The 54,739-nt window shown below is 60.9% G+C and carries 61 protein-coding genes and 1 pseudogene (2 of these 62 only partly in view); 37 read left to right on the top strand and 25 right to left on the bottom strand.

Annotation, left to right across the window (positions count from 1 at the left end; genetic code table 11):
* Together otsB and otsA are read left to right on the top strand one after the other, a co-directional pair.
* A protein-coding gene (otsB, locus tag QA648_RS19190; RefSeq protein ID WP_283048762.1) for a trehalose-phosphatase crosses the window boundary here: on the top strand, positions 1-384 show its 3' end. 411 nt of this gene lie to the left of the window's left edge; 384 of the gene's 795 nt are visible here — the last part of the coding sequence; its start codon lies off the left edge, out of view; the stop codon is at positions 382-384.
* Between the two features lie 54 nt (positions 385-438).
* Positions 439-1,815 (top strand): alpha,alpha-trehalose-phosphate synthase (UDP-forming), encoded by a 1,377-nt coding sequence (otsA, locus tag QA648_RS19185; protein ID WP_283048761.1) that lies wholly within the window; start codon positions 439-441, stop codon positions 1,813-1,815.
* A 10-nt stretch (positions 1,816-1,825) separates the two neighbouring features.
* On the opposite strand, the gene QA648_RS19180 is transcribed toward otsA, so the two are convergent.
* Complete coding sequence (locus QA648_RS19180) at positions 1,826-2,728, bottom strand: LysR family transcriptional regulator (RefSeq protein WP_283048760.1); 903 nt, start codon at positions 2,726-2,728, stop codon at positions 1,826-1,828.
* A 94-nt stretch (positions 2,729-2,822) separates the two neighbouring features.
* On the opposite strand from QA648_RS19180, the gene QA648_RS19175 reads away from it, so the two are divergent.
* Both QA648_RS19175 and betC read left to right on the top strand, forming a co-directional pair.
* Positions 2,823-3,773: a choline ABC transporter substrate-binding protein gene (locus tag QA648_RS19175; protein WP_283051428.1), complete on the top strand. Its 951-nt coding sequence runs from the start codon at positions 2,823-2,825 to the stop codon at positions 3,771-3,773.
* Positions 3,774-3,793: 20 nt separating this feature from the next.
* Entirely contained in the window at positions 3,794-5,308 is a 1,515-nt protein-coding gene (gene betC / locus QA648_RS19170) for a choline-sulfatase (protein WP_283048759.1), read from the top strand.
* Between the two features lie 80 nt (positions 5,309-5,388).
* Here the strand turns inward: betC and tsaA are convergent, their stop codons facing one another.
* A complete protein-coding gene (tsaA, locus tag QA648_RS19165; RefSeq protein WP_283048758.1) occupies positions 5,389-5,913 on the bottom strand; it encodes a tRNA (N6-threonylcarbamoyladenosine(37)-N6)-methyltransferase TrmO in 525 nt (174 codons plus the stop codon).
* Positions 5,914-6,265: 352 nt separating this feature from the next.
* Between tsaA and QA648_RS19160 the strand changes: the two genes are divergently transcribed.
* Positions 6,266-8,743, top strand: coding sequence for a hypothetical protein (locus tag QA648_RS19160; protein WP_283048757.1), 2,478 nt, complete (start codon positions 6,266-6,268; stop codon positions 8,741-8,743).
* Between the two features lie 32 nt (positions 8,744-8,775).
* On the opposite strand, the gene QA648_RS19155 is transcribed toward QA648_RS19160, so the two are convergent.
* A complete protein-coding gene (locus QA648_RS19155; protein WP_104821766.1) occupies positions 8,776-10,359 on the bottom strand; it encodes a peptide chain release factor 3 in 1,584 nt (527 codons plus the stop codon).
* A gap of 92 nt (positions 10,360-10,451) precedes the next feature.
* Between QA648_RS19155 and dut the strand changes: the two genes are divergently transcribed.
* Complete coding sequence (gene dut / locus QA648_RS19150) at positions 10,452-10,922, top strand: dUTP diphosphatase (RefSeq protein WP_283048755.1); 471 nt, start codon at positions 10,452-10,454, stop codon at positions 10,920-10,922.
* A gap of 10 nt (positions 10,923-10,932) precedes the next feature.
* On the opposite strand, the gene QA648_RS19145 is transcribed toward dut, so the two are convergent.
* Complete coding sequence (locus tag QA648_RS19145) at positions 10,933-11,397, bottom strand: Lrp/AsnC family transcriptional regulator (RefSeq protein WP_104821764.1); 465 nt, start codon at positions 11,395-11,397, stop codon at positions 10,933-10,935.
* Between the two features lie 109 nt (positions 11,398-11,506).
* Between QA648_RS19145 and QA648_RS19140 the strand changes: the two genes are divergently transcribed.
* Together QA648_RS19140 and QA648_RS19135 are read left to right on the top strand one after the other, a co-directional pair.
* Positions 11,507-12,421, top strand: coding sequence for a DMT family transporter (locus QA648_RS19140; protein WP_283048753.1), 915 nt, complete (start codon positions 11,507-11,509; stop codon positions 12,419-12,421).
* On the top strand, positions 12,418-12,720 hold the full coding sequence (locus QA648_RS19135) for an NIPSNAP family protein (protein WP_104821762.1): 303 nt from the start codon (positions 12,418-12,420) through the stop codon (positions 12,718-12,720). Before QA648_RS19140 ends, QA648_RS19135 begins: the two co-directional genes overlap by 4 nt.
* On the opposite strand, the gene QA648_RS19130 is transcribed toward QA648_RS19135, so the two are convergent.
* Positions 12,721-13,353 carry a LysE family translocator gene (locus QA648_RS19130; RefSeq protein ID WP_283048751.1) on the bottom strand — a complete coding sequence of 211 codons (633 nt, stop codon included), beginning with the start codon at positions 13,351-13,353 and terminating at the stop codon, positions 12,721-12,723.
* Positions 13,354-13,377: 24 nt separating this feature from the next.
* Complete coding sequence (locus QA648_RS19125) at positions 13,378-13,935, bottom strand: cysteine hydrolase family protein (RefSeq protein WP_283048749.1); 558 nt, start codon at positions 13,933-13,935, stop codon at positions 13,378-13,380.
* Between the two features lie 128 nt (positions 13,936-14,063).
* On the opposite strand from QA648_RS19125, the gene QA648_RS19120 reads away from it, so the two are divergent.
* A complete protein-coding gene (locus tag QA648_RS19120) occupies positions 14,064-14,681 on the top strand; it encodes a LysE family translocator (RefSeq protein ID WP_283048747.1) in 618 nt (205 codons plus the stop codon).
* A 135-nt stretch (positions 14,682-14,816) separates the two neighbouring features.
* The gene (gene cysK / locus QA648_RS19115) at positions 14,817-15,785 is read left to right on the top strand and encodes a cysteine synthase A (protein WP_283048745.1); all 969 of its coding nucleotides are present in this window, start codon (positions 14,817-14,819) and stop codon (positions 15,783-15,785) included.
* 70 nt (positions 15,786-15,855) lie between these two features.
* Here cysK and QA648_RS19110 read toward each other — a convergent pair whose 3' ends face one another.
* Positions 15,856-17,388: a YifB family Mg chelatase-like AAA ATPase gene (locus QA648_RS19110; protein ID WP_283048743.1), complete on the bottom strand. Its 1,533-nt coding sequence runs from the start codon at positions 17,386-17,388 to the stop codon at positions 15,856-15,858.
* Between the two features lie 134 nt (positions 17,389-17,522).
* Between QA648_RS19110 and QA648_RS19105 the strand changes: the two genes are divergently transcribed.
* Positions 17,523-17,924 carry a hypothetical protein gene (locus QA648_RS19105; protein ID WP_104821757.1) on the top strand — a complete coding sequence of 134 codons (402 nt, stop codon included), beginning with the start codon at positions 17,523-17,525 and terminating at the stop codon, positions 17,922-17,924.
* Between the two features lie 56 nt (positions 17,925-17,980).
* Here the strand turns inward: QA648_RS19105 and gshB are convergent, their stop codons facing one another.
* The 5 genes from gshB to rsmI form a co-directional block, all read right to left on the bottom strand.
* Complete coding sequence (gene gshB, locus QA648_RS19100) at positions 17,981-18,928, bottom strand: glutathione synthase (RefSeq protein WP_283048742.1); 948 nt, start codon at positions 18,926-18,928, stop codon at positions 17,981-17,983.
* 93 nt (positions 18,929-19,021) lie between these two features.
* The gene (locus QA648_RS19095; protein WP_199773512.1) at positions 19,022-19,525 is read right to left on the bottom strand and encodes a cupin domain-containing protein; all 504 of its coding nucleotides are present in this window, start codon (positions 19,523-19,525) and stop codon (positions 19,022-19,024) included.
* A 96-nt stretch (positions 19,526-19,621) separates the two neighbouring features.
* The gene (locus QA648_RS19090; protein ID WP_283051427.1) at positions 19,622-20,617 is read right to left on the bottom strand and encodes an endonuclease; all 996 of its coding nucleotides are present in this window, start codon (positions 20,615-20,617) and stop codon (positions 19,622-19,624) included.
* A gap of 103 nt (positions 20,618-20,720) precedes the next feature.
* A complete protein-coding gene (locus QA648_RS19085; protein WP_283048740.1) occupies positions 20,721-21,089 on the bottom strand; it encodes a YraN family protein in 369 nt (122 codons plus the stop codon).
* Positions 21,082-21,990 carry a 16S rRNA (cytidine(1402)-2'-O)-methyltransferase gene (gene rsmI, locus QA648_RS19080; RefSeq protein WP_283048737.1) on the bottom strand — a complete coding sequence of 303 codons (909 nt, stop codon included), beginning with the start codon at positions 21,988-21,990 and terminating at the stop codon, positions 21,082-21,084. Before rsmI ends, QA648_RS19085 begins: the two co-directional genes overlap by 8 nt.
* Before the next feature lie 246 nt (positions 21,991-22,236).
* Between rsmI and dnaN the strand changes: the two genes are divergently transcribed.
* From dnaN to QA648_RS19045, 7 genes are all read left to right on the top strand, one after another.
* Positions 22,237-23,355 carry a DNA polymerase III subunit beta gene (gene dnaN, locus QA648_RS19075; protein ID WP_104821753.1) on the top strand — a complete coding sequence of 373 codons (1,119 nt, stop codon included), beginning with the start codon at positions 22,237-22,239 and terminating at the stop codon, positions 23,353-23,355.
* A 162-nt stretch (positions 23,356-23,517) separates the two neighbouring features.
* Positions 23,518-24,111, top strand: a complete 594-nt coding sequence (pmtA, locus tag QA648_RS19070) for a phospholipid N-methyltransferase PmtA (protein WP_283048733.1) — start codon at positions 23,518-23,520, stop codon at positions 24,109-24,111.
* A gap of 86 nt (positions 24,112-24,197) precedes the next feature.
* The gene (locus QA648_RS19065; protein WP_283048731.1) at positions 24,198-24,791 is read left to right on the top strand and encodes a histidine phosphatase family protein; all 594 of its coding nucleotides are present in this window, start codon (positions 24,198-24,200) and stop codon (positions 24,789-24,791) included.
* Positions 24,788-25,480 carry an orotidine-5'-phosphate decarboxylase gene (gene pyrF, locus QA648_RS19060; protein WP_283048730.1) on the top strand — a complete coding sequence of 231 codons (693 nt, stop codon included), beginning with the start codon at positions 24,788-24,790 and terminating at the stop codon, positions 25,478-25,480. The genes QA648_RS19065 and pyrF overlap by 4 nt, the downstream gene beginning before the upstream one ends.
* A gap of 25 nt (positions 25,481-25,505) precedes the next feature.
* The gene (locus tag QA648_RS19055; RefSeq protein ID WP_104821749.1) at positions 25,506-25,793 is read left to right on the top strand and encodes a DUF1330 domain-containing protein; all 288 of its coding nucleotides are present in this window, start codon (positions 25,506-25,508) and stop codon (positions 25,791-25,793) included.
* A 111-nt stretch (positions 25,794-25,904) separates the two neighbouring features.
* Entirely contained in the window at positions 25,905-26,885 is a 981-nt protein-coding gene (locus tag QA648_RS19050; protein ID WP_283048728.1) for a complex I NDUFA9 subunit family protein, read from the top strand.
* A 285-nt stretch (positions 26,886-27,170) separates the two neighbouring features.
* Entirely contained in the window at positions 27,171-27,335 is a 165-nt protein-coding gene (locus QA648_RS19045; protein ID WP_199773511.1) for a hypothetical protein, read from the top strand.
* Positions 27,336-27,405: 70 nt separating this feature from the next.
* Here the strand turns inward: QA648_RS19045 and QA648_RS19040 are convergent, their stop codons facing one another.
* Complete coding sequence (locus tag QA648_RS19040) at positions 27,406-28,206, bottom strand: undecaprenyl-diphosphate phosphatase (protein ID WP_104821747.1); 801 nt, start codon at positions 28,204-28,206, stop codon at positions 27,406-27,408.
* A gap of 151 nt (positions 28,207-28,357) precedes the next feature.
* Here QA648_RS19040 and QA648_RS19035 point away from each other — a divergent pair, with 151 nt between their 5' ends.
* From QA648_RS19035 to QA648_RS19025, 3 genes are read left to right on the top strand one after another with little or no spacing between them, the layout of a single operon-like run.
* On the top strand, positions 28,358-29,050 hold the full coding sequence (locus QA648_RS19035) for a glutathione S-transferase family protein (RefSeq protein ID WP_104821746.1): 693 nt from the start codon (positions 28,358-28,360) through the stop codon (positions 29,048-29,050).
* Positions 29,051-29,062: 12 nt separating this feature from the next.
* Positions 29,063-30,220: a tRNA epoxyqueuosine(34) reductase QueG gene (queG, locus tag QA648_RS19030; protein ID WP_283048725.1), complete on the top strand. Its 1,158-nt coding sequence runs from the start codon at positions 29,063-29,065 to the stop codon at positions 30,218-30,220.
* A complete protein-coding gene (locus QA648_RS19025; protein ID WP_104821744.1) occupies positions 30,220-31,092 on the top strand; it encodes an SDR family oxidoreductase in 873 nt (290 codons plus the stop codon). Before queG ends, QA648_RS19025 begins: the two co-directional genes overlap by 1 nt.
* A 309-nt stretch (positions 31,093-31,401) precedes the next feature.
* Here QA648_RS19025 and QA648_RS19020 read toward each other — a convergent pair whose 3' ends face one another.
* Complete coding sequence (locus QA648_RS19020; RefSeq protein WP_283051461.1) at positions 31,402-31,635, bottom strand: hypothetical protein; 234 nt, start codon at positions 31,633-31,635, stop codon at positions 31,402-31,404.
* On the opposite strand from QA648_RS19020, the gene QA648_RS19015 reads away from it, so the two are divergent.
* The 6 genes from QA648_RS19015 (at position 31,529) to QA648_RS18990 (ending at position 38,677) form a co-directional block, all read left to right on the top strand.
* A complete protein-coding gene (locus QA648_RS19015; protein ID WP_245463961.1) occupies positions 31,529-31,858 on the top strand; it encodes a septal ring lytic transglycosylase RlpA family protein in 330 nt (109 codons plus the stop codon). The genes QA648_RS19020 and QA648_RS19015 overlap by 107 nt on opposite strands.
* A 213-nt stretch (positions 31,859-32,071) precedes the next feature.
* Complete coding sequence (locus QA648_RS19010; RefSeq protein WP_283048721.1) at positions 32,072-33,361, top strand: RsmB/NOP family class I SAM-dependent RNA methyltransferase; 1,290 nt, start codon at positions 32,072-32,074, stop codon at positions 33,359-33,361.
* Positions 33,362-33,585: 224 nt separating this feature from the next.
* Positions 33,586-34,872: an imelysin family protein gene (locus QA648_RS19005; protein WP_260303300.1), complete on the top strand. Its 1,287-nt coding sequence runs from the start codon at positions 33,586-33,588 to the stop codon at positions 34,870-34,872.
* Between the two features lie 45 nt (positions 34,873-34,917).
* The gene (locus tag QA648_RS19000) at positions 34,918-36,477 is read left to right on the top strand and encodes a di-heme oxidoredictase family protein (protein WP_283048719.1); all 1,560 of its coding nucleotides are present in this window, start codon (positions 34,918-34,920) and stop codon (positions 36,475-36,477) included.
* Positions 36,477-37,586 carry an imelysin family protein gene (locus QA648_RS18995; protein ID WP_283048717.1) on the top strand — a complete coding sequence of 370 codons (1,110 nt, stop codon included), beginning with the start codon at positions 36,477-36,479 and terminating at the stop codon, positions 37,584-37,586. The genes QA648_RS19000 and QA648_RS18995 overlap by 1 nt, the downstream gene beginning before the upstream one ends.
* 5 nt (positions 37,587-37,591) lie before the next feature.
* Positions 37,592-38,677, top strand: coding sequence for a DUF1513 domain-containing protein (locus QA648_RS18990; protein ID WP_283048715.1), 1,086 nt, complete (start codon positions 37,592-37,594; stop codon positions 38,675-38,677).
* A 6-nt stretch (positions 38,678-38,683) separates the two neighbouring features.
* Here QA648_RS18990 and QA648_RS18985 read toward each other — a convergent pair whose 3' ends face one another.
* A complete protein-coding gene (locus QA648_RS18985; protein ID WP_260303295.1) occupies positions 38,684-39,361 on the bottom strand; it encodes a GntR family transcriptional regulator in 678 nt (225 codons plus the stop codon).
* A gap of 327 nt (positions 39,362-39,688) precedes the next feature.
* On the opposite strand from QA648_RS18985, the gene QA648_RS18980 reads away from it, so the two are divergent.
* Positions 39,689-40,492, top strand: a complete 804-nt coding sequence (locus QA648_RS18980; protein WP_283051426.1) for an alpha/beta hydrolase — start codon at positions 39,689-39,691, stop codon at positions 40,490-40,492.
* Between the two features lie 14 nt (positions 40,493-40,506).
* On the opposite strand, the gene QA648_RS18975 is transcribed toward QA648_RS18980, so the two are convergent.
* On the bottom strand, positions 40,507-41,583 hold the full coding sequence (locus tag QA648_RS18975; RefSeq protein WP_283048714.1) for a DUF2252 family protein: 1,077 nt from the start codon (positions 41,581-41,583) through the stop codon (positions 40,507-40,509).
* 158 nt (positions 41,584-41,741) lie between these two features.
* Between QA648_RS18975 and QA648_RS18970 the strand changes: the two genes are divergently transcribed.
* The 3 genes from QA648_RS18970 to guaA all read left to right on the top strand — a co-directional run bounded on the left by QA648_RS18970 (position 41,742) and on the right by guaA (position 44,483).
* Positions 41,742-42,188: a PaaI family thioesterase gene (locus tag QA648_RS18970; protein ID WP_104821734.1), complete on the top strand. Its 447-nt coding sequence runs from the start codon at positions 41,742-41,744 to the stop codon at positions 42,186-42,188.
* Positions 42,185-42,826: a 5'-methylthioadenosine/S-adenosylhomocysteine nucleosidase gene (locus QA648_RS18965; RefSeq protein ID WP_104821733.1), complete on the top strand. Its 642-nt coding sequence runs from the start codon at positions 42,185-42,187 to the stop codon at positions 42,824-42,826. Before QA648_RS18970 ends, QA648_RS18965 begins: the two co-directional genes overlap by 4 nt.
* A 94-nt stretch (positions 42,827-42,920) precedes the next feature.
* Complete coding sequence (gene guaA, locus QA648_RS18960) at positions 42,921-44,483, top strand: glutamine-hydrolyzing GMP synthase (RefSeq protein ID WP_283048710.1); 1,563 nt, start codon at positions 42,921-42,923, stop codon at positions 44,481-44,483.
* A 98-nt stretch (positions 44,484-44,581) separates the two neighbouring features.
* Here guaA and QA648_RS18955 read toward each other — a convergent pair whose 3' ends face one another.
* Entirely contained in the window at positions 44,582-45,331 is a 750-nt protein-coding gene (locus QA648_RS18955; RefSeq protein ID WP_104821731.1) for an SDR family oxidoreductase, read from the bottom strand.
* 107 nt (positions 45,332-45,438) lie between these two features.
* Here QA648_RS18955 and QA648_RS18950 point away from each other — a divergent pair, with 107 nt between their 5' ends.
* Positions 45,439-46,074, top strand: a complete 636-nt coding sequence (locus tag QA648_RS18950) for a TetR/AcrR family transcriptional regulator (RefSeq protein WP_283048709.1) — start codon at positions 45,439-45,441, stop codon at positions 46,072-46,074.
* A 107-nt stretch (positions 46,075-46,181) separates the two neighbouring features.
* On the opposite strand, the gene QA648_RS18945 is transcribed toward QA648_RS18950, so the two are convergent.
* The 3 genes from QA648_RS18945 to QA648_RS18935 all read right to left on the bottom strand — a co-directional run bounded on the left by QA648_RS18945 (position 46,182) and on the right by QA648_RS18935 (position 48,439).
* A complete protein-coding gene (locus tag QA648_RS18945; protein ID WP_104821730.1) occupies positions 46,182-46,622 on the bottom strand; it encodes a hypothetical protein in 441 nt (146 codons plus the stop codon).
* A 203-nt stretch (positions 46,623-46,825) separates the two neighbouring features.
* Positions 46,826-48,085: a DUF6596 domain-containing protein gene (locus QA648_RS18940; RefSeq protein WP_283048707.1), complete on the bottom strand. Its 1,260-nt coding sequence runs from the start codon at positions 48,083-48,085 to the stop codon at positions 46,826-46,828.
* A gap of 6 nt (positions 48,086-48,091) precedes the next feature.
* Positions 48,092-48,439: a YciI family protein gene (locus QA648_RS18935; protein WP_104824959.1), complete on the bottom strand. Its 348-nt coding sequence runs from the start codon at positions 48,437-48,439 to the stop codon at positions 48,092-48,094.
* A 240-nt stretch (positions 48,440-48,679) separates the two neighbouring features.
* Between QA648_RS18935 and QA648_RS18930 the strand changes: the two genes are divergently transcribed.
* Entirely contained in the window at positions 48,680-49,048 is a 369-nt protein-coding gene (locus QA648_RS18930; RefSeq protein WP_283048702.1) for a YciI family protein, read from the top strand.
* A gap of 93 nt (positions 49,049-49,141) precedes the next feature.
* Here QA648_RS18930 and QA648_RS18925 read toward each other — a convergent pair whose 3' ends face one another.
* The gene (locus tag QA648_RS18925; protein ID WP_283048700.1) at positions 49,142-49,486 is read right to left on the bottom strand and encodes a helix-turn-helix domain-containing protein; all 345 of its coding nucleotides are present in this window, start codon (positions 49,484-49,486) and stop codon (positions 49,142-49,144) included.
* Between the two features lie 113 nt (positions 49,487-49,599).
* Here QA648_RS18925 and QA648_RS18920 point away from each other — a divergent pair, with 113 nt between their 5' ends.
* Both QA648_RS18920 and QA648_RS18915 read left to right on the top strand, forming a co-directional pair.
* Entirely contained in the window at positions 49,600-50,583 is a 984-nt protein-coding gene (locus QA648_RS18920; protein WP_283048699.1) for an NADPH:quinone reductase, read from the top strand.
* A gap of 114 nt (positions 50,584-50,697) precedes the next feature.
* Positions 50,698-51,111, top strand: coding sequence for a GFA family protein (locus QA648_RS18915; protein ID WP_283048698.1), 414 nt, complete (start codon positions 50,698-50,700; stop codon positions 51,109-51,111).
* A gap of 24 nt (positions 51,112-51,135) precedes the next feature.
* Here the strand turns inward: QA648_RS18915 and QA648_RS18910 are convergent, their stop codons facing one another.
* Complete coding sequence (locus QA648_RS18910) at positions 51,136-52,086, bottom strand: LysR family transcriptional regulator (RefSeq protein ID WP_283048696.1); 951 nt, start codon at positions 52,084-52,086, stop codon at positions 51,136-51,138.
* Between the two features lie 127 nt (positions 52,087-52,213).
* On the opposite strand from QA648_RS18910, the gene QA648_RS18905 reads away from it, so the two are divergent.
* Positions 52,214-52,747: a hypothetical protein gene (locus QA648_RS18905; RefSeq protein ID WP_104821725.1), complete on the top strand. Its 534-nt coding sequence runs from the start codon at positions 52,214-52,216 to the stop codon at positions 52,745-52,747.
* A gap of 32 nt (positions 52,748-52,779) precedes the next feature.
* Here QA648_RS18905 and QA648_RS18900 read toward each other — a convergent pair whose 3' ends face one another.
* Positions 52,780-53,343 (bottom strand): methylated-DNA--[protein]-cysteine S-methyltransferase, encoded by a 564-nt coding sequence (locus QA648_RS18900; RefSeq protein ID WP_104824958.1) that lies wholly within the window; start codon positions 53,341-53,343, stop codon positions 52,780-52,782.
* 172 nt (positions 53,344-53,515) lie between these two features.
* A complete protein-coding gene (locus QA648_RS18895) occupies positions 53,516-53,644 on the bottom strand; it encodes a hypothetical protein (protein ID WP_260303290.1) in 129 nt (42 codons plus the stop codon).
* 246 nt (positions 53,645-53,890) lie between these two features.
* On the opposite strand from QA648_RS18895, the gene QA648_RS18890 reads away from it, so the two are divergent.
* Positions 53,891-54,511, top strand: a complete 621-nt coding sequence (locus tag QA648_RS18890) for a 2'-5' RNA ligase family protein (protein WP_104821724.1) — start codon at positions 53,891-53,893, stop codon at positions 54,509-54,511.
* A 14-nt stretch (positions 54,512-54,525) separates the two neighbouring features.
* On the opposite strand, the pseudogene QA648_RS18885 reads toward QA648_RS18890, so the two are convergent.
* Positions 54,526-54,739: pseudogene (locus tag QA648_RS18885) on the bottom strand (SulP family inorganic anion transporter) (it continues 1,420 nt past the right edge of the window).

Genomic DNA, 54,739 nt, shown 5'->3' with positions numbered 1-54,739 from the left:
GTCGAAGATAAGGGGGCTGCGGTCGCCGTTCACTACCGGCTGGCACCCGAGCGCCAAGCCGACGTTGCCGAAGCGATGCAGCGCTATCTGCAGGAAGCCGGCCCGGACTGGATCCTGCAGCACGGCAAGCTCGTGGTCGAAATTTGCCCCGCGCATGCGAGCAAAGGACATGCCGTCGAAGCCTTTCTCAACGAGCCCCCCTTCAACGGGCGGCGGCCGCTCGCGATCGGTGACGACGTCACCGACGAGACCATGTTCGCGGTCGCCAACCGCCTCGGCGGTCAATCCGTGCGCGTCGGCCCGCCCAGCGGCAAGACGCTGGCACGCGCATCCATTCCCTCGCCCGCGCGTTTAAGAGAGATACTCGCAGCGCTAGCCAAATAATCATTTTTTGGTCATTTCGGCCTACCGCCGCGGCCCTCTCGAAAGGAGCATTCCGTGAGTCGTCTCATCATCGTTTCCAACCGCGTTTCCGTCCCTGACAACCAAGGTGCGGCGGCGGCCGGCGGGCTTGCCGTGGCGCTGCAAGCTGCCCTTGCCGAACGCGGCGGCGTGTGGATGGGCTGGTCGGGCAAATCGAGCGGCGATGTCGAGCCCGAACCGCTGGTGCTGACTGAAGACGGCAATATCACCTACGCGCTGACCGATCTCACCCAGACCGATGTCGAGGAATATTACCAAGGCTTCGCAAATCGCGTGCTCTGGCCGATCTGCCACTACCGGCTGGACCTGGCCGAATATGGCCGCAAGGAAATGGCCAGCTATTTCCGCGTCAATCGTTTCTTCGCCCATCGGCTGGCGCCGCTGGTTGAGCCCGACGATATCATCTGGGTGCATGACTACCACCTCATCCCGCTGGCGGCGGAGCTGAGGCAAATGGGGTTCAAGAACCGCATCGGTTTCTTCCTGCACATTCCCTGGCCGCCGGCCGACGTGCTCTTCACCATGCCCGTGCACGAAGAAATCATGCGGGGCCTCTCGTCCTATGACCTCCTCGGCTTCCAGACCAAATACGATCTGGAAAATTTCGCCGGCTGCCTGAAGCGCGAATGCATGGGGGTCGAAAACAGTCCCGGCCATTTCAGTGCTCACGGCCACAACTTCCGCGGCGGTGCCTATTCGATCGGCATCGAGACCGCGGCCTTCGCCGCCTTCGCCCGCAAGGCCGCAGCCCACAGCATGGTGCGCAAGGCGCAGCAAAGCATCGAAGGCCGCGACCTGATCATCGGCGTCGACCGGCTCGATTACTCCAAAGGGATCACGCAGCGCATCGACGCATTCGAGCGTTTCATCGTTAACAATCCAGCCCATCAGCGCCGCGTCACCTATCTGCAGATCACGCCGAAATCGCGCTCGGAAGTGCCCGAATACGAGGCGATGCAGCATGCCGTCGCCGAGCAGGCCGGCCGGGTCAACGGCGCGATCGGCACCGTCGACTGGGTGCCGATCCGCTATATCAACCGCTCGATCAGCCGTCCGGTGCTGGCCGGCCTCTACCGGCTGGCGAAAGTCGGCCTGGTGACGCCGCTGCGCGACGGCATGAACCTCGTCGCCAAGGAATATGTGGCGGCGCAGGATCCGGACGATCCCGGCGTGCTGGTGCTCTCGCGTTTTGCCGGATCGGCGCGCGAACTGAAAGGCGCCTTGCTGGTCAACCCCTATGACGTCGACGGCACGGCAAATGCCTTGGCGCGGGGCATCAATATGCCGCTGGAAGAACGGCGTGAACGCTGGCGCGGCATGATGGACCATCTGCTGGAAAACGATGTTTCGCGCTGGTGCGATACTTTCCTCGCGGATCTGCGGGCAGAGTGACGGGCACCGGCTACATAGCCGCCGCTTCCCTGACGAGCCATTCCGTCAACTGTTCCGCATGCATGCTCTGCGACTTTGGCGGCAGAAGCCAATAGCCGCGGTTCGATCCGTCCAGCACCGGACCGGCGGTCACCAGCATGCGCCCGGCCAGCAGCGAATCCACCAGTCCCATCCAGCCGAGCGCCAATCCCTGCTCACCGATCGCTGCCTGAACGACCAGTGAATAGGTGTTGAACCGCAGATCGCCATGGCCGGCATAGCTGTCGCGGCTGATGCCAAGTGCGGCGAAATAGCTCTTCCAATCGAACCAGGGCGACGGTGTTTCCGTGTCCAGATGCACAAGCGTCGCTTGCGCCAGGCGGCTTGGATCGCTGAAAGGACCGTATTTGTCGACGAAGCCCTGCGCACAGATCGGCGCCACCCTCTCAGGCAACAACAATAAGGCTTCCGGCCCGAACTCCTCCCGTGCGCCAAAGACGACGGCGACGTCGTCGCTTTCCGCATGGCCACGCTCCTGTCGCTGCGTCGCGACGATCTGAATATCCAGCTCCGGATGAAGGAGACGAAACCGATGCATACGGGGGATCAGCCATAGCGCCGAGAAGGCATAATCGGTCCGAAGCCGCACTGTCGGCCGCTGCGCCTCGGCGCGAAAGCTGCGCACCAGTGAATCGACGCCGCCAACCGCCTTCTCCACGACCTCGAATAGGCGGCGACCTTCCGGGGACAGTTCAACACCGCGATGCTGGCGATGAAAGAGCGTCACGCCCATCTGCTCCTCGATCCGCCGGATCTGATAGCTGACCGCCGGCTGGGTCAGCCCGAGGCTTGCCGCCGCGGACGATAGGCTGCCCGAGCGCCCTACCTCGACAAAAATCCGCAGCCATCCGAGGTCCACGGGCCGCTCAGCCATAGAAATTCCTTTTACCATCCATCGAAAAAAGCCCGCTTCACAGGCCGAATGCTAGTGATGTTCAATAAAATGAGCAAATATAAAGGGAACTGTCATCATGCGAATTTCTACTATCGGCCGGCTTGCTGTCGGCGCGCTCCTTTCCGCATTTTCGTTCGCCGGCATCGCCAGGGCCGATGGCGATGCCTGCCGCACCATCCATCTGTCCGATCCCGGTTGGACCGACATCACCTCGACCAACGGCGTCACGGGCGTGCTGCTCGGCGCGCTCGGCTATGAGCCGGACATCAAGACGCTTTCCGTGCCGATCGGCTATCAATCGATGAAGACCGGCGAAACCGACGTCTTCCTCGGCAATTGGATGCCGGCGCAGAAGGCTTTCGTCGACGACCTCAACAAGGCCAAAGCCATCGAAGTGCTGAACCGCAATCTTCAGGGCGCGAAATTCACCCTCGCCGTTCCGACCTATGTCGCCGACAAGGGCGTCAAGAATTTTGCCGACCTGCAGAAGCATGCCGACGAATTCGACCACAAGATCTACGGCATCGAACCCGGCGCGCCGGCCAATGCCAATATCCAGAAGATGATCGATGCCAACGATTTCGGCCTAAAGGGCTGGGAATTGGTGGAATCGAGCGAGCAGGCGATGCTGTCGCAGGTCGAGCGCGCCGGCAAGGACAAGCAAGCGATCGTTTTCCTCGCCTGGGCGCCGCATCCGATGAATGAGCGTTTCCAGATTGCCTATCTCGCAGGCGGCGACGCCTATTTCGGTCCGGACTACGGCGGCGCACAGGTCTACACGCTGGCACGCACGGGCTGGGCGGCCGCCTGCCCGAACGCGGCGAAATTGTTCCACAATCTGACCTTCGACATCGGCATGGAAAATTCGCTGATGGGTTCGATCCTCGGCGGCGAGGATGCGAAGACGGCGGCAACCGCTTGGCTGAAGGCGCATCCGGAGGCTATGACACCCTGGCTTGCCGGCGTGACGACGATCGACGGCAAGCCCGGTCTCGATGCCGTCAAGGTCGCAGTCGGCCTCTGATCCAGTAAAGGACATCCAACATGGCGCGCCCGAACATCCTTATCCTCATGGTCGATCAGTTGAACGGAACATTGTTTCCCGATGGCCCGGCCGATTTTCTCCATGCACCCGTGCTGAAGGCACTGGCGAAACGCTCCGTGCGCTTCGCCAACAGCTATACGGCAAGCCCGCTCTGCGCGCCGGCGCGGGCCTCCTTCATGTCGGGGCAATTGCCGAGCCGCACGCGCGTCTATGACAACGCTGCCGAGTTTGCCTCCGATATCCCGACCTTCGCGCATCATTTGCGGGCGGCGGGCTACCAGACGGCGCTTTCCGGCAAGATGCATTTCGTCGGGCCGGACCAGATGCACGGCTTCGAGGAGCGGCTCACGACCGATATCTATCCCGCCGATTTCGGCTGGACGCCCGACTATACGAAACCGGGCGAGCGCATCGACTGGTGGTATCACAATCTCGGTTCGGTGACCGGGGCCGGCGTCGCCGAAATCACCAATCAGATGGAGTATGACGACGAAGTCGCCTATCACGCGACGCGCAAACTGCTCGACCTGTCGCGCGGGCACGACGAGCGGCCCTGGTGCCTGACGGTCAGCTTCACCCATCCGCACGACCCCTATGTCGCCCGCCGCCGTTTCTGGGATCTTTATGAAGACTGCCCGGCGCTTGACCCCGATGTCGCCGAAATCCCCTTTGACAAGCAGGACCCGCATTCGCAGCGGCTGATGAAGGCGAGCGACCATACCGCCTTCGACATCACGCCCGAACAGATTCGCCGGGCGCGCCGCGGCTATTTCGCCAATATTTCCTATGTCGATGAGAAGATCGGCGAAATCCTCGACGCGCTGGAGCGCGGCCGCATGGCGGACAACACCATCGTGCTCTTCGTTTCCGACCATGGTGATATGCTCGGCGAACGCGGGCTGTGGTTCAAGATGAACTTCTTCGAAGGCTCGGCGCGTGTGCCGCTGATGATCGCCGCGCCCGGCTGGAATGCCCGACGCATCGACGAGCCGGTGTCGACGCTCGACGTGACACCGACGCTTGCCGGCCTTGCCGGGCTCGATATCGCCTCGCTGCGGCAATGGACGGATGGGGAGGACCTTGCTCCCCTCGTTCATGGCACCGGAAGCCGTGGCCCGGTGCCAATGGAATATGCGGCAGAAGGATCGGAAGCGCCGCTCGTCTGCTTGCGCGACGGCCGCTACAAGTTGGCGCTCTGCGACAAGGACCCGCCCCTGCTTTTCGATCTCGACGCCGACCCCAAAGAACTGATCAATCTTGCCGACGATCCGGCGCACGCCGAAATTCTGGCGCGGCTGACGGCACAAGCGAAACAGCGCTGGAATCTTTCCACCTTCGACGCCGCCGTGCGCGAAAGCCAGGCGCGGCGATGGGTGGTCTATGCGGCCTTGCGCAACGGTGCCTATTATCCCTGGGACTACCAGCCGCTGCAGAAGGCATCCGAGCGCTATATGCGCAACCATATGGATCTGAACGTCTTGGAGGAGAACCAGCGTTTTCCACGGGGCGAATAAGTCATAGTGGCTGTCGGCTGACACCCAAGGTGAGCATGATCTTGTCCGAAAACCTGCTTCACACTTTTCGGGATCATGCTTCACGCCTTCTGACAATAATGCGCCGTCTCGCCGTCGCCGGTCTGGAAATCGCCAGATTGCGGCGGCGCGATCGGTTTGAACAGGCTCCGATCCGGTTTAAGGTCGAGCAGCGGCGTCCCATACAGGCAATCGAGACCGCGCACAAGCAGGATGCCACCTTCGACCGCCTCCAGCTTGACAATGGAGGTGCCGATCGGATTTGGCCGCACCGGCGAGCGCAGCGAGAAAGTACCGTGCACCTTGCCGTTGCTGGCCGGACTCTGCAGCACGAGATCGCGCCGCGAGCGGTCCAGCCAATAGAGGATTTCCAGCCGCTCGAAAGTCTCCACCCCCTTCAGCGCCGGCACCCAGGGCTCGAAAATCTCGATGCGGCAGAGCGGCCCGTCATGCCGCCCCTGACGCGGCGTCTCCATCCGAGAGGTCCACGGTGTCGAAATGCGGCCGATGAAGACAAGACCGGCATCTGTCGCTGCCGGCGGCTCAATCGCCACTTCGTTTTCCCGAATTTCGTTTTCGCGGACCATATTTCCCTCCGAAGCGTTGCGGCGCGATCATCCGCTAAATCCACCCGATAGAATAGCTCGTAAAGCCGTAGCACGGCATGGCGTTATATTCGATAGAATGTCGCGAAAGTGCAATTTCCCTGATCGCTGCGCCGTGTTCTGTGATCGGCAATATTAGCCGGCTTTTTGGCCTCTACGGCAGTTGTATTGCCGATGGATAAACTGTCACAAAAATTGTAGGATCATGTGTCTCTAATGCAGAATGCCATCACACCAATCGTGATGAAATGCCGTCTGATGCAATCATTTCGCTCGCGGCGCATGCTTTTCGAAAGCCACATCCAAACAACTCTGAAACCTGGTGGGCGGACCCATGGATATCCTCTTCAAAAGCAGCAGCAACTTCGCCTCTCTTTCCCTTAAGGACCTGGTGGAGGCGCGCGATCTCTTCCACTACCATTTGATGAACAAGAAGAACGTGGTGGCGACCGCGCTGGGTCTTTATAGAATTCGCAAGAGCGATCCCTGGCCCTCCAAGCATGAGGACGCGACGCGCAAGCGTTCTCCGGAGAGCGAGCGACGAACGCTTTTCAACTCGGAAGTACGCCCCTATTCCTGGCCTTGCGTCTATGTCTTCGTGTCCAGTTGGGAATATGAGAAGGACCTGGCGAAGACGAATCCTTCCGATGTCGTCCCCAAGACGCTCTATCTGCCGGACGGGCGAACCGTGCCGGTCTGTGTCATCGAAGCGCGCAAACAGCAGCTATCCAAGGACCTGAAGATCAAGCTCGACGGCCGGACGCCGCGCAATCTGCTCGCGCCAGGCTCGGCCATCATCAACGAGGATGGTCAGGGCATGACCCGTCTGGCGACCGCGGGCTGCGTCGTGCGCGATAGCGAACGCTATTTCGTGATGACCAATCGGCATGTCGTCGGCGAACCGGGGACCGAGATCAGCGCCTTGCAGGCCCATCGCCGCCCCAAGATCGGTGTCAGCGCGAAAAAGGGCCTGGGCCGGCAGGACTTTCGAACGATCTATCCGAATTTCGCCTCGACGAACCAGCGCCTGCTGATGGACGTGGGATTGGTGGAACTTGATAACATCCTGCAATGGAAAACCGAGTTTCCGGGCATCGCGCCCATCGGCCCGGTGCTGGACCTTTACGACAACAGCTTCAGCCTCAAGCTGATCACCATGAAAGTGATTGGCCAGTCCGCGGTCACCGGCACCATCAGAGGCGAAATCCACGGCCTGTTCTATCGTTACAAGGCGATGGGCGGATCGGAATATATCAGCGATTTCCTGATCGGCCCGGAGACCTATGGCATCGACAAGGAACGCCTGAAGACTGAGGAGGATGCGGAAGCGCGCAATCCGGCGGAGAATATCAGTCTCGGCGTTCATCATGGCGATTCCGGCACAGTTCTCTTCATCGAGCATGTTGAAAAGACCGACAGCGAGGATACAAAGGTCGTTAAAAAGATCAGCTATTATCCGTTCGCGCTGTTGTGGGGGAAGGAAGAATTCTTCGAAGACGGTGAGAGCCTGTCCCAGCCCTATGCGCTCGCCACATCTCTCAGCACAGCGCTCGATCATCTGGATCTTGATTTCGTACGCGACATCAATCTGGATCAGGATTTCATCTGGGGATGGGTCGGGCACTATATCATCGGCCGCTCCCTGCCCTTGTCCGGAGATCTCGTGACATCACAGAAGCTAAAAGACTTCCTCGACAATAATCTCGATCTCTTGGCGCTCACGCCCGACGCTGCGCTCGGCAACGATCCGCGCGTTCTCGAAAAGGACGATGACGAGGTTCATTTCGTGCCGCTGGCCGACGTTCCCGACAATGTCTGGAAAAGCAATGTCAATTTCATCATGGTGGAAGGACCAGACGGCAAGAAACAGCGCAAGGTCGGACCCGGCAGTCGCGGCCAGAACGACAATCCGAACCATTTTGCCGATCTGGATCTCCCCTATGAGAATGGCGAGACATTTCTCGCCCTCAATCAATCCGCGCCGGACACCTACCTTAATCCGAAAGCCTGGATCGACTATTTTGCCGAGATAAAGCCCCAATATGATGCCTGGGCGCAATTGCTCGATCCCAATGCCGACCTCCGCAACAAGCACTGGGGGGCTTTGCCCTTCAGGGTCCACCAGCTATTCGACATCATGGTGAAGGCGGCCGGGGATGGCGATGCAGCGATGTTTCTCTGCGCCGGCGGCGTCCTCATCCACTATATGGGCGATGCCTGCCAGCCGCTGCACACTTCATATCTCTCGCAGGGCGATCCGGCCAAGGTTGTCCCGCGCCCGCGGTCAAGCAAAATGAAGCTGGAAGCCGATGGCGTCCATGTGGGCTACGAAGACGACATGATCGCCTATGGTTATCAGCAGAAGAACCTCGGCGCGGAACTCGCACAGCGCATTACGGATCTTGCCGCCGAGCCGATGCCGCCCATCACCAATGGCTATGAGGCCAGCAAGGCGGTCATAGCTCTCATCAGCGCGACGCAAAGGGATATAGCGCCGCGGGATATCGTCGACAAATGGGTTGAGCTCATCGGCAAACCAGCCAAGGAAAAGGCAGCGACGATGTGGGACGACTTCGGTGACCGCACCATCACCTGCATGGCGCGCGGCACCCGCTATCTGGCGAAGATCTGGCAGGCCGCCTGGGAGCAAGGCAATGGCGACGCCAATATCCAGGCAGCCGCCGCTATCACCGAGGCGACCATCATGGCACTCTACAACGATCCAGATAAGATGCCATCGGTAGCGCTCGACCGATATCCGGACGATTGGAATTCCGATTGGTCAAAGATAACACGGAAAGTGCAGGCATAGAGCACTGCCGTCGTGCCGGCAAAGAACCGATATCACGCCGCCTTGACGGCGTGATATTCCTTGATGGCGACCATCTTGATAGCCGGATAACGTTCAGATTCGTAGCGCAGCGAAAAGCCGTCCTGGGCGAGGAAGACCGGATCGCCGTCGAGGTCGCGGGCGATATCGCCGCGGCGCGCGGTGACAAACTTGTCGAGATCGCCGGTCTGATCGGCGGAAATCCAGCGGCAGACGGAGAAGCGCGACATTTCGAAGGAGACCGGCAGGCCGTATTCGGCCATCAGCCGCTCTTTCAAGACGTCGAGCTGCAGTGCGCCGACGACGCCCACGATGGCGGGCGAGCCATCTTCCGGCGAGAAGAGCTGCACGACGCCCTCTTCGGCCATCTGCTGCAGCGCTTCCTTCAATTTCTTTGCCTTCATCGCGTCTTCAAGACGAACGCGGCGCAGGATTTCCGGCGAGAAATTCGGTACGCCCTGGAAGACGAGGGATTCGCCTTCCGTCAGCGTATCGCCAATGCGCAGCGTACCATGATTCGGAATGCCGACGACGTCGCCGGCATAGGCGGTATCGGCAAGCTGACGCTGCGAGGCGAAAAAGAATTGCGGTGCGGTCAAACCAAGCTGCTTGCCGGTGCGCGACAGCCGGGCCTTCATGCCACGCTCCAGCTTGCCGGAGCAGATGCGCGCAAACGCGATGCGGTCGCGATGGTTCGGGTCCATGTTGGCCTGGATCTTGAAGACAAAGGCCGTCATCTTGTCGTCGGTCGCCTGCACGGTTCTGATATCGGCGACCTGATCGCGTGGCGGCGGCGCGAAAGCGCCGAGCGCGTTGATGAGATCGCGCACACCGAAATTGCGAAGAGCCGAGCCGAAGAAGACCGGCGTCATGTGACCTTCCAGGAAGGATTCCCGGTCGAAGGGACGGCAGGCTTCGATAGCAAGCTCGGTCTCGTCGATGAAGGCTTGCCGTTCATTTTCCGGCAGACGGTCGGCGACGGCCTGCGGGCCATTGACCCGGGCAGCCTCTACTTCTGTGTCGGAGCCACGGACGGTATTATCAGCCAGATGATAGGAGCCGCAGAAGGTCTTCGACCGGCCGATTGGCCAGGTGACCGGCGCGGTGTCCAGTGCCAGCTTCTCTTCCACTTCATCGAGAATTTCGAAGGGGTCGCGGCTTTCGCGGTCCATCTTATTGATGAAGGTGATGATCGGGATATCGCGCATTCGGCAGACTTCGAACAGTTTCAGCGTCCGCGGCTCGATGCCCTTGGCAGCATCGATGACCATGACGGCCGCATCGACCGCGGTCAGCGTGCGATAGGTATCGTCGGCGAAGTCTTCGTGACCGGGCGTATCCAGAATGTTGAAGACGTTGCCGTCATACTCGAAGGTCATGACCGAGGTCACGACCGAGATGCCGCGCTCGCGCTCGATCTTCATCCAGTCGGACCGCGTCTGCATGCGATCCTTCTTTGCCTTGACCTCACCGGCAAGCTGAATGGCGCCGCCGAACAGCAGCAGCTTTTCGGTGAGCGTCGTCTTGCCCGCGTCCGGGTGGGCGATAATAGCGAATGTGCGGCGGCGGGAGACCGCCTCGGCGAGACTTTCGGCCATGCTTGTGAAATCCTGTGAATTGCGGCTGTATCTAGCGATTCAAAGACGGGATTGCAATTGACCTCAGCGATTCCAGCACAAACTAATGCCGCATGACCATTCACACCGATACGCGCCCGACGCTGAACCTCATCCGCTTGGCCCATGGCCAGGGCCTCGATCTGCCGGCCTACGAGACCAAAGGCGCGGCCGGCATGGACCTGCGCGCGGCCGTCGAGGAAGGCGCAACGCTGACGATCGCGCCCGGCAAACGGGCGCTGGTACCGACCGGTTTCATCTTCGAGATTCCCGATGGTTTCGAAGCCCAGATCCGCCCCCGCTCCGGCCTCGCCTTCAAGCACGGCATCACCTGCCTGAACACGCCCGGCACGATCGACAGCGACTACCGCGGCGAAGTGAAGGTGCTGCTGATCAATCTTGGCGACGAGCCGTTCGACATCACCCGCGGCATGCGCATCGCGCAGATGGTGATCGCGCCGGTGACGCAGACGCGTGTCGCGGAAATCGCTAACGTCAGCGAAACGACCCGCGGTGCTGGCGGTTTTGGATCCACCGGCGTGTGACGGTGGAATTCTAACGGGAGAGCGGCGGCAGGCGCCGTTTGACCGGGGTTGCCTTGATCATCGACGTGTTCGTCTCGGCGCGCTCGGCGATCTTGTCCAGGATGCCGTCTAGTTCACCCATCGAACGCACCACAAGACGGCCGATGAAGCAGTCGTCGCCGGTGACCTTGTCGCATTCGATGAATTCCGGTGTCTCCTGGATGATACGCTCGACCACATGCAATTGACCGGGCAGCGGCCGGATGCGCACGATCGCCTGCAGGGGATAGCCGATCACCTCCGGCGCGATATCCACGGTGAAGGCCGCGATGACACCGCGCTCCTCCAGCCGGCGCAGCCGCTCGGCAGCGCTTGGCGAGGATAATCCAGCGACTTCAGCCAGCTCCTTCAACGAAATCCGGGCATTGCGGGCCAGGGCCTCCAGCATACGCTGGTCGATCGCGTCGAGCTCTATGGCAGCATTAGGCGCACCCATATTTCCACCTCATATAATTAGGCGCTCTATCCACTACTGTTTATTCAGATTATATCATCCGCTTCCTTCTCGCAATATTATCAGGCTCCGGAAAACGGGAAGCCCGACAATGAACGAGATAAGACGCGGAACAGCGGAAATGACAGCAGCAATGCTGATTTCAGGGACGATCGGCTGGTTCGTGCTGATGTCGGGGCAGCCTGTTACTGGCGTCGTCTTCTGGCGCTGCCTGTTTGGTGCACTCACGCTTCTTGTTGTCTGCAGAGCCATGGGTCTGTTGCGCCCCGGCATTCTCAGCCTCAGGACCTTTGCGATCGCCGTTGCCGGCGGTATCGCTATCGTCCTCAATTGGCTGCTGCTTTTCGCTGCCTATTCGCATGCCTCCATCTCGATCGCGACAACGGTCTACAATACGCAACCATTCATGCTGCTCGGCCTCGGCGCGCTGTTTCTCGGCGAAAAGATCACGCTCACCAAGCTTTTCTGGCTGGGTCTCGCCTTTGCCGGCATGGCTGTCATCGTCGAAGGCAAACCCGCGGAGACGGCGGGCATCGGCAGCTATGCCATCGGCATCCTGCTTTCGCTCGGCGCCGCTTTCTTCTATGCGTTGGCCGCTCTGGCCGCCAAATGGCTGAAGGGCACGCCGCCGCATTTGATCGCCCTGATCCAGGTTTCGACCGGCATTCTGATGCTTGCGCCCTTCGCCGATTTCTCGGCTCTGCCGCGGGACGCAGGCGGATGGTCCATTCTGATGACGATGGGCATCGTCCACACCGGCTTGATGTATGTGCTGCTCTACGGCGCGATCCAGAAGCTGCCGACGCATCTGACCGGCGCGCTGTCCTTCATTTATCCGATCGCCGCCATCGTGGTCGATCGCTTCGCCTTCGGGCATGTGCTCGGCATGGCGCAGATCATCGGCGCTGTGATCATTTTGGCCGCGGCGGCCGGCATGAACCTCGGCTGGACGATTACCTTGCCGCGTCCTAAAAGCGATGATCTTTCAAAGGAAGCCGCCGAATGATCACCTGCTATCTTCGCTATACGATCGATCCTTACAAGCTTGCGGAATTCGAACATTACGCGAAACTCTGGATCCCGCTGGTCAACCGGCTCGGTGGCACGCATCACGGCTATTTCCTGCCGCACGAGGGCGCCAACAATATCGCACTGGCGCTCTTCAGCTTCCCGAGCCTTGCTGCCTACGAGGGCTACCGGCAGGCGATGGCCGAGGATGCCGAATGCCGCGCCGCCTTTGCCTATGCGGAGGAGACGCGTTGCATTGTCAGCTATGAACGCAGCTTCATGCGACCGGTGTTCTGATTAGCGCTGCGCCTCGAAGGCCATGCGCATGGCGAGCCCGGCCAAGACCGTGCCCATCAGCCAGCGCTGCACCAGCATGAAGGACGGACGGCTTGAGAAGAACAGCGCGACGGAGCCGGCCGTCAGCGCGATGATGGAGTTGAGCGTCACGCTGACGGCAATGTGGGTAAAGCCGAAAATGACGGATTGGTTGAAGACGCTGCCGATCGTGGGATCGATAAACTGCGGCAACAGCGAGAGATAAAGGACCGCGACCTTCGGGTTCAGCAGGCTGGTCACAAGGCCCATGCCGAAGAGTTTGCGCGGTCCATCCCTCGGGAGATCGCGGACCTGGAAGGCCGAACGGCCGCCCGGCCTCAGCGCATTCCAAGCAAGCCAAGCGAGATAGGCGGCACCGGCAAGACGCAGCGCGTCATAGGCAAAGGGCACGGCGAACAGGAAGGCCGTGATGCCGAGCGCGGCCGAAAGCATGTAGAAGACGAAACCGAGCGCCACACCGCCGAGCGAGATCAGCCCGGCCCCCGGCCCCTGCGAGATCGATCGCGACACCAGATAAATCATGTTCGGCCCGGGTGTCAGCACCATTCCGGCAGCGATCAGGGCAAAGGTGATGATACTGGCGAGATGCGGCATGGAGGTCTCCGGCGGGGGGTGAATTCAGAAGGCGATTTGGGCGGTCGGGATAAGCTTGATCTCATGCGGGCCGGCATCGAAGCCGTCCAGCAGCATATTATGATGAGCGATGATCGCCTCGAATGTCAGCTTGCCCATATCGGCGGTGGTATGACCGTCCGAGAGCAGCGTCACATCGAAGCCGAGCGAAACCGCGCGTCGTGCAGTCGTGTCGACGCAGAATTGCGTCATACAGCCGCCGATGACGAGATGGGTGATCCCCTTTGCGCGCAAGCGCGCCTCGAGATCGGTCTCGAAGAAGGAATCGCAGCTCGTCTTGTGGGTGACGACATCGCCGGCCTCCGGCGCGATTTCGCGGCGCAACTGCCAGCCTTCGCCGCGCTTCGCCAGACGATGCGTTCCCTGGCCATCATGCTGAACGATGAAGGAAGGAATTCCGGCGGCGCGGGCCTGGTGTTTCAATGCAGCAAGCCTTGCCACGACACCTTCCAGGGCGGCGTCGATCGCTGGTTGGCGCTCTGGCGTGCCGAGGCCGCTCAAAATGGCATTCTGAAGGTCGATCAGGAGCAATGCGGACGACATGGGAGCCTTATGCAACACGGTTTCGACGGGCCGTTACCCTTGGTAGTATGTTCGCGCCGTTTGCGCAATCGCTTGAAAACGCAAGAGTGCTGCGATACAGCAATTGCCTATTCCTGGAGGATCGCACCATGACGCTTGCAGCCCTGCTCGCCTATAGCGGCGCGCTTTTCATCGCCGCCGCGATTCCCGGGCCGGGCATCACCGCGATCGTTGCCCGCGCTCTCGGCTCCGGCTTCCGGGAGACCTTTTTCATGGGTCTCGGGCTCGTGCTCGGCGATATGATCTACCTGACGGCGGTCATTCTCGGCCTCGCTTTCGTGGCGCAGACCTTTACGGAGATCTTCATCGTCATCAAGATCGCCGGTGCGCTTTATCTCGGCTATATCGCCTGGAAGCTCTGGACCGCTGGGCTGCTCTCCACCGATGTCGCAGCGAAAAAATCGATGAGCGCCGGCATGTCCTTCCTCTCCGGTCTTCTCGTGACGCTTGGCAACCCGAAGGTCATGTTATTTTACGTGGCGCTCGTGCCGACCCTGATCGATATCGGCAGCATCGGGCTTCGCGAATATGCCACGCTGATTGCGGCGACCTTCATTGTGCTGTTGATGGTGCTGATCCCCTATATGCTGCTCGCTTCCCGGGCCCGCACCTTCCTTAAGAGGCCAAAAGCGCTGCAGATTTTGAACCGGGTTGCCGCCAGCATTCTCGCCGGCACGGCTGCCTTCATCGCCGCCCGCGCGGCCTGAAAAAACCTTTCTCGGCACAACGACGCGGGAGATTCTTTTCCCACGACATAGGGTCGGCGGAGTGATCCCAGACTGGTTTCCGCCGGCGTTTAATCCTATTGTGCCTGTACAATTCCAATGGAGGGAGAGCTACCCATGTCCGACACCCGCAAACCAGGCCGCGGCCGCGTCTATGCCTCGATCACCGACACCATCGGTGACACGCCGATCGTGCGTCTCGACAAGCTGGCCAAGGAGAAGGGCGTCAAGGCCAATTTGCTGGCGAAGCTCGAGTTCTTCAACCCGATTGCTTCCGTCAAGGACCGTATCGGCGTTGCCATGATCGAGAGCCTTGAAGCACAGGGCAAGATCACACCCGGCAAAAGCGTGCTGATCGAGCCGACCTCGGGCAATACCGGCATCGCACTCGCTTTCGCCGCCGCCGCTAAGGGCTACCGGCTGATCCTCACCATGCCGGAGACGATGTCGATCGAGCGCCGCAAGATGCTGCTGCTGCTCGGTGCCGAGCTGGTGCTGACCGAGGGTCCGAAGGGCATGAAGGGCGCGATCGCCAAGGCCGAGGAACTGGCATCGACGCTGCCCGACGCGATCATCCCGCAGCAGTTCGAAAACCCGGCCAACCCGGAAATCCACCGCAAGACGACGGCAGAGGAAATCTGGAACGATACGGACGGCCAAGTCGATATCCTCGTGTCCGGCATCGGTACCGGTGGCACGATCACCGGCGTCGGCCAGGTGCTGAAAGCCCGCAATTCGAATATCAAGGTCATCGCCGTCGAGCCGGCTGACTCGCCTATCCTCTCCGGTGGCAATCCCGGCCCGCACAAGATCCAAGGCATCGGCGCCGGCTTCGCCCCGAAGATTCTCGACACGCACATCTATGACGAAGTCGTCACCGTCACCAACGACGAAGCTTTCCAGCATGCACGCCACATCGCCAAGCTCGAAGGCGTGCCGGTCGGCATCTCCTCCGGTGCGGCCATCGCGGCTGCGATCAAGATCGGCCAACGGCCGGAAAACGAAGGCAAGAATATCGTCATCATCATCCCCTCCTTCGCCGAGCGCTATCTCTCGACGGCGCTGTTCGAGGGCCTGGGCGGCTGACACGGTCAGCTTCGATCGTCAGGGATTCAAAGGGCGCTGCGGTGCCCTTTGTCATTTCAGCCGTTTGCGCTTACGCCGCCGCGGTCAGCCGTTCGCCGGCAATGCGGTAGGAAATGGCTTCTGCGAGGTGGATGCGCCCGACGGTTTGCTTGTCGTCGAGATCGGCGAGCGTGCGGGCCACTTTCAGCACGCGATGATAGCCGCGGGCGGAAAACTTCATCTTCTCGGCCGCGTCGCGCAGCAATTGCAGGCCGGCGGCGTCCGGCTCGGCGATCGTTTCGATCATCGATGTCGAGCAGCGGGCATTGGTGGAAATTCCCTTCATCCCGGCGGCCTCGAAGCGTTCGCGCTGCCGCTCGCGGGCACGGGCGACACGAAGGGCGACATCGGCGCTCTTTTCGGCCGTCGTCGGGCGGATGAGATCGGCCGCAGAGACGGCGGGCACGTCGAGGCGGATATCGATGCGGTCCAACAGCGGTCCGGAGATGCGGCCTTGATAATCCGTCATGCAACGCGGGCCGCGGGCGCAGGTGTGACCCGGCTCGCCGGCCATGCCGCAACGGCAGGGATTCATCGCTGCAACCAATTGAATGCTGGCCGGATAGGAAACGCGATGATTGGCCCTGGCGATGACGCATTCGCCCGATTCCAGCGGCTGGCGCAGCGCATCCAGCGCTTGCGGCGAAAACTCGGGCAATTCATCGAGAAAAAGGACGCCGTGATGGGCAAGCGATACCTCGCCGGGGCGGGCACGCAAGCCGCCGCCGACCAGCGCCGCCATGGTGGCGGAATGATGCGGCGTGCGATAGGGCCGGCGGTCGGAGAGCTTTCCGCCCGAAAGCTGACCGGCAACGGAATGGATCATCGACACTTCCAGCAGCTCCGCCGTCGACAATGGCGGCAGAATGGACGGCAGGCGCGAGGCCAGCATCGACTTGCCGGAACCGGGCGGGCCGACGAAAAGCAGATTATGTCCCCCGGCCGCCGCCACTTCCAGCGCCCGCTTGGCGCTTTCCTGGCCCTTGATATCGGCGAGATCGGGGACGTTGGCGGCATTGGCGCGGATCGCCGGTTCGGGGCGTGACAGAACCTGGGTGCCGCGGAAATGATTGGCGAGCGCGATCAGGCTGCGCGGCGCGAGAATATCGATGTCGGCGCCGGCCCAGGCGGCCTCAGGACCGCTTTCGGACGGGCATATCAGCCCCTTGCCGATGGCATTGGCGGCGATCGCGGCCGGCAGCGCGCCAGCGACCGGCGCGATCGTGCCATCGAGGTTGAGCTCGCCGATGACGGTGTAGGCCGCAAGCGCATCCGCCGGGATGGCGCCCAGCGCCGCCATCAGCCCAAGCGCGATCGGAAGATCGAAATGGCTGCCCTCCTTGGGCAGGTCCGCGGGTGCGAGATTGACCGTGACCTTCTTCGGCGGCAGCGACAGGCCAGAGGCATGAAGAGCTGCCTGCACCCGTTCGCGGCTTTCGGCCACGGCCTTGTCCGGCAGACCGACGATATGCATCAGCACCTTCCCCGGGGAAATCATCACCTGCACTTCGACAGGAACGCCCTCAATGCCCTGAAACGCAATCGTGCTGACGCGCGCTACCATCCCCGCCCTCTTTTAACTCGTTTACCGTTATCAATTTTTCATAACAGACTATGGGTTGCATAGTGGCAGAAAACATGGAATGAAACAAGAACAATAAAAGAACGAAGGGACGATTTCTACAATCGGGAGCAAAGATGAGACTTGTAGTATCGCTATCCCTTCTACTGAGCGCTGTTCTGGCCGGCTGCCAATCTATCGATGGCGGGGATAATCTGGAAAAAGGCGCTCCCTATCAATTGAGCGCCAAGGAAATTGCCGCGGTGGAAAAGGGTTTGCACGAGCAGCTTCCCTATGAGGGCGTGCTGATCTTCGGGCCGATGGCGGCTTCCAAGGATAGCAAGGGCTACGTCAGCGTCTGCGGCACCATCAGCTCCTTTGGCGGCCTGCACGGTGTCATGGACAAGCGGCCTTACGTCGGCATGATGGTCGACGTGAAACCACTTTTCGGCTTCGTGCCGACGGTCATCGCAGACGATAGCTCCACCGGACCGTCGGCAGTGATCCTAACCTGCCGCCGGATGGGCATCGCGATATAGCCCGCCTTGCGGCGAGCGGAGGGGTGGCGTCACGATTCCTAGAGGGCTGGCGCCCCTCAAGCCCGCTTCGCTTCGATCGCATCCCACAACAGGCTGGCAATGTCGGCGCCGCCGAAGCGCTTGACTTCGCGCAGGCCGGTCGGCGAGGTGACGTTGATCTCGGTCATATAGTCGCCGATGACGTCGATGCCGACGAGCAGGAAACCGCGCGCTCTCAATGCCGGGCCGATGCGCTCGCAGATTTCCTTTTCGCGCGGCGTCAGTTCGGTCGCCTCGGCGCGGCCGCCGACATGCATGTTGGAGCGGCTGTCATGCTCGGCCGGCACACGGTTGATCGCGCCGACCGCCTCGCCGTCGACGAGGATGATGCGCTTGTCGCCCTTGCGCACGTCGGGCAGATATTGCTGAGCGATGAAGGGCTCACGGAAGAGCTGGCCGAACATTTCGAGCAGAGAGGATAGATTGCGGTCGTCCCGCGTCGAATGAAAGACGCCGGCGCCGCCATTGCCGTAAAGCGGCTTCAGGATGATATCGCCCATCTCCTCGCGGAAGCGGCGAATTTCGGCCGGATCGCGCGTGATCAGCGTCTTCGGCATGAGATCAGCAAATTCGGTGACGAAGATCTTTTCCGGCGAATTGCGCACCCAGGCCGGATCATTGACGACGAGCGTCTTGGGGTGGATGCGCTCGAGTAGATGCGTCGAGGTGATATAGGCCATGTCGAAGGGTGGGTCCTGGCGCAGCAGCACCACGTCCATGGTCGAGAGATCGACGCGCTCCGGCTCGCCGAGCTCGAAGTGATCGCCCTTGACGTCGCGAAGGATCATCGGCTCAACCGTCGCGTAGACATTGCCGTCACGCATGCTGAGGCGCTCGGGCGTGTAGTGGAAGAGCTTGTAGCCGCGGGTCTGGGCTTCCAGGCTCATGGCAAAGGTCGAGTCACCCGCAATGTTGATGCTCTTCACGTGGTCCATCTGGACCGCAACATTCTTGATACCAGCCATAGTCAGCCCTCGCTCGAATTTGCGGACAGATGTAGGTCGGCCCGCATCCAAACGCAACGGCTATTCAAGGGCTTCCGTCAGGGCTGGCCGCGCTCAGGCGGCAAGCCCCTGTGCGCCGCCCTGTCGGATGAAGTTGCGCAGGCGGTAAGCCATGGTCAAGGGCTTCGGGAATGGCTTGCGGCAGAAGGCGACCTTGCGCAGATAGTGATCGATGCGCCATGTGGCCCAGGTTCCGCCCGCGAAATAGGCGACATCGCCCGCGCTGAGCGTGCGTTCGACGCCGTCTTCCGTCGTGATATGCACCTCGCCCTCGAGGATCATCACCGTTTCGTCCCAGCCGAAATACCAGCGAAACTCGCCTGCCGTGCAATCCCACAGCGCCGTCATCGCGGCATCATCCCGCCCACGCGAATGCTCGGCAATGCGCGCAACCGGATCGCCGGCCAGGATCCAGGACGGTTCGATCGGCGAGGGCTTCATTTCCATCTCATCGCTTGCGCCAGCCACGAAGCTCTTCGACTGCGGCAAGGCAACAACAACCGGGACCGCGCGCGCGGCAAAGGCCGCCATGCTCGCCAACATCAATCTCAAAACCATGCAATCCCCCAATTCCAAGCGCGTCTCAGTTTCCATCGCACGGAAGAGGTAACGGCGCGGTTCATGAAATCTGGCGCATTTTAATGATTGCAGAGATCAGGCAGAAAAACCTTCGATTGTACAGACGACCATGTCATGATCGGATAGCGGCTTGCCCTCCTCATTGAGGGAGGAAACAAGGTGGCTTTCGCCGATCTTCAAACCGCGGGTGATGAACCAGTCGAGCTTCATGGTGCGATCGGGAAAACGCGTGATCAGGCTCGGGCGCGTGCTCGTCTGATCCAGCGGCCCGCCATGGCATTCGAAGCCACGGCCTTCGGCCATGGCGAACAGGGTATCGGTCGAGAAATCGCCGCCGGTGTGATTGCCGGTATTGAGATCGCCGCCGATCAGGATCGGAAGACCGGGCGCGAAGGCCTCGACAGCGTCGATCAACGCCGCCATCTGCCGCTCGCGATAGGCAGCGGTCGCGACACTTTCGAGATGGACCGACACGGCAACGAGGGGACCGGCCTCGGTCCCGACGATGGCGCCGACAGCACAGCGATCGCCGATGCGCGGCTGCTCATTTCCGTCGTTGAACCAGACGGCCTCGCCCGGCAGGCGGAAGAGGAAAGCATCCTTCAGGGCAACGGAGGACATCAGGGCGTTGCCGTGAAAGCCCTTCTCGTTGAAATCGTCGCGGCAGAAGGAACGCTCGATTTCCGAGCCGAGGCTGAGTTCCAGGAATTCCACGCCATAAGCATAATTCATGCCGAGTTCGCCGGCGACGATCGCGGTCGGGTCATTCTGTTCGGTGCGCGCCATGCCCTCGTCCATCTCGGAGAGCAGGATCAGCGGCGCTTTGGTCGCCTTCAGCTTGGCGGCGGATTCGAGGGGGAAAAGGCAGCGCTCCAAATTCCATGCAGCCACCGTGAAGGGGAAAGCAAGCGGCCGATCCTCGCCAGTCACGCCACCAACGCGCACCGTGTTCATACAGGCAAGCGACGCCAATGTTGCCGCGTGAATGTCAGGGGTCTTTTCCAACGAAATGAAGCCCTTGCGTTCCTCCTGCGAGGGAACGGCGAAGGCGGAAACGGTACTGCGGATCATCATAAGACCTGTCGAAATGGGTGGGGCGCGATGCCTGGAAGTGGGCTGAAGCGCGATAGTCCGGCAATAGTTGCGCTTTGTGACGTTGCCATGATGGCAGACGTTAAAAAGCATCCGGAAAATGGCGTGGCCAGCGGCCAGGCAGGATGGCAACGATATCGTAGCGCTGCGACAACAGCGCATAGTCCGGCTGGCGGGCAAGCCAGAGGTCACTCGCGGCACGGATGCGCCTTTGCGCGGAAAAAGAAACGGCGTCGATCGCCTCCTGCGCACCACGCCTGGCCTTTACTTCGACGAAGACGGCGAGATCGCCTTTGCGGGCGATGATGTCGATTTCGCCGAGCTTGGTACGATGGCGAATGGCGAGGATGCGGTAGCCCTTGAAGAACAGGAAAAGTGCTGCGGCATATTCCGAGACATGGCCGCGCCGCCACGCTTCCCGCCGCTTCAGCCTCTCGCCGGTCTCAGCCATGGCGCTCCTTCATATCGAGCAGTCGCTGGTAAAGCTCCTTGCGCGGCAGGCCGGTGATGCGGGCGGCTTCTGCCGCGGCCTTGGCGGTCGCCATGCTGCGGGCGAGATCCCCAAGAATGGCCTCGACATCAGCTTCGGCGGCGACCGTCTCTTCCGGCGGGCCGACGAGCAGCACGATCTCGCCTTTCACATGCTCGACGGCCTCATAGAACACGGCAAGCTCGGTGAGCGTGCCGCGACGGAATTCCTCGAAGGTCTTGGTGAGTTCGCGGCAGACGGCCGCCTTGCGCTCGCCGCCAAGTACATCGGCGGCTGCGGCGAGCGTCGCGGCGATGCGATGGGGCGATTCAAAGAAGATGAGGGTAGCGGGAACGGCGGCGAGTTCGGCCAGCCGGTCGCGGCGGCCCTTGTCCTTGGCGGGCAGAAAGCCAGCGAAGAAAAAGGCGTCGTTGGGCAGGCCGGAGCCGACCAGCGCGGCGAGCGGCGCGGAGGCCCCGGGGATCGGCACGACACGGTAGCCCGCCTCGATCGCCTGCAGCGCCAGCCGGTAGCCGGGATCGGAGACCAGGGGCGTGCCGGCATCGGACACCAGCGCCACCGAGCGGCCGGCTTCCAGCGCCTGCAGCAGCCGCGGTCCTGCCTCGTCGGCATTGTGCTCATGATAGGCGAAGGGGCGGTTCTGTATTCCGTAACGGTCGAGCAGCACGCGGGTGACGCGCGTATCCTCGCAAGCGAGAACATCGGCACCGGCCAGCGTTTCCAGCGCCCGGAGCGTGATGTCGCCGAGATTGCCGATCGGCGTGGCGACAAGATAAAGCGCCGGCTCCAGCGGACGGGCAGGAACCGTGGTATTATGCAGGCGGAAGCTGCGCGCTCTGCCGCTTGTATGTTCGTCGCTCATGCCGACCCTGAATTCGCCTCGGATTCATCGTCTTTATGGGCGAGGTATGGCCTGACGGCAAGAGCGGCGCAAATCCTGTGAGCATTGTCGGCCAAATACCGAAATGACGTGCAGCATACCCGGATGCCTCTTGCATTCGCATGCTGAGTTCTGTCATTTTGCCCGTCCAATCTCGGGCCTTGTCCGAAAAAGCATCCTTCGGGCGCCTGTGGCTGCCCGGGAGTAACGGTCGAAAGCGGTAGCATCATGCGTATTACAATTGAGCGGTCGAACCTCCTGAAATCGCTGAACCACGTGCATCGCGTGGTCGAGCGTCGCAACACGATCCCGATCCTGTCCAACGTGCTGCTCAAGGCCGAGGGCACAAGCCTCGACATGAAGGCGACCGACCTCGATCTCGAAATCACCGAGGCGACGCCCGCCAATGTTGAGAAGGCTGGCGCCACCACCGTACCGGCGCATCTCCTCTACGACATCGTGCGCAAGCTGCCGGACGGTTCGGAAGTGCTTCTCGCCACCAATCCTGACGGCAGCTCGATGACGGTAGCCTCGGGCCGCTCGAAATTCTCGCTGCAGTGCCTGCCGGAATCCGACTTTCCGGACCTGACCGCCGGCAGCTTCAGCCATTCCTTCAAACTGAAGGCGTCGGACCTGAAGATGCTGATCGATCGGACGCAGTTTGCGATTTCGACCGAAGAGACGCGTTATTATCTGAACGGCATCTTCTTCCACACGATCGAAAGCAAGGGCGACCTGAAGCTGAGAGCGGTGGCGACCGATGGTCACCGTCTCGCTCGCGCCGATGTCGACGCCCCTGCGGGCTCGGAAGGTATGCCGGGCATCATCATTCCGCGCAAAACGGTCGGCGAATTGCAAAAGCTGGTCGACAGCCCCGATGTTGTCGTCACCGTCGAAGTGTCCGATGCGAAGATCCGCCTGACGATCGGCTCGATCGTCATGACCTCGAAGCTGATCGACGGCACCTTCCCCGATTATCAGCGCGTTATCCCCACCAGCAACGACAAGGAAATGCGGGTCGATTGCCAAAGCTTTGCCCAGGCGGTCGACCGCGTCTCGACCATTTCGTCGGAGCGCGGCCGCGCCGTGAAGCTGGCACTGTCGGACGGCCAGCTCCTGTTGACGGTCAATAACCCCGACTCCGGAAGCGCGACCGAAGAAGTCGCCGTCGGCTACGACATGGACGCGATGGAAATCGGCTTCAACGCCAAATATCTGCTCGACATCACCGCGCAATTGTCCGGCGATGCGGCGATCTTCCTTCTTGCCGATGCTGGCTCGCCGACGCTGATCCGTGACACGGCCGGCGACGATGCTCTCTATGTCCTGATGCCGATGCGCGTCTAGCGAAACCGAAGCGCCCTTCATGCGTTCTTCGGAACAACAGAGGGCGCTTTTATTTGAGCCTGTGCAGCTTGCGACATTTTCTCTTTGTATTGCGCCATGGCATTGCAAGATGAGAGATAAACGATATGTAAGCCGTAACTGTTAAAACTGGTGGGGGAGAGCATGGCGCTGCGTCTCAAGGAACGGCTGGGCAAGAAGTTCGACGAAGAAATCCGTTTCTTCAAGGGTATGATGCAGGGTCCGAAAACGGTCGGTTCCATCGTTCCAACCTCCTCGATTACCGCCCGCAAGATGGCGAGCGTGGTCAATATCCATTCCGGCCTGCCGGTGTTGGAGCTCGGTCCCGGCACGGGTGCGATCACCAAGGCGATCCTGGCACGCGGCGTCGAACCGGAAAATCTCGTCGCCGTCGAATATTCCACCGACTTCTATAATCATCTCGTCCGTCTTTATCCCGGCGTCCATTTCATCAATGGCGATGCCTTCGATCTCGACAAGACGCTCGGTGTCTTGCGCGGCCAGACCTTCGATTCCATCGTCTCGGGCATTCCGCTGCTGAACTTTCCCATGAAGGCGCGCGTCGCTCTGCTCGAAAGCCTGCTGGACCGCATCCCACCCGGCAGACCTGTGGTGCAGATCTCCTACGGACCGGTCTCGCCGATCATTGCCCGGCCGGATCGCTATCATATCCGCCACTATGATTTCATCGTCCGCAATATTCCGCCGGCCCAGCTCTGGGTTTATAGCCGGGGCTGAGGCTATCCAGGAAGAGTCATCTTGCCACCGCGTTTCGGCTGGACATATTCCTGTTCCGAGACCCTTCAGTATGGAATCCTGCTCCGATGTTCGCTCTCTATATTACGCACCCGCAGGTGCGCATCGATCCCTCTGTGCCGGTTCCGGACTGGGGTCTTTCCGATATCGGCGCGGAACGCGCCAGACTGACGGCCACCCGCGCATGGGCGCGTGAGCTCGGCCTGATCGTTTCCAGCGGCGAGCGCAAGGCGATCGAGACAGCCGAAATCCTGGCGACGGCCAGCGGCGCGACGATCGAGATTATCGAAGCCATGCATGAGAACGACCGCAGCGCCACGGGCTTCCTGGCCCCGCCCGAATTCGAGAAGGCGGCCGACTGGTTCTTCGCCCATCCGCATGAAAGCTTCAAAGGCTGGGAACGCGCGATCGATGCGCAGGTGCGGATCGTCTCCCAGGTGGAGGCCGTTCTTTCTCGGCACGACTCGCGCACGCCGATCGCCTTTGTCGGCCATGGTGGCGTCGGTACGCTGCTAAAATGCCATCTCGAGGGCAAGCCTATCGCGCGCCAGGGCGATCAGCCGCCCGGCGGCGGCAATCTTTTCTGTTTCGACCTTGCGAAGCGCGCCGTCTCATGCGACTGGACGCCTATGGAAGATTGGCAGGGGGTGGAGTTGAGATGACCGCACGCGACCGCTTGATCGTTGGACTGGATGTTCCAAACCTTCAGGAGGCCGAAAAGGTCGTCACGACGCTCGGCGACGATATTCTCTTCTACAAGATCGGCTATCAGCTCGCCTTCGCCGGCGGCCTGGAGTTTGCCCGCGACCTTGCCGCCGACGGCAAGAAGATCTTCCTCGACATGAAACTGCTCGATATCGACAACACGGTTGCGTCCGGCGTTGAGAACATCGTCAAAATGGGCATGTCGATGCTGACGCTGCATGCCTATCCGAAGGCAATGCGCGCCGCCGTTGCCGCAGCCAAGGGTTCCGATCTCTGCCTGCTCGGCGTCACCGTGCTGACCTCGATGGACGAAAAGGACCTCATCGCCGCCGGTTATGAATACGACCCGCATACGCTGGTGCTGCGCCGCGCCGAACAGGCGCTCCTCGCCGGCATGGGCGGCATCGTATGCTCGGCCGAAGAATCCTCTGCCGTGCGCAAGATCATCGGTCCGGACATGGCGCTGGTGACCCCCGGCATCCGCCCGACCGGTAGCGACAAGGGTGACCAGAAGCGCGTGATGACGCCGACCGAGGCCATCAAGGCCGGATCGAGCCATCTCGTCGTCGCCCGGCCGATCGTCAAGGCGGCCGACCCGAAGGAAGCGGCCCGCGCCATCCTCGCGGAGATGGACGCCGCGCTCTAAATTGCAGGAAACAGGGAGACCGGACATGGCAAAGGGATATTGGATCGCACGCGTGGATGTACGCGACCCTGAGCGCTACAAGGACTACGTTGCCGCCGCCAAGCCGGCTTTCGAGAAATACGGCGCGAATTTCCTCGCCCGCGGCGGCGCTTTCACGCCACTGGAAGGCCAGGCGCGCGGCCGCAATGTCGTCATCGAATTCCCGTCGCTGCAGCATGCTGTCGATTGCTACAACTCGCCGGAATATCAGATCGCCGCCAAGATTCGTCATGAAGTCGCGGACGCCGAAATGGTGGTCGTCGAAGGCATCTAACGCTTTTAGAAAGCAGCCGGAACATGCGGTGTGATAGCACTTCACCTCGGCCCTCGGATCGGTTAAGACGAAACCAGATCAGCCCTATTTAAGCCTTTCGAGGAGCCTGCCATGACCCTGTCCAACCTTCCACCGCTCGTGACCGTGTTCGGGGGATCGGGCTTCATTGGGCGGCATGTCGTGCGCGTGCTCGCCAAGCGCGGCTATCGCATCCGCGTCGCCGTGCGCCGCCCCGATCTCGCCGGTTTTCTGCAGCCGCTCGGCAATCTCGGCCAAATCTCGATCGTCCAGGCGAACCTGCGTTACCGCAACTCCATCGATCGCGCCGTCGAAGGCACACAGCATGTGGTCAATTGCGTCGGCATCCTCGCCGAAAGCGGCCGCAATAAATTCGATGCCGTGCAGGAATTCGGCGCCAAGGCAATCGCGGAAGCTGCACGCGGCGCCGGCGCTTCGCTGACGCATATTTCCGCCATCGGCGCCAATGCCAATTCGCCTTCCGCCTATGCCCGCACCAAGGCTCGCGCTGAAGCCGGCATCCTGTCGATCAAGCCCGATGCCGTCATCCTGCGGCCATCGATCGTCTTCGGTCCGGAAGACGGCTTCTTCAACAAATTCGCCGATATGTCGCGCACCGCGCCCTTCCTGCCGCTCATCGGCGGCGGCGAGACGAAGTTCCAGCCGGTCTATGTCGAGGATGTCGCCGAGGTAGTCGCCCGCGGCGTCGACGGCAAGCTGAAGGCCGGCACGATTTACGAGCTTGGCGGTCCGGAGGTGCTTTCTTTCCGCGAATGTCTCGAAACGACGCTTGCCGTTATCAACCGGAAGAAGTCGCTTGTCTCCATCCCCTTCGGCCTCGCTTCGCTCATCGGCTCGGTCGCTTCGCTGGTGCCGCTCATCACGCCGCCGATCACGCCCGATCAGGTTCGCCTGCTGAAGCACGACAATGTCGTCTCCAAGGAAGCCGAGGCGGAAGGCCGGACCCTGCAGGGTATCGGCCTGATGCCGACCCTGCTCGTCTCGGTGCTGCCGTCCTACCTGGTACGCTATCGCCCACAGGGCCAGTTCACCGGCTCCGGCAAGGCCGCGTGACGCTTTGTAGCGATTCGGAAAAATTGAAGCGCCGTCTAGTTCTTCCAGGCGGCGTTTTCGTTTCCTCTGGCCGCGTTTTCGGCACCGGGAGAGCTAGCTTTGCCGTCTTGATTCACAGCTTGGCGTTGCTCAAAAGACGCACACTGAAAATAGTAGCATTAACGTCAAATTTAACATGAACCTTTATTGCTATTCATCATTTCACTGACTAACACAACCGCGCGTCGCCAAGCCCTGCACGGGCCAATCGTGGCGCGTTTCACTTCTGCGGAAAGGCATTCTTCGATGGGTAAGTCTATCGCGCTTTTGTTTGCGTGCGCGGCACTGGTGATCCTCGCTGGCTCGTTCGTGGCCCGCGGCAGCATCGCCTCGGTCAAGGGTGAATGCACGCCGACCTATGGCGTCGATCCCTGCACGACGGGTTCCATCGAGCCTTCATCCTCGAACTGATCGAGCATGAAAAAAGGCCGGTTCTCACCGGCCTTCGTTTTTCTCAAGATTTCACCCCCGGCGATCGGCCTCAGCCGACCGTATAAAGCCCGATCAGGCCGAGCACGCCAATGGCGATGCGCCACCAGGCGAAGGGGGCATAGCCGCGGCGCGAGACGAAGTCGAGCAGAGCCCGGACCACGAACAATGCCGATATGAAAGCGGTGAAGAAGCCGACGACGATCAGCAGGCCCTGGTCCGTGCTGAGGTCGTGACGGCTCTTCCACAAATCCAGCGCGAAGGCGCCAGCCATGGTCGGCATGGCAAGGAAGAAAGAGAATTCCGCGGCCGAGCGCTTGTCGGCGCCAAGCAAGAGGGCGCCAACGATGGTGGAGCCGGAACGCGATGTTCCCGGGATCATTGCCAGACATTGGAAGAAGCCGATCTTGATCGCCATCGGCCAGGAAAACTCATAGGCGCTGGTATATTTGGGTTTGAACTCGATCTTGTCGATCGCCAGCAGAACGATGCCACCAAGAATCAGCGAGATACAGATAACCTTCGGCGAATCGAACAGCACCGTCTTGATGAAATCATGCGCGATCGCTCCGATCACGGCAGCCGGGAGGAAGCCGAAAAGGACTGCCAGCACGAAATGGCGAGCCTTGACGCTGACCGGCAGCGCCTTTGCGATTTGAACGAGACGATTGAAATAGACGAGCAAGATGGCGAGGATAGCACCGAGCTGGATCAGAACGTCGAAAGTGGCAGCTTCATCAAAACCGAGGAAATGTCCGATCAATATCAAATGGCCCGTGGAGGATACGGGAATGAACTCCGTCAGGCCTTCCACAAGGCCCAAAAACAACGCGATAACAATTTGTTCAGCCATATTGTGTCCTTTGTCAAAGAGCGGGGTGGCCCGATTCGCTTGTAATAGCTAGGCCAAACTCCTATAGCTTCAACCGATGACGTATGACTAGGGCCGCAAGATGGTGGGCCCGAGACTCTTATAAGCATCAACTGCAAAAGCCCGAGTATCAATGCCGACGCTGTATCATCATTCCATGTCATCTCCGTCACGGTTCGTCCGTCTGATTCTGACCGAATACGGCTATCAGACGGAGTTGATCGAGGAACAGACGTGGGAAAAACGGCGCGATTTCCTGGCGCTCAATCCGGCCGGCACCCTGCCGGTCTATGTCGACGACAGCATGCGGGCGCTCTGCGGCGCGACCGTGATCTCCGAATATCTCGACGAGACGCATGGCGTTTTGAAGCGGGACCGCCGGCTTCTGGCCGAAGACCCGTTCCAGCGCGCCGAAATCCGCCGGCTGACGGAATGGTTCATGCAGAAGATGGAACAGGACGTGACGCGGCCTTTGGTGCGCGAACGGGTCTATAAGTTGCAGATGACTGCCGACCAGGGCGGCGGCGCTCCTGATTCCAAGGTGATGCGCATGGCCCGAGGCAACATCCGCCAGCACATGAAGTATCTCTCCTGGCTTGCGGGTTCCCGCCAATGGCTCGCCGGCGACCGGCTGAGCTATGCGGATCTCGCTGCTGCCGCCTCGGTTTCCGTTCTCGATTACCTCGGCGAGATCGACTGGATGGAATCACCCGTTGCCAAGGAATGGTATCAGCGGCTGAAATCGCGCCCGTCGTTCCGGCCGATCCTGGCGGAACGCGTGCGCGGCATCACGCCTGTATCGCACTACGCCGATCTGGATTTCTGACGAGGGCTGCATATGCCCGAAGACCGTGCCATAGATAAAGAAAGCAAGCGACGGCATAGGCTAACGGCCTTTCTTCGCGACGAAGCGCGGGCGCAGGGTTTCGATCTCTGTCGCATCACCCGACCGGACGCCATTCCCGATGCGGGGGGCAGGCTCAATCAATTCCTTGAACAAGGCTACCACGGCACCATGGCGTGGATGGAGGAAACGCGCGAACGTCGCGGCGATCCGCACATGCTCTGGGGCGATGTCCGCTCCATCGCCGTCTTCGGTCTCAATTACGCTCCCGAGGAAGACCCGCGCGGCATTCTGGCGAAGCCTGATAAAGCGGCCATTTCCGTCTATGCCCGCAACCGCGACTATCACGACATTATCAAGGGGCGGCTGAAGGAGATTGCCACCCGCTTTGCGGCGCGATCGCAGGAGGACGTCAAGGTCTTCGTCGATACGGCGCCGGTCATGGAAAAGCCGCTGGCTGCGGCAGCGGGCCTCGGCTGGCAAGGCAAGCATACCAATCTCGTCAGCCGGACGCACGGTTCCTGGCTGTTTCTCGGCTCGATGTTTACAACAGCCGATCTCGAACCGGATCAGCCCGAGATCGATCACTGCGGCTCCTGCCGCGCCTGTCTCGACGTCTGCCCGACGGCCGCATTCCCGGCCCCCTATCAACTCGATGCGCGCCGCTGTATCTCCTACCTGACCATCGAGCATAAGGGGCCGATCGATCCGCAGCTTCGGCCGTTGATCGGCAACCGCATCTATGGCTGCGACGACTGTCTCGCCGCCTGTCCCTGGAACAAATTCGCCAGTGCGGCCGCCGAGATGAAGCTGGTCGCTCGCGACGACCTCAGGGAGCCGTCGATCGCCTTTTTGCTCGATCTCGACGATGCCGCCTTTCGCGCCTTCTTCAGCGGCTCGCCGGTCAAGCGCATCGGGCGTGACCGCTTCATTCGCAATGTGCTGATCGCCGCCGGCAATTCCGGGGATCGCGGCTTGATCACGGCATGCCGTGGTCTGGCGGACGATCCCTCCGCCGTCGTGCGCGGCATGGCCGTCTGGGCGCTGTCGCGGTTGATGACGGCTGGCGAGTTCCGCACTTTTGCGGCAGAAAGAGGTGACGAACCGGACGCGGATGTCCGCGCGGAGTGGATACTGGCGGGAGTTGCGTGATGCATGTGATGATTTTCGGCTGCGGCTATTCGGGAACGGCTATCGCCAAGGCCTTCGCCGGCCCGGGCATTCGGATCACCGGCACGACTCGTTCGCCCGAAAAGACCGGCCCTCTTGGCGAGCAAGGCATCGAAGCTTTCGTCTTCGACGGAGAGACATTCGATCCCGCATTGAGCGAGGTGATGAAATCCGCCACGCATCTCGTCCAGTCGATCGCGCCCGGCAAGTCGGGTGATCCGCTGCTGCGGCTGGCGCATCTGAATATCCGCGCGCTCATGCCGAAGCTCGAATGGGTTTGCTATCTTTCCACCGTCGGCGTCTATGGCGACCACAAGGGCGCCTGGGTCAGCGAGGAAACGCCGCTGCATCCGGTTTCCGACCGCTCGGTTGAACGCGTCGAAGCGGAGGATGGCTGGCACCGCGTCGGAATCAGGCTCGGCATTCCGGTTGCCGTGCTCCGGCTTGCCGGCATCTATGGTCCTGGCCGCAACACCTTCTGCAATCTGGAAAAGGGAACGGCACGGCGGCTGATCAAGGCGAACCAGGTGTTCAACCGCATCCGCGTCGAGGACATCGGCGCCTGCGCCAAGTTCCTCTCCGACCGCAAACTGGGCGGCATTTATAATGTCACCGATAACGAGCCCGGTCCGCCGCAGGACGTCATCGTCGAGGCCGCCCGTCTGATGGGTGTCGAGCCGCCGCCGGAACAGGCTTTCGAAACGGCGGAGCTGACGCCGATGGCGCGTTCGTTCTATGGTGAGAACAAGCGGGTTTCGAACGCAAAACTGCGCGCGCTGGGCTTCCCATTCCGCTATCCGGACTATCGCATGTCGCTCGCCCAACTGTGGTCCTCGGGGCGCTGGCGCGGCTAAGGGAATTCGACCTCACCCCCCAGATCAATCGCACGAAAATTCCTACTAACCCATATTGGCTAGTTCAATTTGCTCCACATTTATGGTTAATGATCTCTGAAATTGCACAAATGCGGCAGCAAATAAGGCGAAGTCGGAAAATTATTTTTTCAAATTTCGTGATCTTCTGCATTGCAGCATCGATTTGGGAAAATTCGTTCGGTTTTTAACTGAATTTATTGTGTTTTTTCCATCAAACCTTAGTTTTAGCGATACTCGATATCACTCGTCATAAATCACAAATGTTACAGCCTGTAACATTCCGTGATATTAGCAGGCACTTTTTTGCCATTTTTCGCCCGATTTAAGCCCCCGCCGCTCACCAGGCACAAGTTCAATTGTTTGAGGGAAAATCGGTTTGAAGAAAATCAATCGTTCTGTTGCGATCATCGCAACTATATCCGCCGCTTTTGCTATCCTCTCGACGGACGCATTTGCAGCAACGGGATGCGGGGGCGCATCATGGTACGGGGGAAGCTCCAAGACTGCTTCCGGGGAACGCATGAGTTCCTCCCATTTTACTGCCGCCCATCGCTCGCTTGCCTTTGGCACACGCCTGAAGGTAACCAACCGCCACAATGGTCGTAGCGTCGTCGTTCGCATCAACGATCGCGGACCTTTCATTCGCGGACGCGTGCTCGATCTCTCCCGTGCTGCAGCGCAGGATATCGGCATGGTTGCCTCCGGCACAGCGAGTGTTTGCTACGACGTCGTCGCCTCGAAATAACCGGCGGATCCGCTGGGAACGACCCGGCGTTTTGGCCTGACGCTTGCTCTCTCCGTCAATCGCGGCTACCACGCGGTTGAGACGTCTCAATAATCTGCCGCCACGTGCTTATTTCGTGCGGATTGATGAGGTGTCAGTGACACTTTGGTGGTGCATGAGCCTTTCCGGTGATCCAGGTGATTTCGGAGCCATGCGCAAGCAGGAGAATAGTGAATGCGTCTGGGCGGCCGGCTGCAGGGGGCCATCGAAGTTCTTGCCGATATCGAAGCGCGCAAGCGACCAGTGGCCGACGCCCTGAAGGATTGGGGACTGGCCCATCGCTTCGCCGGCTCCGGCGACCGCGCCGCAATCGGCAACATCGTCTACGATGCTCTGCGCATGCGGCTGTCTCATGCCTGGCTGATGGGCGACGACAGCCCCTCCGCGCTTGCCCATGCCGTGCTCTTTCGCCAATGGGGCTTGACGCCCGAAGTGCTGGCCGCCGAATTCGAGGGCGACAAATTCGCGCCCGAGCCGCCAAGCGCCGAGGCGCTGGAAGCCTTTGCCGCCCGAAAGATCGAAGATGCGCCGCGCCATATCCAGGGCGACATTCCGGAATGGGTCGAGCATTCCTTCCAACAGGCTTTCGGCGATAGCTGGCTTGCCGAGGCCCAGGCATTGGCCGAGCGGCCGACACTCGATCTGCGGGCCAACGCGCTGAAGGCCAGCCGCGACAAGGCCGTGAAGGCGCTGGAACGCGCCGGAGCGCATGCCTCGAAAATCGCCCGCTATGGCATCCGCATTCCCGCCGGCGAAGGCGCATCGCGCCTGCCGAATGTCACCGCCGAACTTTCCTTCCAGAAAGGCTGGTTCGAGGTGCAGGACGAAGGCTCGCAGATCGTTGCCGATCTCGTCCTGCCTGAAGAAGGCGACCAGGTGCTCGACTATTGCGCCGGCGGCGGCGGCAAGACGCTCGCCATGTCGGCGGCGATGCACAATAAGGGCCAGGTCCATGCCTATGATTCCGATCGGCGGCGGCTGGCACCGATTATCGAGCGATTGAAGCGCGCCGGCACGCGCAATGTTCAGGTGCATGACGAAAGAAACGGCCTGCTCCCTTTGCGCGGCAAATTCGACAAGGTGCTGGTCGATGCCCCCTGCACCGGTACCGGCACCTGGCGCCGCCGCCCCGATACGAAGTGGCGGCTGACGCAGAAGAACCTCGACGAGCGCACCAGCCAGCAGCAGGAGGCGCTGGCTCAGGCCGGCGAATTCGTACGCCCCGGCGGCCTGTTGCTCTATGTCACCTGTTCTGTCCTGCCGGAAGAAAATGAAACGCAGGTCAACCGCTTCGCGGCCAACAATCCGGACTTCGAAGTGGTCGAGGCGCTGAGCGCCTGGGAGAAACTGTTCGGAAAGGATGCGCCCAAGCCGCGCTCTTCCGATGGCAAGACCATTACCCTGACGCCGGCATCGACGGATACCGACGGCTTCTTCTTCTGCCGGCTGCGGCGGAAGGGATAGGCAAGGCTTATCCCGCTCGCGGCGCGTTTGCTGGTTCGGCGGAACGAGACGGCGCGACATCTGCCGCTTTTTCCAGGCAAATGCGCTGCTTTGCCAATGCTGGAACTATCAATTTCCCGTTTTAAAATCATTCCAAACTAGAGTGTTTGACACCAGTTTGTTTTTAATACATGAGACAATTTACCAAGTTTCTGACGGCGCCCCCGCCGTCACAGGAGAGGATCATGAAACTGAAAATCAATTTTGGCGCCGGCCTGGCGCTGGCCGTCGCCTCGACTGCCATGTCCACCCTTCCGGCGCTCGCAGCCGCACCCGAGCCGGCCGCCATCATCAAGCATTACGCCGAAGTGGGGCATGCCAAGTATCAGGACGCGCTGACCACGGCGCAGACGCTGGACAAGGCGATCGATGCATTGCTTGCCAATCCCAGCGACAAGACGCTGAAGGCTGCCCAGGCTGCCTGGATCAAGGCGCGGGTTCCCTACGAGCAAACAGAAGTCTACCGCTTCGGCAATCCGATCGTCGACGATTGGGAAGGCGCGGTGAATTCCTGGCCGCTCGACGAAGGCCTGATCGACTATGTCGATGCCTCCTACGGCACCGAGAGCGATGAGAATTCGCTTTATGTCGCCAATGTCATCGCCAACAAGACGATCAAGATCAACGGCAAGGATGTCGACGCTTCGCATCTGACGCCGGAATTCCTCTCCGGTACGCTGCAGCAGGCCGGCGGCGTCGAAGCCAATGTCGCGACTGGCTACCACGCTATCGAATTCCTGCTCTGGGGCCAGGATCTGCACGGCACGGGCCCGGGCGCCGGCGAACGTCCCGCCACCGACTACGACCTGAAGAATTGCACGCACGGCAATTGCGATCGCCGCGCCGAATACCTGAAATCGGCCTCGACCCTGCTCGTCTCCGCCATGCAGGAGATGACCAATGACTGGGCGCCGGATGGCGAAGCCACCAAGCATATCGAAGCCGATCCGAAGGCCGGTCTCGCCGCCATCCTCACCGGCATGGGCTCGCTCTCCTATGGCGAACTCGCCGGCGAGCGCATGAAGCTCGGCCTGCTGTTGCACGATCCCGAGCAGGAGCATGATTGCTTCTCCGACAACACCTACAACTCCCACAACAATGCCGCCATCGGCATTGCGGCCGCCTATAACGGCAATTATACGCGCGTCGACGGCACCAAGATGAAGGGTCCTTCGCTGCACGATCTTGTTGCCGCCAAGGACAAGGCGCTGGACAAGGAGATGGAAGGTAAGCTGAACGCGACGCTCGATGCCATGAAGGCCATGGTTCATCGCGGCGAGACCGTCGAGAAGTACGACCAGATGATTGCCGAGGGCAATAAGGTCGGCAACGCCACCGTCCAGAAGGCGATTGACGGCCTGCTCGACCAGACGAAGAGCATCCAGCGCGTCGTCGCCGACCTCGATCTCGGCACGATCAAGCTTGAAGGCTCGGACAGCCTTGATAATCCTAACGCCGTCTTCAAGAAGTAATAAAGGAGGGCGGCAGTATCTGACGATGCTGCCGCCCTGATCCAGATGATCCGCATTCCGGTCAGCCGCGCATTCTTGCCCGCCCTCGCAGCGGGCTTTGTGGTTTTTGCAGTGACGTTGGCGGCAGCCGATGCGCTGAATTTCCCAAGCGTCCGCACCGATCTGTCGGCCGATACGCTGAAACGGGTTCAGGACGTTACCCGCCCGACGGCGGATTTTTCCAAGGCCGAGCCCTATGAGGCGATGGAGAGTGGCGCGACGACGTCGATTGCCCCCGTCAGCCGCAATATCTTTTCCCAGCCTTCCGCCAATCTGGGCCTGGAGCGCGAAGAGAATTTCCATCTCGGCAACGCGTTGTTTCGCCAGCTCTGGGTCTCCTCGCCCTCTTCGACGCAGGCGACTGATGGGCTGGGGCCATTGTTCAACGCCCGTTCCTGCCAGAGCTGTCATATCAGGGACGGTCGTGGCCATCCGCCGGAGACGGCGGGAGCCCCCGCCACGTCGATGGTGCTGCGGCTGGCGCGGCCGGCAATCACGCCGGAAGAAGAACAGGTCGTCAAGGATTCCAAGGCGCTCAATTTTCCGGATTCGACCTATGGCGCTCAGTTGCAGGACCTTGCCGTTCCCGGTCTCGCGGCCGAGGGCAAGGTGGCTGTCACCTATGCGGAAGAGCCGGTGACGCTGGCAGGTGGCGAAGCTATTTCGCTGCGCAAGCCCCATTATGCCGTGACCGCGCTGGCCTACGGTCCTCTCGGCCAGACGACGACGGTCTCGGCGCGTGTCGCGCCGCCGATGATCGGCCTTGGCCTGATCGAAGCCATTCCAGATGCCGATATCCTCGCCCATGCCGACCCCGACGACAAGGATGGCGACGGCATTCGCGGCCGCGCCGCCCTGGTCCGCGACCACCGCACCGGCCAGCTCGCTCTCGGCCGCTTCGGCTGGAAGGCGCAGAATGCCACCGTGCGCGACCAGGTCGCCGACGCTTTCCTCAACGATATCGGCATTTCCACGCCCGACCGGCCGAATGCCCACGGTGACTGCACGGCCAAGGAAACGCATTGCCTTGCCATGCCGACCGGCGTGCAGAAGCGTCTTGGTGACACGGAAGCACCGGCGCCGATCCTCGATCTCGTCACCTTCTATTCCGAGAACCTCGCCGTCCCCGCGCGCCGCAAGGCGAGCTTTCCCGATGTGCTGCATGGGAAGGAAATCTTCTATCAATCCGGCTGCGCTGCCTGCCATACGCCGAAATTCGTCACCCGCGACGATCTCAAGGGAAGCGACGGCAAAGCTGCCGCGCAGGCCTTTCAGCTCATCTGGCCCTATTCCGATTTCCTGCTGCACGACATGGGCGATGGGCTCTCGGACGGCCAGCAGGTCGGTGTGGCATCGGGACGCGATTGGCGCACGCCGCCTCTCTGGGGTATAGGGCTGACGCAAACGGTCAGTGGCCAGCAAGCCTACCTGCATGACGGCCGCGCCCGCACGCTCACCGAAGCCATCCTCTGGCATGGAGGAGAGGCAGAAAAGGCCCGCAATACATTCGCAAACCTGCCGCAGAACGACAGGCAAGCACTCATCGATTTTCTGGAGTCCCTTTGATGCGCCATTGGAAACCTTTCGCGGCCAGCCTGCTCCTCAGCCTTGCGGCGCTGCCCGCCAGCGCCCAGGACGCGACGGCCAATGGCGCCGGGCTGAACGAAGCAGCTGTGCCGGCGGTCCTGCAGAAGGCGGTCGACGATGTCATCCGCCCCGGATACCGCTCCATGCATGACAGCGCCTCGAAATTGACTTCGGCGATGAAGGCGCTCTGCGCTGATCCTTCCGCCGCAAGCCTTGCTAACGCGCAGTCCGCCTTCGGCGATACGATCAAAAGCTGGTCGCGCATCGAGATCGTGCAGACTGGGCCGATTATCGAGAAGAACCGCTTCGAACACATCCTCTTTTATCCCGACCGCAAGGGCGTCGGCTTGAAACAAGTGCAGGCGCTGATCGCCAAGGCCGACGAGCACGACACTACGGTCGAGGCGGTCGCCGGCAAGAGCGTGGCACTGATGAGCCTAACGGCGCTGGAATATGTGCTCTACGGCAACGGCTCCAGCGTTCTCAGCACCGAAAAACAAGGATTTCGCTGCCGCTATGGCGCGGCCGTCGCCGGCAATATCGAAAACACAGCCAAGGACATCGCCGACGAATGGGACGATCCGAACGGCGTGCAGAAATCCTGGAAGTTTCCCGGCAAGACCAGCAACGACTTCATGGACAACAAGGAAGCGGTAACGGCGCTGCTCGGCATCCTCGTACACGGTGCGGCGAATATCCGGGATCAACGACTTGAGACCTTTTACAAGGGCGATCCCGCTGCCGCACGGCCAAAGATGGCGATCTACTGGCGGTCCGGCGACACCTGGGCCTCGCTGTCAGGTAATCTCGAAGGGCTGAAAATGCTCTGGGAGAAAGCCGGCATGGCCGACCTTCTGCCCGCCGACAAGCGCAACATCGCCGACAAAATCGACGGTCTGCTGAAGGAACTGACGCTGACCGCGCCGACGGTCAATCCCGATATCGAAGCGGCGCTCGGAAACGATGCCGAGCGCGCCAAGATCGACAAGCTGCTGAATGTCAGCCGCGACCTCACTACCGCTTTCAGTGACGATTACGGCGGCGCGATCGGCCTTTCCGCCGGTTTCTCCTTCGCCGACGGGGATTGATGGCGATGCGAAGCGCGCTAATCGATCGCAGGGCCTTCGTTAAGGCGGCGGGGCTGACGTTCCTGGCCGCCTTGAAGCCCGGTGCCCTGATGGCGCTGGAGCGGGCCGATGCCGTCTATGCTTCGGGCATCCGCGCATCAGACGGTTCCTTCGCCGTGGCGACGGTCACCGAGCGCGGCCAGATCCTTGATCAGGTGGCACTGCCCGCCCGCGCCCACGGCATGGCCTTTTCTAAGGTAACCGGCAAGACCGTCGCCTTCGCCCGTCGCCCCGGCACCTATGCGATGATCTTCGATCCCTGGAACAAGGGCGAGCCCATCGTCATCACCTCGCGCGAGGGCCGGCATTTCTATGGCCACGGCACGTTTTCCCCTGATGGAGAGCTGCTCTACGCCAGCGAAAACGACTTCGACAACAACAGGGGCATGATCGGCATCTACGACGCCCGCAATCGCTTCGCGCGCATCGGCGAATACGAAACCTACGGCACCGGCCCGCATGACATGACAGTTTCCGACGACGGGACGCTGTTAGTCGTTGCCAATGGCGGCATCGAGACCCATCCGGATTTCGGCCGCACCAAGCTCAACCTCGATCATATGGAGCCGTCGCTCACCCTGATCGACGCGGCCAGCGGCCGGCTGATCGAAAAGCACGCCTTGCCGCCACAATATGCTCAGGTCTCCACCCGCCATGTCGATATCGACGTGCAAGGCCGCATCTGGTTCGCCTGCCAATATGAAGGCCATCGCAACGACCTGCCGCCGCTCATCGGCCATTTCTCCAAGGGCGAGGACCTGACCTTCGTGACCCTGCCCGACGATACGACACGGGCGCTTGGAAATTATGTAGGCGCCATTGCCGTCAATCGCGCCGAAAACCTCGTCGGCGTCGCCTCGCCGGTCGAAGGCACGTCGGTGACGCTCGATGCGAAGACAGGCAGGGTGCTGAAAGTGGAAAGCATCGCCGACGCCGCTGGCATCGCACCGGCACGGCATGGCTTTGCCGTTTCCTCCTATCGCGGCGATTTCCTGGGCGAGCACAGCGACGTCGCCTGGGATCAGCATATCGTGCGCATCACCCGCGGCTGACGCTGCCTAAACTAGCTTGTTGCCTTCAATGAAACGCCGCAACGCCGTCGCCGCATTTAGCATATGCGCCCGCATGCGCCGCGACGCCATTTCCCCGTCACCCTCTGCGATTGCCTGCATGATGGCTTCATGCTCCGCCCGGGATCGATCGAGGCGCTGTTCCTGCTGCAATTGAGCGCGGCGGAAGGCCATTAGACGATTGCGTATCGCGATCGCCTGTTCGGCGAGGAAGCTATTGTGGGTCGCCTGATAGATCGCCTCGTGGAAGGCGCGATTGAAGGTATCATAGGCATCGAAATCGCCCTTTTTCACGATAGCTTCGGATGCATCGTGCAGTTCGATCAGGTGGCTACGCTCCAGGGGCGTCATGCGATAAGTGGCAAGCCTGACGCACATGGCTTCGATTTCGGCTGCCGTCTCGAACATGTCCATGATGCGCTCGGGCGTCATGCGGGCGACGACGACGCCCCGCCGAGCCCGCACTTCGACTAGGCCGTTTGCCGCCAGTTGCCTTAATGCCTCGCGAACCGGCGTGCGGGAAGCGCCGAAGCGATCGGCAAGGTGCTGCTCGTCCATCGCAGCGCCCGCCTCCAGCTTACCCGCCGCGATCTCATCCGCCAGCGCGTTGCGGATACGGTCGGACAACAATTCGCGATCCTCAGTGTCATCCGATCTATCAGCCATTTCTCATTCTCCCGCGCCCATACCGCTTGTATGCAAAAACATCTCTCCGCCTCATTTTTGCATGCAAATTCTCCATCACGCAACTGTTACGCATCCAAATATTGACAGATATCACCATTGAGAATACAAAAACGATCAACGAGAGCGCTCTTGCATACATAAAGCAGCCTCGAATACCCATCCGGAATGCAAGACGGGGCACATTTGATCCGTTCGGGCAAATGCCGCTCCCAGAAATACGAAACCTTCAAGAAGCTCACCGCTCCGACATCCGGCGCGGACGGCTTTCTGGTGCCCGTTTATCCTCTAGCCACAAGGATCACGATGATGATGATGACCAGACGGAATTTCTCGACCGCGCTCATTGCCGGCGCCGCCGCCTCCTTAGTTTCGACGCGCGCCATGGCCGCCAGCAGCGCGGCCTCGAGTTCGGGTTCCGCGCTCCCGGCGCCGCCAAAGGCTCGCAACGTCGTCCTTGCCCATGGGCTCTTCGCAGACGGCTCCTGCTGGACGGAAGTCATCGCGCGGCTGCAGGCCAAGGGGCTGAAGTGCACGGCGGTGCAGAACCCCCTGACGACGCTTCCCGAGGCGGTTGCGGCCGTCCAGCGCGTTCTCGATCGCCAGGACGGCCCGACAGTCCTCGTCGGCCATTCCTTCTCCGGCATGATTGTGACGGAAGCCGGTGTGCATCCGAAGGTTTCTTCGCTGGTCTATGTCGCAGCCCGCGCACCGGATGCAGGCGAAGATTATACGGCGCTCGCCAAGACATATCCGACGCCTCCGGCATCGGCAGGCATTGTCTTCGACGGCGATGAAGGACGACTGACAGAGGAAGCTTTCCTGCGGGATTTCGCCGGCGACCTGCCCAAGGCCAAGGCAGAGGTGCTTTATGCCGTGCAGGAGCCCTTCCAAAAGGCCTTGCTGACCGGGAAGACCACCCAGGCCGCCTGGCGCAGCAAGCCGAGCTGGTATGCGGTCTCCACCGAAGACAGGACGATCAATCCGGATCTGGAACGCTTCATGGCCAAGCGCATGGGCGCCAAGACCATCGAGGTAAAGGCCAGCCATCTCTCACTGATCTCGCACCCCGATACGATCGCCCGTCTGATCCTGGAAGCCGCTGGGCATTGACCGGCTTTGCCGGTTTAGCCCTTCGCCGCGAACTCCGCCTGCTCCGTGCCGATCGCGACCGCAGCCGCCTTGGCGGAGTTCCTCAGCCAGTCCACCTCCCTCCTGTCGAGGTCAGCTAGAATGCCTGGAATGCGGGAGGCGTCATCGGCATGGCAGTTGGCGATCTCGAAACCCATCAGGTCGAGCATCGCCGGCGACAGCAGGAGCTGCGCATCGCCCTCGACCTCGATCTTTCTGCTGTTTGGCGATAGCCGACGGACCAGCAGCTTGCCCACCACCTGATAATGCGGATCGGGAGAGCGGGCGCGTCCGGCGGCAATGACGCCCGTGTGGATCGTCGTGTCGGACGGATTGTGTCGGAGCGACCAGGCGGATTGGGCGAGCGCCTTGACCTCGCGGATCACCGGCCCGCCGCGCCATTCGACATCGGCGACAAAGCGCGGGCGGCCGAGGCTACCGGTGCCGGCCGTGCGCGGCTTGGCGACAAAAGGGAGCTGCTCATCTGGCAGCGATCGCCGCAGCACTTCAAGGCAAGGCGCAGGAACCGGTTTGGCGGAGGGCGGCAGATCGCGATATTTGTCCCAGAAAGCCTTGCGCTCGCCATTCGAAAGGATGACGTCGTTGCGCAGCCACTTGTAATCACGCTCCAGAATGACCGGTGACGGCGTCTTCAACCCACGGCGATAGCCGCCCAAAATGGCCTCGGCGATGGCGCGCGGCGTCGGCGCGGTGGCGCCTCGCGCAAGGATCGCACTCGTCGCCAGGCGCACAAGGTCCAGCGCATAGGGCATGACCGCCGCATCATCGAAATCGTTGGCGCCCCAGACCAGCCGCCCCTCCTCGTCGCGCCAGGTGCCGAAATTCTCCAGATGCGTATCGCCGATCGCCAGCACCTGCGGCGCGCCCGCAAGATGGGGGCAGATGTCGAAGATGGTCTCGGCCCAGCGCCAATAGGTGGCGCGCAGAAAGACAAAACCGCCGCTCTTCATTTTCTTGTGCTTCTTGTCGAGATCGGCATCGACCAGATCGTCCCCCAATTGCGTCCGCATCCAGGTCTCATAGGCTCTCGTCGATTGCAGGATCGTCGTCATCTCGGTTCCATCTCGAATCTGTTGATGCGTATCGAATACCCAGCATCATGGGAAAACAATGTCGATCGCGCGTTATTTCCGCGAGGCGAATTCCACCGCAGTGCCCTTGTCCAAATCCTCCTGTCATGCCAATTTCGCACCCCGCGAAAGGGAATGGGATGACTGGGGAAAGCAGCGACTTTCGAGCGCGCATTCGGACGAGTTTCGAGCGACAGGCGGCGATGACGACGATCGGCGCGGAGTTGACGCGCGTCGAGCATGGCACGGTCGAGATCGAGTTGCCGTTCGACGTCAAGCTGACGCAGCAGCACGGTATTCTACACGCCGGCATCATTGCCGCCGCGCTGGATTCGGCCTGCGGATTTGCGGCTTACAGCGTCATCGATCCTACAGCATCAATTCTTACAATCGAATTCAAGATCAACCTGATGTCCCCGGGACGCGGCGAGCGGTTTCTGTTTCGCGGCGATGTTACCAAGCCCGGCTCCACCATTATCGTCGCCGATGGGCGAGCCTATGCCATCAGCGACGGGCCTGCCAAGCTGATTGCCTCCATGACCGGAACGATGATGGTCATCCGAGGCCGAGAGGGAATTACCGGATGAAATTCGAACTGAAACGCGTATCGGGAAAGTCGATCCTGTTCGTCATGGCGGCGGAGGCGGAATACGGCCCCTTCCTGCGCTCCCGCATCGACCCGCTGATGACCGGCGTCGGTCCAGTCGAGGCGGCGATCGCCATGACGAAAGCGTTCGCTCAGCTCGAAGCGCAGGACGATTTGCCGGACATGGTGGTTTCGTTAGGTTCGGCCGGCTCCTCCAAGCTGGAGCAGACGGAGGTCTATCAGGTCACCTCCGTTTCCTATCGCGACATGGACGCCTCGCCGCTCGGCTTTGAGAAAGGCCGCACGCCATTCCTCGACCTGCCCGCCACAATCGAGCTGCCGTTGCGCATTCCCGCCATTCCGGAAGCGAGCCTCTCGACCGGCGGCAATGTCATCTCCGGCGCCGATGCCTATGGCCGGATCGCCGCCGACATGGTGGATATGGAGACCTTCTCCGTACTGCGTGTCTGCCAGCTCTACGACCGGCCGCTGATCGGACTGCGCGGTATTTCCGATGGCCTAGTCGAGCTCCAGCACATTTCCGGCTGGACCGAATATCTGCACGTCATCGACCGCAAGCTCTCCTACGCCGTCGACGGACTGTTCACTGCGCTGGAAGACGGCGTTTTCTGGTTCTGAACGGCGCGGCGGCTGATACAATCGGGACAATAAAATCGGCCCTCGCGCGATTTGCCGGATTGCCAGGGAAAGCGCTTTTCATTAAAGGCTCGCCATGACCCAGACAGCACATCCAGACACCGTTCTCATCGTCGATTTTGGCAGCCAGGTGACGCAGCTCATCGCACGGCGCGTGCGCGAAGCGGGCGTCTATTGCGAGATCGTCCCCTTCCAATCCGCCGAAGCCGGCTTCAAGCGGCTGCAGCCGAAGGCCGTGATCCTGTCCGGCAGCCCGGCTTCGACCGTGGATGAGGGCTCGCCGCGGGCGCCGCAGATCATCTTCGACAGCGGCTTGCCGGTCTTTGGCATCTGCTATGGCCAGCAGACCATGTGCATGCAGCTCGGCGGCAAGGTGGAAAGCGGCCACCATCGCGAATTCGGCCGCGCCTTCCTGGACGTCGACAAGGATTGTGCCCTCTTCGAAGGGCTGTGGTCGCACGGTTCGCGCCATCAGGTGTGGATGAGCCATGGCGACCGTGTCACCGCGCTGCCCGAGGGCTTTGAAGTCGTCGCCACTTCCTCGAACGCGCCTTACGCCTTCATCGCCGACGAGAAGCGCAGATATTACGGCGTGCAGTTCCATCCGGAAGTGGTGCATACGCCTGACGGCGCCAAGCTGATCGGCAACTTCATCCACAATATCGCCGGCATCAAGGGCGATTGGTCGATGTCGGCTTATCGTGCCAAGGCGGTGCAGGCGATCCGCGATCAGGTCGGCGACAAGCGCGTCATCTGCGCACTGTCCGGCGGCGTCGACTCTTCCGTTGCCGCGCTGCTGATCCATGAGGCAGTCGGCGACCAGCTCACCTGCATCCTCGTCGACCACGGCCTGATGCGCAAAGACGAGGCGGCCAATGTCGTCGCCATGTTCCGCGGGCACTACAATCTGCATCTGTTGCATGTCGACGCCTCCGACCGCTTCATTGGCGAGCTGGAGGGCGTCAGCGACCCCGAGACCAAGCGCAAGATCATCGGCCGGCTCTTCATCGAGACCTTCGAAGAGGAAGCGAAGAAGCTCGGCGGCGCCGATTTCCTCGGCCAGGGCACGCTCTATCCGGATGTCATCGAGAGCGTTTCCTTCACCGGCGGCCCCTCGGTCACCATCAAGTCGCATCACAATGTCGGCGGCTTGCCGGAGCGCATGAAGATGCAGCTCGTGGAGCCGCTGCGCGAACTCTTCAAGGACGAAGTGCGCGTGCTCGGCAAGGAGCTCGGCCTGCCCGACAGCTTCATCGGCCGCCACCCCTTCCCCGGCCCCGGCCTCGCCATTCGCTGCCCCGGCGGCATCACCCGCGAGAAGCTGGAGATCCTGCGCGAGGCAGACGCCATCTATCTCGACGAAATCCGCAAGGCTGGCCTCTACGACGCCATCTGGCAGGCATTCGCCGTGCTGCTGCCGGTCCAGACCGTCGGCGTCATGGGCGACGGCCGCACCTACGAATTCGTCTGTGCGCTCCGCGCGGTCACCTCCGTCGACGGCATGACGGCCGATTTCTACCACTATGACATGGAATTCCTCGGCCGCGCCGCGACCCGCATCATCAACGAGGTCCGTGGCATCAACCGCGTGGTCTACGACGTGACGTCGAAGCCGCCCGGCACGATCGAGTGGGAATGAGGGGCAAGCTGCGGCCATAGCGTAGTCTCGGCAGCGATATTCGCTGCCGAACTTTTGCAGTCACTCGCTGTATCTCCCCCTCCGCGCCGCCGGGACACTCAGATCTGAGCCCAGCCACCATCGACGCATAGTTCGCTGCCTGTTATGTAAGCCGAGTCGTCGGAGGCGAGGAACAGGACGGCTTTGGCGATCTCGTCGACGGTGCCGCTGCGGTGCATGGGAATTTGGGCGTGCACCTGGGTCTTCGTCTGTTCGATCATTTCCTCGCTCACTCCGGCTTTGCGCGCTTGATCCGTATCGATGTAGCCAGGCGCCAGGGCATTTACCCGTATGCCCTTGTCGGTCAGCTCCGCGGTGAGCGACCGTGCCAGCGAGCGGATGGCTGCTTTCCCCGCCGAATAGACGCTGACATAGGGGCGGCCTTGTCTGCTCAGGGTCGAGGTGTTCAGGATTATCGAGCCGCCGGAACCCATCAGCGGTAGGAGCTTCTGCACCGTAAAATACGTCCCTTTGAACGTGTTAGCGACCGTGAAATCGAATTCTTCTTCGGACGTGTATTCAAACATGTTCGGTCGCGCGCCCCCGGCGTTCGCGAAAATAATGTCGACGCGGCCATGCTTTCTCTCGACATATTCGCGAAGCGCTTCGATGTCCGACATCCTGGAAATATCACTGCGGACCGCGTCGGCGCCATTTCCGATGCTTTGCACGGCAGCGTCGAGCGCCGCTTGATCGCGGCCGGTGATGACCACCTTAGCGCCTTCGCGTGCGAACAGCTTGGCCGTCGCCAGCCCCATTCCTGAGTTACCGCCAGTGATGACAGCGATCTTACCGTCCAATTTACCCATATTCGTCTCCTAATTCGCTTCCTAAGGCGTCACCGGCAACCACACGGGGCTAGAGCATCGGCGACGGCTGTAATATATGAAGCATTATTCAGTTTTTGGATTCGCATATGGAAAACGCTGCTCCGTCACCGCTAAACCGCCGGAAACTACCGCGTCAGGTCCGATCCATCGTCACCGTGAACGCTATTTTCGAGGCGACCATTCAGGTTTTGCTGAGCGATGGGCCGATCCGCCTGAACACGACGCGCGTGGCGCGTCGTGCCGGCGTTTCGGTCGGAACGCTGTACCAATATTTCCCGCATAAGCAGGCCTTGCTTTTCGCTGTGCTGGAGCGGCATCTCGCGCTTCTCGCCGAGGCTGTGGAGAAAGCGAGCGACGAAAACCTGTACGCTCCGGTGGAGACAATAGCTCGGGCGGTGGTGAAGGCCTATCTTGACGCAAGGATGGCGCAAACCGAGGTCGCGCCCGCCCTCTACCTCATCGCTACGGAGCTTGATGCGCGCGAGCTGATCGAATCGGCGTCCCGGCGGAGTGAAAGGGCGATCGAGGCGATGCTGTCCACCGCCAGCGATGGCCGTTTTGCCGATCCGCACTTGATCGCCCAAACAATGACGGCAGTGATTTACGGAACGGTCCCGGCATTCTGTAAACGGGTCATGCCCCCGGCTGTGGGAAGCGAGGCCGAAAGACAGCTAACGATAATGTTTCACTCTTATCTCGTCGCGAGCAGCACTGCGGCATAGCGCAAGTGGCAAAAGCCACTTCCTGAATGACTTTGCCGGAGAGGCCCGATCGCCAAACTCAGCAAATCGGGCCTCTCCGGGGAGATGACGAACGGAGCAACAGCCCCTTACTTCACCGTGATGCTCAGACCGCTGATATCGGCATTGATTTGCAGGCCTACCTGCCTGCCTGTGAGTTCGAGCTGAGCGCCCTTGTCATTGGTCATGACGATCACCTGGGCTCCTTTGACGACCGCGCCGCCGCCGCCCACTGCGCCGTACACGCCCGACACATCTCGAGCGCGGCGAATGTGGCGCACGGTGCCACTGAAATACGTCTTGGAGGCACCGAAGGCGAGGCCGCCCGAGATGCCGCCGATCGTGATGGGGTAGCGCCGGCCGTGGAAGGTCAGCGTGCCCTCGCCGCCAGAGCCACCGACGAAGAAGGCTGCCTTGTAAACGGCGAAGCGGATCGTGCCGCTGTCGGCATGCGCGGCACTGGCAAAGCTAATTCCCGCGGCGGCGATGACGGCAACCGCGACTGAACGAAATCCGGACGAAATCTTCATGATGAGAGACTCCTGAAAAAGCGCCGCTTACCCCAGCCGGCCGGGCACGACGTTAGCGTCGTATCAAAGTTATAACTGAACAGTCTCGCACGTCATTAGTTCCAAGCCATAATAGTAACATATCAAAATAATCGCGCGAGAATGAGGGGTTACACCTTCCAGCCAAGAAGGCGAGCTCGACCGGTCCGAGCGGAACACCAAGCTCAGCGCGGCGGCGTTAGGCTTTCGGTCTGTCGCCTTTGCAAAAAGCGGCGGACGGCAGGATCTATTTCCAACGCAATCGCTTGGTCATAGGCTTCGCGGGCCGCTGCCATTTCCCCCGTTCTCGCATGGAGTTCGGCGCGCGCTGCCCAATACGGCTGATATTCGACCAGCCGGCTGCCAGGGGCCAGTATCGGGAGCGCCGCCAGCCCTGCCGCAGGCCCGCGCGTCTGCGCCACGGCGATCGCGCGATTAATTGCCGCCACCGGCGAGCCGGTAATTGCGCAAAGGCCATCGTAGAGGCGCTCGATAGCCACCCAATCGGTCGCGCCTGTGCGGCGTCGCACGACATGCGCCGATTGGATTGCCGCTTCCAATTGATAGCGGTCGAAGGCGTCAAGCGTACTGGCGCGAATAAGCAGATCTTCAGCTTCGTCGATCAACACTTCGTCCCATAGAGCGGGATCCTGATCGGCCAGCGGCACGAATTCGCCGGCCGGACTGCGCCGGGCGCCACGCCGAGCATGCGAATAGAGCATCAGTGCAAGCAGGCCGAGCGCTTCAGCCTCCTTCGGCAGGAGCGCGACGATCAGCCGGCCGAGCCAAATCGCCTCTTCCGCGAGGTTGCGCAGGCTCGCATCGGTGCCGGCCGGGTCGCTCCAGCCTTCCGTATAGGCCGCATAGACCGCCTCCAGTATTGCCGCCAAACGTGCGCGCATGTCTGCCCTGTCGGGCACCCGCAAAGGAATCCTGGCGCGACGGATCTTGTTCTTGGCCCGCGCCAGCCGTTGGCCCATTGCCGCCGGCGACACCAGGAAGGCGGAACCGATTGTCTGTGCGTCAAATCCAAGGATCGTCTGCAGGATCAGCGGCGCTCTGACTCCAGACTCTATTGCCGGATGCGCGCAGGCGAACATCAAAGCCAAACGCTCGTCTGGAATGTCTGGTGCGAGGCTCGCCGTTGCCTCCAACTCTTCCGCCATGAGCTTCAGATGCTCGGAGGCAACGGCGCTTACCCGTCTGCGCCTGACGGCGTCGATCATCTTGCGCCGGGCAACGGCAAGCAGCCAAGCCTCGGGGTTTAGCGGCGCGCCATTGGCCGGCCAATCGGCCAAGGCAGACGCAAAGGCCTCCGACAGGGCGTCTTCGGCGCCGGCCACATCGCGTGTGCGGGCCGCAAGGATGGCGACCAGTTTGCCATAGCTTCGGCGCGCCACCGCTTCGGCAGCTTTGATGGCGGACCGGTTATCTCCTTGCGACATGATAGTTCAATAGACCATGAGAGGGCGAACCTCTACCGTGTCCTGCCGGGCGCCGGGACAGCGCGCCGCCCAGGCGACGGCGCTATCGAGATCATCAGCCTCGATAATATAATAGCCGCCTAACTGCTCCTTGCTTTCGATATAGGGGCCGTTGAGAACGGTGGCCTTGCCCTCCGGCGCACGCACCACGGTTGCCATCGAGGAATCCTGCAATCCACTACCCGCAACGTAGGCTCCGGCCTTTTTCAACGTTTCCGTATAGGCCGCATAGGCCGCAAACGTCTCGGCTTTCTGTTCCTTCTTAGCATTCTTATGCTCGGCTTCGTTCCAATACACCAACAGCATATATTGCATGATGCGTTCCTTTCTCTCGATACGCGCAGCCTGATGGCCCGCTGCGACAAAGACGTTTGAACCGGCGAGATTTTGACAGGGCACTGGAAGAAACTAGGGGCATCCATCGATATCCTCGACGCTACTCTCATGGGAACGGTCGTGTCGCTAAAAAATCGCGAGACGGTGTCGGTTTCCAAAAACTCCGTTCGTCATTCCAATGTCAGGCCGATGCGGCCGGTTCAAACAAGGAGACAGACGATGCGTGTGATGGTGATCGTGAAGGCTACGGAAGACAGCGAGAAGGGGTTCCTCCACACGACCTGGGAGGCGGAGATGATGGAGGCGATGGGCAAATTCAATGACGAGTTGCGGGATGCCGGCATCTTGCTCACGGCCGACGGCCTCAAGCCCTCCTCGCAGGGCAAGCGTGTCGCGTTCGACGGTCCCGGCCGCACGGTTATCGACGGGCCTTTCGCCCAAACCCGCGAACTCGTCGCCGGCTTCTGGATCTGGGACGTCAAGGACATGGACGAGGCAATCGCCTGGGTGAAGCGCTGCCCCAATCCCATGCCGGGACCGAGCGAGATCGAAATCCGGCCACTATACGAGATGGCTGATTTTGAATGAACTCTGCCGTTGGACCTCACGGGAGTTCACGCAGCTCCCGTCCAATGGTCGCAGGGCGGAGCGTCGGTGCTGCGGTCTCTCACTCCTCGGTCGTCAGGCGTCTTCCCGCTTCGAAACCATGTTTTCTTTGGCCATGAAGGTATCGCCCCATTCCTTCATGGCTTTCAGCACGGGACCGAGGGTCTTCCCGAACTCCGTCAGGGAATATTCGACGCGGGGCGGAACCTCTGCAAAAACTTCGCGCCGGATGATCCCGTCCTCTTCGAGCTGCCTGAGCTGCAAGGTGATGGAACGTTGGGCGGGATTGCCGACCATGCGCCTGAGTTCGCCGAAGCGCTGCGGCCCCTTCAGAAGGTGATAGATGATGATCGGCTTCCATTTGCCGCCGGCGACATCGACGGTAACCTCGACCGCGCAATTGTAAGTGTCTTTCGCCACGGTTCCTCCAATAGGCTACTTTTTAGCCTTATAGGCAAAAATATTGCCTACTTGCAATATGGCCTTCTAAATCCCTAGTTTCCCCCAACACTGAAACGCATGGGAAAACCGCAATGAAAGCCGCATTTTTTGACCAACAGGGCGCCGCCAGGGACGTCCTGCAAGTCGGCACTCTTCCCGATCCGGAGCCGCAGCCCGGCGAAGTCCGGGTGAAGGTTGCCGTATCCGGCCTCAATCCATCCGACATCAAGACCCGGACCGGCTTCAACAGCTTTGCCATGCCCTTCCCCCGCATCGTGCCGCATCAGGATGGCGCAGGCACGATCGACAAGGTCGGGCCTGGTGTCTCCGAGAAACGCATCGGCGAAAGGGTGTGGCTCTACAAAGCCCAGACAGGAAAAGCATTCGGTTCGGCCGCCGGCTATGTCGTCGTGCCGTCGACCCATGCCGTCAGGCTTGCCGACCACGTGCCATTCGAAACCGGCGCGTCTTTGGGGATCCCGGCGATCACCGCGCATCGCTGCCTGTTCGCCGATGGCGACCTGCGCGGCAGGCGGGTGTTGGTGCAAGGCGGAGCGGGCGCGGTCGGAACGGCCGCAATCCTGCTTGCCAAATGGGCGGGCGCCTGGGTCTGCGCGACGGTCAGTCGCGCCGAACAAGCAGAGGTCGCTACGGCCGCCGGGGCTGATCTCGTCATTAATCGCTTTGACGAGAATGTCGCCGAAGTCGTCAAACGGGCGACGGGCAACGGCGTCGACCGCATCGTCGATGTCGATCTTGCGTCAAACATCGAAACGGACATCGCCTGCCTGGCGCCAAGTGGCGTCGCCATCGGCTATGCCAGCGAGAATCCGCAGGCCAAGCTCTCCATGCCGTTCCTCTCGACGATGTTCGGAGGCTACACATTCCGCTTCGTGTTCTTCTATTCGATCCCTCAGTCTCCATTCCAGCAGGCGGTCGAAGAAGTCTCCGCCTGCGTGGCGTCCGGCGCTTACCAACCGCAGATCGCAATGAAATTGCCGCTGGAAAGAATTGTCGAAGCTCACCAGGCACAGGAAGGCGGCAAGGCCATCGGGAAGATCTTGGTCGAGCTCTGAAAATAGCGGCAGATGCCGTATGCCCGATGCTTCTGCATCATCCCCTAGAATACAGCGATTGACAGCGCGCGAACGGCGCGGATGCTTTGCCAGTCAAATATGGAGGGCTGATACATGGCGAAGAAGCACACCGGTCAGTGCGCATGCGGGGCCGTCAAATTCGAGTTTGATACCGATCCTACCTTTGTTGCCGTCTGTCACTGCCTCGACTGCAAGAAGGCGTCAGGCGGAGAGGCGGCGACGTTCTTCGGCGTGCCCGAGAATGAATTTACGCTGGTCAGCGGCGAGCCGAAGGCGTTTCACTACATCGCCCAATCCGGCAAGGGCCTGGATCGCAACTTCTGCCCCAATTGCGGCGCCAGGGTATTCAGCAGCAAGCTGGAGAGCTTCCCCGGAATGATCTTCGCCACGATCGGCTGCCTGGATAGTTCCGCGGGCATCGAACCGGTGCTCGAGATGTTCACCAAGCGACGTCTTGAATGGGTGAAGCCGCTCGACCTTCCGCAATTCGAGAACATGCCGAGCTGAGTCCAAGCGGGCATATCAATGCGATCATTGGTGCGATCTAGCTGGGTCGCCTCTGCGCGGAGCATCGTTGCTGCGGTATCTGACATGCTCGATGAATGCGCGCAGTTTGGGCAAAACCTGGCGTCTGCCCGGGTGGTACAGAAAAACCCCGGGTGTCGTGACGGCGAAGGAGGCGAGCAGCACTTGCAAGCGGCCATCGGCAAGAGCCGCTTCGGCGAGCGGGCTTGGCACTTGCGCAATTCCCGCACCCTGGATGGCAGCTCCCAGGACCGTGGGGTAGTCATGCGCGATGAGCGGCCCTGAGACGATTGCCTCGACCGCCTTGCCGCCGTCGACAAAGGACCAGGGCGCGACCGACCCGTTTGTGCGGCGCATGCGCAGGCAGGCGTGGTCACGCAGATCGTCGATACGCTCCGGCCGCTTGTGCCGAGACAGGTAATCGGGGCTGCCAACGACTACAAACGGGAACGGCGGCGTCAGCCGCACCGCGACCATGTCGGCGTCGATGAACTCGCCCAGCCTGACACCGGCATCAAATCCTTCGGCTGCGAGATCGACCAGCTTCTCGCTTACGGCGATCTCCACCTCGATCGCGGGATAGGCCTCGCAGAAGGACGCGATCAGTGGCTCCAGCACGATCGGCACGACCGAACGCGGCACGGCGAGGCGCAATAATCCGGCCGGCCGCTCTCCGAGTTGACCGGCGACCTCGCTTGCGGCGACGAGCTCTTCGAAGGCCGGCTTTGCGCGCGACAGAAATCGCTCCCCCGCCTCGGTCAGGCCGACACTGCGCGTGGTGCGCAGGAAGAGCGCTGCGCCGACGCGCGCCTCAAGCGCGCGCACCACTTGGCTGATCGCCGATGGAGTCACCCCGAGTTCCGCGGCCGCTCTGCGAAAACTGCGGTGCTCGGCGACGCTCAGGAACGCCTCCACCCCATCGAGCGCGCCTCGTCTGACTGTGAAATTCTGCTTCATGGCCCGTCAACATTATAGCGAATAGTCGCCAGGCGATAGCGGTCGTACATCTGACCCGGACGGCCCGGCTCGGCATTCCGACCACCGTGTTTGAGACCGCATGAGCTAGCACACCATAGGAGGCTACATGTCGCCCGCAATCATCTTCCAGCTACATCTCGTTCTGGGTTACGTCCCCTGGCTGCTCTGCTTCGGAGCCTACGTCTGGCCGAAGCTCAAATCCATGGATCAGGTCGAAGCGCAACGCGCCATCGCCACGCTGCACAGTTTCCGTTTCTTCGGGCTGGTCTTCATTGTTCCCGGCGTCGTCGGCCCCAATCTGCCCGCCGGCTTCGCGATATCAGCCGCTTATGGTGACTTTGCAACCGGCCTGCTCGCCATGCTGGCGCTTCTCACCGTAAGGATACGTCCGCTCTTTTGGCTGTTCACCATTGCCTTCAATGTTGTGGGGACAGTCGACCTCATCGTCGACTACTATAATGGCACCCAATTCGACCTTCCCGGGTTCGCCGGACAGTTGGGCGCCACCTACGCAATCCCGATCATCTATGTGCCTCTATTGATGATCACGCATGTCGCCGCGTTCTATCTGCTGCTGCGTCCTCAGCCCGGAACGGCTCGGGCCATCGCCGGAGATGCGGCCGCATCCACGGACGCGTGACCCTCCGGGCGCGTTATGCACACGACCAACGTTCAGAAACCCAGGGATTGCTGCACGGGCTTCGGCGGCGCGAGCTGGACGCCTTCCAGTTCCAGCATGCGAGCCTTGGCGGTCGAACCGCCGGGCGCGGAGAAGCCGCCTATCTTGCCGCCGGCGGCCAAGACGCGGTGGCAGGGAATGATCAGCGCCACGGGGTTCTTGGCCATGGCCTGGCCGACGTCGCGCGCCGCTTCCGGACCGGCGCCGAGCTGTTTGGCTAGCGCGCCATAGGTGGTGGTGTGCCCCCACCCTACCTGCCTCGCTGCGGCATAGATCTGCTTGAAGAAATCGTCCTGCTCGCTGAGATCCAGTTTCACGCCGGAGAAATCGATTGTTTCGCCAGCGAAATAACGCTTTACGGCGGCAACCGCATCGGCGACATCGGGCGTCGGCGCGCTAGGTCGTGCATTTGGCAAACGGCGAAGCATGAGGCGCTCGGTCGCCTCAGCGCTTTTCGTCGGCAATTGGAAGCGAGTGACACCGATGTCGTTCCACGCAATCCCACAGAAACCACCGACGGTTTCGAAGATCAGATAATGTTGCCTTGTCTCGCTCATGGCAAAGTCTCCGTGTTTCCACTTGCCATGAAAATCGTGCCTCTGGCACCCGAATTCAACCCGATTCTTGCGCAGGCCGATTGTTGCCAACATTTTGCGGAGTGAAGGAAGCGATGCCGATGCTGCGACGGCAACATCCGCCACACCACTTCCCACCCAGCTTGGGAGCTTATCAATACCCTCCGCCGGCCGGAGCCGAATTCTGCGTCATGCCGCCGCCGGAGCCGGTGGTGGAGCAGGCGGAGACGCCGAGACCGATGAAGGCGAAAAGAACGGCGGAGAAGATGGTTTTGATCAACATGTGAGGTCATTCCCTTGTTGAGAGCGGGCCAAAATGCCCTGACCTGCGGTGAACAATCGAAGGGCAGTTTTATTCGGTGCTTTTTCCAAATCGAGGGATGCGATGAAATATCCGATCTTCCCGGCCAATTGCGGCCACTTCAATTTGTTCTCTATTTGTTCTTGATTTTAAGACTAGGCGACCGTAGGATATCAGCGCTCAGCAAGAACAGCACGAGGCAAGGCCGGCTGGCTTTGAAGCGATCTCATGAAGAACAACGCACAGCTTTCGCTCAATCTTGGCGGAGGATCACGAGTCAGGAAATCTGAAGCCGATCCGATGCATTCGGCTGGTCTTTATTTTGCTGTACTGCCTGATCGGGAGGTTGCTTCGTCAAGTGCCAAACTGGCAAGCGATCTGCATCGGCAATACCGCTTCTTCGCAAAGCCGCGCCCCTCGGATCTGTTTCATATTACGCTTTACCAGTTGGGCTCCTACGCCGGCATGCATGAGCCACCGCATGAGATCGCATTTGCGGCAATGCAAGCGGCGTCGACCGTCAGGAAGCCATCATTCCAAGTGGTTTTCGATCGAGCCGTCAGCTTCGGTAATGGCGACAATCGCCCCCTTGTCCTATGGTGCAAGGAAGGAAATGCGGAACTGAAAGCGCTGCGTCAAGAACTGGATGACGCAATGCGGTTCACCGGCTTTGCAAATAACGATAGAAGGGAATTTGAGCCGCATATGACCTTGCTATATCGGGGTCAATTGATTCCGGAAGTCGTCCTTGACGAACCCGTAGGGTGGACCGTCCGGGATTTTGTTCTGGTCCATAGCCTCCAGGGGGAAGGCAGGCACGAGCATCTTTGCTACTGGCTGCTGAACTAAGCCGGCTACAGAGGTCAGCCGTTCCCCACCGCCGGTGCAACCACCGCGACCGCATCGTCAACGCTGAAGCTACAGCGATTTTCGAGATCGGTCATTCCGGCCGCGGCCATGAGGTCGTGGGCTTTATCGTGAGCACGCGCGAATTGCACGCGGATGCCGGCAATGCGCATGGCATTGTCGAATTCCATCAAAGCGTCGAGCGCGGAGCTGTCGAGATCGAAGCTTTCC

Source organism: Rhizobium sp. CB3171 (assembly GCF_029714265.1).
GTDB lineage: Bacteria > Pseudomonadota > Alphaproteobacteria > Rhizobiales > Rhizobiaceae > Rhizobium.
The sequence above is the reverse complement of the archived record's forward strand: the minus strand, read 5'-3'. Positions and strand labels throughout refer to the sequence as shown.

Coding starts and splice junctions, on each gene's coding strand:
- QA648_RS19180 (WP_283048760.1), bottom strand. CDS start 2,728: ATGGCTGAGCGGCCCGTGGACCTCGGATGGCTGCGGATTTTTGTCGAG.
- betC (WP_283048759.1), top strand. CDS start 3,794: ATGGCGCGCCCGAACATCCTTATCCTCATGGTCGATCAGTTGAACGGA.
- tsaA (WP_283048758.1), bottom strand. CDS start 5,913: ATGGTCCGCGAAAACGAAATTCGGGAAAACGAAGTGGCGATTGAGCCG.
- QA648_RS19160 (WP_283048757.1), top strand. CDS start 6,266: ATGGATATCCTCTTCAAAAGCAGCAGCAACTTCGCCTCTCTTTCCCTT.
- QA648_RS19155 (WP_104821766.1), bottom strand. CDS start 10,359: ATGGCCGAAAGTCTCGCCGAGGCGGTCTCCCGCCGCCGCACATTCGCT.
- dut (WP_283048755.1), top strand. CDS start 10,452: ATGACCATTCACACCGATACGCGCCCGACGCTGAACCTCATCCGCTTG.
- QA648_RS19145 (WP_104821764.1), bottom strand. CDS start 11,397: ATGGGTGCGCCTAATGCTGCCATAGAGCTCGACGCGATCGACCAGCGT.
- QA648_RS19140 (WP_283048753.1), top strand. CDS start 11,507: ATGAACGAGATAAGACGCGGAACAGCGGAAATGACAGCAGCAATGCTG.
- QA648_RS19135 (WP_104821762.1), top strand. CDS start 12,418: ATGATCACCTGCTATCTTCGCTATACGATCGATCCTTACAAGCTTGCG.
- QA648_RS19130 (WP_283048751.1), bottom strand. CDS start 13,353: ATGCCGCATCTCGCCAGTATCATCACCTTTGCCCTGATCGCTGCCGGA.
- QA648_RS19125 (WP_283048749.1), bottom strand. CDS start 13,935: ATGTCGTCCGCATTGCTCCTGATCGACCTTCAGAATGCCATTTTGAGC.
- QA648_RS19120 (WP_283048747.1), top strand. CDS start 14,064: ATGACGCTTGCAGCCCTGCTCGCCTATAGCGGCGCGCTTTTCATCGCC.
- cysK (WP_283048745.1), top strand. CDS start 14,817: ATGTCCGACACCCGCAAACCAGGCCGCGGCCGCGTCTATGCCTCGATC.
- QA648_RS19110 (WP_283048743.1), bottom strand. CDS start 17,388: ATGGTAGCGCGCGTCAGCACGATTGCGTTTCAGGGCATTGAGGGCGTT.
- QA648_RS19105 (WP_104821757.1), top strand. CDS start 17,523: ATGAGACTTGTAGTATCGCTATCCCTTCTACTGAGCGCTGTTCTGGCC.
- gshB (WP_283048742.1), bottom strand. CDS start 18,928: ATGGCTGGTATCAAGAATGTTGCGGTCCAGATGGACCACGTGAAGAGC.
- QA648_RS19095 (WP_199773512.1), bottom strand. CDS start 19,525: ATGGTTTTGAGATTGATGTTGGCGAGCATGGCGGCCTTTGCCGCGCGC.
- QA648_RS19090 (WP_283051427.1), bottom strand. CDS start 20,617: ATGATCCGCAGTACCGTTTCCGCCTTCGCCGTTCCCTCGCAGGAGGAA.
- QA648_RS19085 (WP_283048740.1), bottom strand. CDS start 21,089: ATGGCTGAGACCGGCGAGAGGCTGAAGCGGCGGGAAGCGTGGCGGCGC.
- rsmI (WP_283048737.1), bottom strand. CDS start 21,990: ATGAGCGACGAACATACAAGCGGCAGAGCGCGCAGCTTCCGCCTGCAT.
- dnaN (WP_104821753.1), top strand. CDS start 22,237: ATGCGTATTACAATTGAGCGGTCGAACCTCCTGAAATCGCTGAACCAC.
- pmtA (WP_283048733.1), top strand. CDS start 23,518: ATGGCGCTGCGTCTCAAGGAACGGCTGGGCAAGAAGTTCGACGAAGAA.
- QA648_RS19065 (WP_283048731.1), top strand. CDS start 24,198: ATGTTCGCTCTCTATATTACGCACCCGCAGGTGCGCATCGATCCCTCT.
- pyrF (WP_283048730.1), top strand. CDS start 24,788: ATGACCGCACGCGACCGCTTGATCGTTGGACTGGATGTTCCAAACCTT.
- QA648_RS19055 (WP_104821749.1), top strand. CDS start 25,506: ATGGCAAAGGGATATTGGATCGCACGCGTGGATGTACGCGACCCTGAG.
- QA648_RS19050 (WP_283048728.1), top strand. CDS start 25,905: ATGACCCTGTCCAACCTTCCACCGCTCGTGACCGTGTTCGGGGGATCG.
- QA648_RS19045 (WP_199773511.1), top strand. CDS start 27,171: ATGGGTAAGTCTATCGCGCTTTTGTTTGCGTGCGCGGCACTGGTGATC.
- QA648_RS19040 (WP_104821747.1), bottom strand. CDS start 28,206: ATGGCTGAACAAATTGTTATCGCGTTGTTTTTGGGCCTTGTGGAAGGC.
- QA648_RS19035 (WP_104821746.1), top strand. CDS start 28,358: ATGCCGACGCTGTATCATCATTCCATGTCATCTCCGTCACGGTTCGTC.
- queG (WP_283048725.1), top strand. CDS start 29,063: ATGCCCGAAGACCGTGCCATAGATAAAGAAAGCAAGCGACGGCATAGG.
- QA648_RS19025 (WP_104821744.1), top strand. CDS start 30,220: ATGCATGTGATGATTTTCGGCTGCGGCTATTCGGGAACGGCTATCGCC.
- QA648_RS19020 (WP_283051461.1), bottom strand. CDS start 31,635: ATGCGTTCCCCGGAAGCAGTCTTGGAGCTTCCCCCGTACCATGATGCG.
- QA648_RS19010 (WP_283048721.1), top strand. CDS start 32,072: ATGCGTCTGGGCGGCCGGCTGCAGGGGGCCATCGAAGTTCTTGCCGAT.
- QA648_RS19005 (WP_260303300.1), top strand. CDS start 33,586: ATGAAACTGAAAATCAATTTTGGCGCCGGCCTGGCGCTGGCCGTCGCC.
- QA648_RS19000 (WP_283048719.1), top strand. CDS start 34,918: ATGATCCGCATTCCGGTCAGCCGCGCATTCTTGCCCGCCCTCGCAGCG.
- QA648_RS18995 (WP_283048717.1), top strand. CDS start 36,477: ATGCGCCATTGGAAACCTTTCGCGGCCAGCCTGCTCCTCAGCCTTGCG.
- QA648_RS18990 (WP_283048715.1), top strand. CDS start 37,592: ATGCGAAGCGCGCTAATCGATCGCAGGGCCTTCGTTAAGGCGGCGGGG.
- QA648_RS18985 (WP_260303295.1), bottom strand. CDS start 39,361: ATGGCTGATAGATCGGATGACACTGAGGATCGCGAATTGTTGTCCGAC.
- QA648_RS18980 (WP_283051426.1), top strand. CDS start 39,689: ATGATGATGACCAGACGGAATTTCTCGACCGCGCTCATTGCCGGCGCC.
- QA648_RS18975 (WP_283048714.1), bottom strand. CDS start 41,583: ATGACGACGATCCTGCAATCGACGAGAGCCTATGAGACCTGGATGCGG.
- QA648_RS18970 (WP_104821734.1), top strand. CDS start 41,742: ATGACTGGGGAAAGCAGCGACTTTCGAGCGCGCATTCGGACGAGTTTC.
- QA648_RS18965 (WP_104821733.1), top strand. CDS start 42,185: ATGAAATTCGAACTGAAACGCGTATCGGGAAAGTCGATCCTGTTCGTC.
- guaA (WP_283048710.1), top strand. CDS start 42,921: ATGACCCAGACAGCACATCCAGACACCGTTCTCATCGTCGATTTTGGC.
- QA648_RS18955 (WP_104821731.1), bottom strand. CDS start 45,331: ATGGGTAAATTGGACGGTAAGATCGCTGTCATCACTGGCGGTAACTCA.
- QA648_RS18950 (WP_283048709.1), top strand. CDS start 45,439: ATGGAAAACGCTGCTCCGTCACCGCTAAACCGCCGGAAACTACCGCGT.
- QA648_RS18945 (WP_104821730.1), bottom strand. CDS start 46,622: ATGAAGATTTCGTCCGGATTTCGTTCAGTCGCGGTTGCCGTCATCGCC.
- QA648_RS18940 (WP_283048707.1), bottom strand. CDS start 48,085: ATGTCGCAAGGAGATAACCGGTCCGCCATCAAAGCTGCCGAAGCGGTG.
- QA648_RS18935 (WP_104824959.1), bottom strand. CDS start 48,439: ATGCAATATATGCTGTTGGTGTATTGGAACGAAGCCGAGCATAAGAAT.
- QA648_RS18930 (WP_283048702.1), top strand. CDS start 48,680: ATGCGTGTGATGGTGATCGTGAAGGCTACGGAAGACAGCGAGAAGGGG.
- QA648_RS18920 (WP_283048699.1), top strand. CDS start 49,600: ATGAAAGCCGCATTTTTTGACCAACAGGGCGCCGCCAGGGACGTCCTG.
- QA648_RS18915 (WP_283048698.1), top strand. CDS start 50,698: ATGGCGAAGAAGCACACCGGTCAGTGCGCATGCGGGGCCGTCAAATTC.
- QA648_RS18910 (WP_283048696.1), bottom strand. CDS start 52,086: ATGAAGCAGAATTTCACAGTCAGACGAGGCGCGCTCGATGGGGTGGAG.
- QA648_RS18905 (WP_104821725.1), top strand. CDS start 52,214: ATGTCGCCCGCAATCATCTTCCAGCTACATCTCGTTCTGGGTTACGTC.
- QA648_RS18900 (WP_104824958.1), bottom strand. CDS start 53,343: ATGAGCGAGACAAGGCAACATTATCTGATCTTCGAAACCGTCGGTGGT.
- QA648_RS18895 (WP_260303290.1), bottom strand. CDS start 53,644: ATGTTGATCAAAACCATCTTCTCCGCCGTTCTTTTCGCCTTCATCGGT.
- QA648_RS18890 (WP_104821724.1), top strand. CDS start 53,891: ATGAAGAACAACGCACAGCTTTCGCTCAATCTTGGCGGAGGATCACGA.